43 protein-coding genes are annotated in these 56,343 nt (G+C 63.1%); 23 read left to right on the top strand and 20 right to left on the bottom strand.

The window, feature by feature from the left end:
• The 4 genes from ACE039_RS28560 to ACE039_RS28545 all read right to left on the bottom strand — a co-directional run.
• A partial coding sequence (locus ACE039_RS28560) for a two-partner secretion domain-containing protein (protein ID WP_485824000.1) occupies window positions 1-7,354 on the bottom strand: 7,354 nt, incomplete at its 3' end.
• 111 nt (window positions 7,355-7,465) lie between these two features.
• Window positions 7,466-8,434: a FecR family protein gene (locus tag ACE039_RS28555; RefSeq protein WP_485823999.1), complete on the bottom strand. Its 969-nt coding sequence runs from the start codon at window positions 8,432-8,434 to the stop codon at window positions 7,466-7,468.
• On the bottom strand, window positions 8,425-8,994 hold the full coding sequence (locus tag ACE039_RS28550) for an RNA polymerase sigma factor (protein WP_105557938.1): 570 nt from the start codon (window positions 8,992-8,994) through the stop codon (window positions 8,425-8,427). The genes ACE039_RS28555 and ACE039_RS28550 overlap by 10 nt, the downstream gene beginning before the upstream one ends.
• Window positions 8,984-9,658, bottom strand: a complete 675-nt coding sequence (locus ACE039_RS28545) for an STN domain-containing protein (RefSeq protein ID WP_485823998.1) — start codon at window positions 9,656-9,658, stop codon at window positions 8,984-8,986. The genes ACE039_RS28550 and ACE039_RS28545 overlap by 11 nt, the downstream gene beginning before the upstream one ends.
• A gap of 228 nt (window positions 9,659-9,886) precedes the next feature.
• On the opposite strand from ACE039_RS28545, the gene ACE039_RS28540 reads away from it, so the two are divergent.
• A complete protein-coding gene (locus ACE039_RS28540; protein ID WP_448711890.1) occupies window positions 9,887-10,255 on the top strand; it encodes a hypothetical protein in 369 nt (122 codons plus the stop codon).
• Window positions 10,256-10,283: 28 nt separating this feature from the next.
• On the opposite strand, the gene ACE039_RS28535 is transcribed toward ACE039_RS28540, so the two are convergent.
• The 7 genes from ACE039_RS28535 to ACE039_RS28505 form a co-directional block, all read right to left on the bottom strand.
• Complete coding sequence (locus tag ACE039_RS28535) at window positions 10,284-10,649, bottom strand: cupin domain-containing protein (protein ID WP_105557935.1); 366 nt, start codon at window positions 10,647-10,649, stop codon at window positions 10,284-10,286.
• A 44-nt stretch (window positions 10,650-10,693) separates the two neighbouring features.
• Window positions 10,694-11,248, bottom strand: coding sequence for a helix-turn-helix domain-containing protein (locus tag ACE039_RS28530; RefSeq protein WP_485823997.1), 555 nt, complete (start codon window positions 11,246-11,248; stop codon window positions 10,694-10,696).
• 85 nt (window positions 11,249-11,333) lie between these two features.
• Window positions 11,334-12,116, bottom strand: coding sequence for an aldolase (locus tag ACE039_RS28525; RefSeq protein WP_416026612.1), 783 nt, complete (start codon window positions 12,114-12,116; stop codon window positions 11,334-11,336).
• Between the two features lie 10 nt (window positions 12,117-12,126).
• On the bottom strand, window positions 12,127-12,768 hold the full coding sequence (locus tag ACE039_RS28520) for a glutathione S-transferase family protein (RefSeq protein WP_485823996.1): 642 nt from the start codon (window positions 12,766-12,768) through the stop codon (window positions 12,127-12,129).
• 4 nt (window positions 12,769-12,772) lie between these two features.
• Entirely contained in the window at window positions 12,773-13,735 is a 963-nt protein-coding gene (locus ACE039_RS28515; protein ID WP_485823995.1) for a Bug family tripartite tricarboxylate transporter substrate binding protein, read from the bottom strand.
• Window positions 13,736-14,139: 404 nt separating this feature from the next.
• Entirely contained in the window at window positions 14,140-14,823 is a 684-nt protein-coding gene (locus ACE039_RS28510) for a hypothetical protein (protein WP_448711895.1), read from the bottom strand.
• 340 nt (window positions 14,824-15,163) lie between these two features.
• Window positions 15,164-16,105: an aromatic alcohol reductase gene (locus ACE039_RS28505; RefSeq protein WP_485823994.1), complete on the bottom strand. Its 942-nt coding sequence runs from the start codon at window positions 16,103-16,105 to the stop codon at window positions 15,164-15,166.
• A gap of 235 nt (window positions 16,106-16,340) precedes the next feature.
• On the opposite strand from ACE039_RS28505, the gene ACE039_RS28500 reads away from it, so the two are divergent.
• From ACE039_RS28500 to ACE039_RS28475, 6 genes are all read left to right on the top strand, one after another.
• Window positions 16,341-17,240 (top strand): LysR family transcriptional regulator, encoded by a 900-nt coding sequence (locus tag ACE039_RS28500; RefSeq protein ID WP_485823993.1) that lies wholly within the window; start codon window positions 16,341-16,343, stop codon window positions 17,238-17,240.
• 659 nt (window positions 17,241-17,899) lie between these two features.
• Complete coding sequence (locus ACE039_RS28495; RefSeq protein ID WP_416028625.1) at window positions 17,900-18,289, top strand: helix-turn-helix transcriptional regulator; 390 nt, start codon at window positions 17,900-17,902, stop codon at window positions 18,287-18,289.
• Between the two features lie 207 nt (window positions 18,290-18,496).
• Window positions 18,497-19,183: a hydrolase gene (locus ACE039_RS28490; protein WP_448711900.1), complete on the top strand. Its 687-nt coding sequence runs from the start codon at window positions 18,497-18,499 to the stop codon at window positions 19,181-19,183.
• 25 nt (window positions 19,184-19,208) lie between these two features.
• A complete protein-coding gene (locus ACE039_RS28485; RefSeq protein WP_416028627.1) occupies window positions 19,209-20,072 on the top strand; it encodes an alpha/beta fold hydrolase in 864 nt (287 codons plus the stop codon).
• 114 nt (window positions 20,073-20,186) lie between these two features.
• Window positions 20,187-21,266: a porin gene (locus ACE039_RS28480; protein WP_448711903.1), complete on the top strand. Its 1,080-nt coding sequence runs from the start codon at window positions 20,187-20,189 to the stop codon at window positions 21,264-21,266.
• Between the two features lie 144 nt (window positions 21,267-21,410).
• A complete protein-coding gene (locus tag ACE039_RS28475) occupies window positions 21,411-22,055 on the top strand; it encodes a response regulator transcription factor (protein WP_485823992.1) in 645 nt (214 codons plus the stop codon).
• A 10-nt stretch (window positions 22,056-22,065) separates the two neighbouring features.
• On the opposite strand, the gene ACE039_RS28470 is transcribed toward ACE039_RS28475, so the two are convergent.
• Entirely contained in the window at window positions 22,066-22,725 is a 660-nt protein-coding gene (locus ACE039_RS28470; protein WP_448711904.1) for a response regulator transcription factor, read from the bottom strand.
• A gap of 133 nt (window positions 22,726-22,858) precedes the next feature.
• Here ACE039_RS28470 and ACE039_RS28465 point away from each other — a divergent pair, with 133 nt between their 5' ends.
• From ACE039_RS28465 to cysS, 3 genes are all read left to right on the top strand, one after another.
• Window positions 22,859-23,242 (top strand): response regulator transcription factor, encoded by a 384-nt coding sequence (locus ACE039_RS28465; protein WP_448711906.1) that lies wholly within the window; start codon window positions 22,859-22,861, stop codon window positions 23,240-23,242.
• 1 nt (window position 23,243) lies between these two features.
• Window positions 23,244-27,509 carry a trifunctional serine/threonine-protein kinase/ATP-binding protein/sensor histidine kinase gene (locus tag ACE039_RS28460; protein WP_485823991.1) on the top strand — a complete coding sequence of 1,422 codons (4,266 nt, stop codon included), beginning with the start codon at window positions 23,244-23,246 and terminating at the stop codon, window positions 27,507-27,509.
• Between the two features lie 1,026 nt (window positions 27,510-28,535).
• Window positions 28,536-29,939 carry a cysteine--tRNA ligase gene (gene cysS / locus ACE039_RS28455; RefSeq protein WP_485823990.1) on the top strand — a complete coding sequence of 468 codons (1,404 nt, stop codon included), beginning with the start codon at window positions 28,536-28,538 and terminating at the stop codon, window positions 29,937-29,939.
• Between the two features lie 143 nt (window positions 29,940-30,082).
• On the opposite strand, the gene ACE039_RS28450 is transcribed toward cysS, so the two are convergent.
• On the bottom strand, window positions 30,083-30,688 hold the full coding sequence (locus ACE039_RS28450; protein ID WP_448711912.1) for a TetR/AcrR family transcriptional regulator: 606 nt from the start codon (window positions 30,686-30,688) through the stop codon (window positions 30,083-30,085).
• Window positions 30,689-30,805: 117 nt separating this feature from the next.
• On the opposite strand from ACE039_RS28450, the gene ACE039_RS28445 reads away from it, so the two are divergent.
• The 3 genes from ACE039_RS28445 to adeC are packed head-to-tail and all read left to right on the top strand — an operon-like array spanning window position 30,806 to window position 36,606.
• Window positions 30,806-32,008 carry an efflux RND transporter periplasmic adaptor subunit gene (locus tag ACE039_RS28445; protein ID WP_485811411.1) on the top strand — a complete coding sequence of 401 codons (1,203 nt, stop codon included), beginning with the start codon at window positions 30,806-30,808 and terminating at the stop codon, window positions 32,006-32,008.
• A 16-nt stretch (window positions 32,009-32,024) separates the two neighbouring features.
• Window positions 32,025-35,174, top strand: a complete 3,150-nt coding sequence (locus ACE039_RS28440) for an efflux RND transporter permease subunit (RefSeq protein WP_485824095.1) — start codon at window positions 32,025-32,027, stop codon at window positions 35,172-35,174.
• A gap of 1 nt (window position 35,175) precedes the next feature.
• Window positions 35,176-36,606, top strand: coding sequence for an AdeC/AdeK/OprM family multidrug efflux complex outer membrane factor (gene adeC / locus ACE039_RS28435; protein WP_485823989.1), 1,431 nt, complete (start codon window positions 35,176-35,178; stop codon window positions 36,604-36,606).
• A gap of 56 nt (window positions 36,607-36,662) precedes the next feature.
• On the opposite strand, the gene ACE039_RS28430 is transcribed toward adeC, so the two are convergent.
• On the bottom strand, window positions 36,663-38,084 hold the full coding sequence (locus tag ACE039_RS28430) for a DUF1254 domain-containing protein (RefSeq protein WP_485823988.1): 1,422 nt from the start codon (window positions 38,082-38,084) through the stop codon (window positions 36,663-36,665).
• Window positions 38,085-38,137: 53 nt separating this feature from the next.
• A complete protein-coding gene (locus tag ACE039_RS28425) occupies window positions 38,138-38,914 on the bottom strand; it encodes a hypothetical protein (RefSeq protein ID WP_485823987.1) in 777 nt (258 codons plus the stop codon).
• 632 nt (window positions 38,915-39,546) lie between these two features.
• On the opposite strand from ACE039_RS28425, the gene ACE039_RS28420 reads away from it, so the two are divergent.
• The 3 genes from ACE039_RS28420 to ACE039_RS28410 all read left to right on the top strand — a co-directional run bounded on the left by ACE039_RS28420 (window position 39,547) and on the right by ACE039_RS28410 (window position 43,202).
• Window positions 39,547-41,208 (top strand): arylsulfatase, encoded by a 1,662-nt coding sequence (locus ACE039_RS28420; protein WP_448711921.1) that lies wholly within the window; start codon window positions 39,547-39,549, stop codon window positions 41,206-41,208.
• Window positions 41,209-41,332: 124 nt separating this feature from the next.
• Entirely contained in the window at window positions 41,333-42,496 is a 1,164-nt protein-coding gene (locus tag ACE039_RS28415; RefSeq protein ID WP_485823986.1) for a formylglycine-generating enzyme family protein, read from the top strand.
• A gap of 106 nt (window positions 42,497-42,602) precedes the next feature.
• Window positions 42,603-43,202 carry a BPSL1445 family SYLF domain-containing lipoprotein gene (locus ACE039_RS28410; RefSeq protein WP_448711925.1) on the top strand — a complete coding sequence of 200 codons (600 nt, stop codon included), beginning with the start codon at window positions 42,603-42,605 and terminating at the stop codon, window positions 43,200-43,202.
• A 50-nt stretch (window positions 43,203-43,252) separates the two neighbouring features.
• Here ACE039_RS28410 and ACE039_RS28405 read toward each other — a convergent pair whose 3' ends face one another.
• Both ACE039_RS28405 and ACE039_RS28400 read right to left on the bottom strand, forming a co-directional pair.
• Window positions 43,253-44,470, bottom strand: coding sequence for an MFS transporter (locus tag ACE039_RS28405; RefSeq protein ID WP_485823985.1), 1,218 nt, complete (start codon window positions 44,468-44,470; stop codon window positions 43,253-43,255).
• 96 nt (window positions 44,471-44,566) lie between these two features.
• On the bottom strand, window positions 44,567-45,475 hold the full coding sequence (locus ACE039_RS28400) for a LysR family transcriptional regulator (RefSeq protein WP_485823984.1): 909 nt from the start codon (window positions 45,473-45,475) through the stop codon (window positions 44,567-44,569).
• 137 nt (window positions 45,476-45,612) lie between these two features.
• Between ACE039_RS28400 and ACE039_RS28395 the strand changes: the two genes are divergently transcribed.
• Both ACE039_RS28395 and ACE039_RS28390 read left to right on the top strand, forming a co-directional pair.
• Window positions 45,613-46,467 carry a YihY/virulence factor BrkB family protein gene (locus tag ACE039_RS28395; protein ID WP_448711929.1) on the top strand — a complete coding sequence of 285 codons (855 nt, stop codon included), beginning with the start codon at window positions 45,613-45,615 and terminating at the stop codon, window positions 46,465-46,467.
• 146 nt (window positions 46,468-46,613) lie between these two features.
• Window positions 46,614-47,540 (top strand): alpha/beta hydrolase, encoded by a 927-nt coding sequence (locus ACE039_RS28390; protein WP_485823983.1) that lies wholly within the window; start codon window positions 46,614-46,616, stop codon window positions 47,538-47,540.
• Between the two features lie 23 nt (window positions 47,541-47,563).
• Here ACE039_RS28390 and ACE039_RS28385 read toward each other — a convergent pair whose 3' ends face one another.
• Window positions 47,564-48,445 carry a LysR substrate-binding domain-containing protein gene (locus ACE039_RS28385; protein WP_485823982.1) on the bottom strand — a complete coding sequence of 294 codons (882 nt, stop codon included), beginning with the start codon at window positions 48,443-48,445 and terminating at the stop codon, window positions 47,564-47,566.
• A 113-nt stretch (window positions 48,446-48,558) separates the two neighbouring features.
• Here ACE039_RS28385 and phnD point away from each other — a divergent pair, with 113 nt between their 5' ends.
• From phnD to phnX, 5 genes are read left to right on the top strand one after another with little or no spacing between them, the layout of a single operon-like run.
• The gene (gene phnD / locus ACE039_RS28380) at window positions 48,559-49,449 is read left to right on the top strand and encodes a phosphonate ABC transporter substrate-binding protein (protein ID WP_448711935.1); all 891 of its coding nucleotides are present in this window, start codon (window positions 48,559-48,561) and stop codon (window positions 49,447-49,449) included.
• On the top strand, window positions 49,446-50,255 hold the full coding sequence (gene phnC, locus ACE039_RS28375; protein ID WP_485823981.1) for a phosphonate ABC transporter ATP-binding protein: 810 nt from the start codon (window positions 49,446-49,448) through the stop codon (window positions 50,253-50,255). The genes phnD and phnC overlap by 4 nt, the downstream gene beginning before the upstream one ends.
• A gap of 1 nt (window position 50,256) precedes the next feature.
• Window positions 50,257-51,075, top strand: a complete 819-nt coding sequence (gene phnE / locus ACE039_RS28370; protein WP_485823980.1) for a phosphonate ABC transporter, permease protein PhnE — start codon at window positions 50,257-50,259, stop codon at window positions 51,073-51,075.
• A 26-nt stretch (window positions 51,076-51,101) separates the two neighbouring features.
• Window positions 51,102-52,193, top strand: a complete 1,092-nt coding sequence (gene psrA, locus ACE039_RS28365; RefSeq protein WP_485823979.1) for an iron-containing alcohol dehydrogenase PsrA — start codon at window positions 51,102-51,104, stop codon at window positions 52,191-52,193.
• Between the two features lie 59 nt (window positions 52,194-52,252).
• Complete coding sequence (phnX, locus tag ACE039_RS28360) at window positions 52,253-53,092, top strand: phosphonoacetaldehyde hydrolase (RefSeq protein ID WP_485823978.1); 840 nt, start codon at window positions 52,253-52,255, stop codon at window positions 53,090-53,092.
• Window positions 53,093-53,170: 78 nt separating this feature from the next.
• Here the strand turns inward: phnX and ACE039_RS28355 are convergent, their stop codons facing one another.
• Entirely contained in the window at window positions 53,171-54,055 is an 885-nt protein-coding gene (locus tag ACE039_RS28355) for a LysR substrate-binding domain-containing protein (RefSeq protein ID WP_485823977.1), read from the bottom strand.
• A gap of 66 nt (window positions 54,056-54,121) precedes the next feature.
• The gene (locus tag ACE039_RS28350; RefSeq protein WP_485823976.1) at window positions 54,122-56,266 is read right to left on the bottom strand and encodes a phosphocholine-specific phospholipase C; all 2,145 of its coding nucleotides are present in this window, start codon (window positions 56,264-56,266) and stop codon (window positions 54,122-54,124) included.
• Window positions 56,267-56,343: the final 77 nt, after the last annotated feature.

Below are 56,343 nucleotides of genomic sequence, written 5' to 3'. Positions count from 1 at the left end.
CCACGGCCGTGCCGCCGGCGTCGTAGTGGCCCGTGCTTGCCCCCAGGATGCGGCCGCGCAGGTCCACCACGCCAGCGGCGGCCGACAGCGCGGTCGCCCTCAGGCTGCCCGCATCGTTCTGCTGCGCGGATACGTCGATCAGCGCGCCGCCTTCCTGCCGGATGCTGCCGTGGCTACTTTCCAGAATCACATCGCCGCCCCAGCTGTAGCGCTGGACGTCGTTGAAAGCGATGGCGCGGCCCGATACATCGACTTGCGACGCGCCGGTCAGCAACACGCTTTCGCTGCCTTGCACCGTGAGCTTGCCGCTAGGGAGCACGATCCTGCCATCGATCTGCACGTTCGCCCCGGCCAGAAGGAGTTCCGCGCCAAGGTCCCGCACTGTCACGGCTTGCGCGCCTGGCACCGCCGCCACGCGCACATCGCCGCCCGCCGTCACGCGGTTGATGGCGCCTGCCCCGCCGGTCAGCAAAGGCGTATTCAGATTCAGGTTGCCGCCGTGGTAGGCATAACGGCCCGTCACGCTGTCGAATGCCCCTTGCGATTGATACACCGCCAGGCTGCCTCGATGGTTCGACGTAATGCGCTCACTGGCGTTCAGGCTGACCGTGGAAAAGCCCAGCGCCAGCCTGGCGTTGTCGTCCACGCCGCTGGGCTGCGCGCCCTGGGCATAGCCGAATTCGATCCGTTCGGCATCGATGCGCAAGACGCCCCGGCCCGTGCCGGCGCCGCCCGCGACCACCGCGCCCGGCGCCTGTGTCGCCCCGTTCCAGATCAGGTTCTGCGTGCGGATGCTGGCCTCATCACCGGCCTCGCCATAGCCGTAGATGGCGGGCGTTCCCAAGGCCAACGTGGCCAGGCTGTACTTGCCCGTGACCGGATCGCGCGTGTCCAGCGCAACGGCGCCGTAGAAGTTCATGGCGTCGCGCGCGGTCAGCGTCAGCACCTCCAGCGCGGGCGCGCCCATGCTGGTATCGCCACGCAACAACCGGCCCAGAATGTCCTGGTTCAGCGTCAGCCCGTTGGGCAGTATGCCGCTGGCCGCCGCCTGTTCCAGGGCGCCAGCCGTACCCGCGTTCACGGCGCCAACGGCCAGCGACAGGTTGCGGGTCCCGTAGCGCACCTGCTCGCCCAGGTCGAACGTGCCATTGGTGGCGGCGGCAATCGTGCCCTCGGAATACAAACGCGTCACGCCTTGGCAAGGCTGCGCCGCGCACGTGCCGATGCGGATCGCGCCCGACGCCAGCGCGTCTGGCGCCAGCACGTCAAGCCGGCCATTCGACACGGCAAGCAAGCTGGCGGTACCCGGCTGGAAGGCGTAGCCGCTGGTGGAGTCCACCGACGGGGCGCCACGGCCCAACGTCGAAATGCCCGCGCCGGCCTCAAGTTCGATCGTCCGCGACGAGACCAGCACTTCCGGCCCCGTCAGCTGCGCGCCGGCCCGCAGCACGACCTCATTGGCGGGCGCCTGGAACGTGTAGAAACGCCCACCCTGCCCGTACTGCACCACCGGCAGCGCGCCGATCACCAGCCGGCTGGCGCCCAGCGCCGTCAACGCGTCCGCCTGCACCGACGTGCCCGCGAAACCGGCGGTGGGCGCCTGGCCCGCTCCCAGGATTTCTATCGTGCCGCTTCCGCCCTTCAATGCCACCGCGCCGCCGAAGCCGCCCTGCGCCGCCTTGAAATTCGCCAACCCCTCGAAATTCAGCGCCTGGCCATCCGAGGAACCCGAGTGGATCGCCAGCCGCAAGGTACGGGCATCGGCCGGCAGCATGGCGCGCGGCACGCCACGCGTCACGGCGTCCGCCGCCACGAAACTGGCGTAGCTGGTTTCGTTGTACTGCGACAGGGTACGCGACACATCGGCTGGCGTCAGGATCACCGAGCTGGCCAGACTGTCTGCCACGCGGGTCCCCGCCGTCGACAGCGTGCCGCTGGCCGCCCACGAGCGGTTGCGCATCTGCATTGGCGCGATAGCCGCGCCTGCGGCCGCCCCACCATTGATCTCGACGCGAAATGCGCCGGGCAACAAGGCATAGGTGGACGGCATCAACGTGTAGGTGCCGGCCGGCAGGCCAGGCACGCCCGCGCCCACCGTGATCTGCCGACCGACGCCGGGTGTTGATGCGCCGGCTTCGCCGCCCGCCGGCGCATAGCCGGGTTGCATGCCGGGCACGATCGCGTAGACGGGGTTGCTGGCCAGCCCCGGCAACGAGAAGCCGCCCTTGGGATTCATGCGGACCAGCGGAGAATAGCGCGCGTCGGTGGAGCCGCCACGGCCGGATACGAAGCCGGCGCCTGTCAATTCGCCGCCGCCGGACAAGTCAAGGACGGACCCCGGCTGCGCATCCACATCGCGGAAGGCCATCGTGATGCCGGTACGCAGGGTGGCACCGTCCCCCAGGCCTGTCGCGCCGCCCACGCCCACGAGCGACACGTCCGCGCCTTTGAACTTGTACGAGACGCCATCGGTCGTACCTCCATACGGCATCAGCAGACCCGCACCGCTGACCGACGTGACGCTGCCCGGCAACAGCGTCAGCCGCTGCGTGCCCATCAGTGCGCCAAGATCCCCCAACACGATCGCGCCCAACGGCGCGCGCACCACGCCGCCTTGCTCCACCGTGGCCGCTGACAGGCGCAGCGTGCCGAAGGCCGAATAGGGCGTCACCGGCAATGCGTCCGACGCGCCGGCGTGGCGGCCGATCCGCAATGCGCGGTCCGGATCGAAGAACTGCACACCGGTTGGCAGGCGCATAAAGCCGGCCAGCACCTCTGCCTCGGCGCCTGTCTCGGGGTAGATCTGGGCGGCGATCAGGTCCAGATCGCCGCGTGTCCAAAGGCGGGTGCGCGGTTCGTGGTCGTTGTTGGCCAGAAAGCGCAGGTCGCCACCGCTATCCAGCGTTACCTGGTCAAAGCCCGAACGCAACACCGGCAGCAGGCCGCCCACGCTACGGTTGATGTTGCCCTGCGTGCCGAATGACAAGCTATTGCCGACTTCAAGCAAGTTCCCTGCGCGCACCGTGAATGCGCCGGCGCCCACATCCTGCGCGTCGCCGAACAACACCTGCGGCCGTATCACGCCATTGGTGGCGGCGTACTTGCCCAGCCCGGACAAGCGCACATACGACGCCGCCAGATTCACCTGGGTTTGGGCATCCGCCCCCGGTGCCAGCGAAAAGGCGCCCGCGTATAGCCGCAGGCTCTGCGCCACCGAGACGTCCACGTCGCCGTCGAAAGACATCAAACCGTTGGATAGCAGCGCCAAATGGTCGAAGCCGCCGCCGGCGAGCAAGCGCGTGGCGTCCAGCCGGGCCTGGCCATAGCGCAGCCCATCGGCGGCCTCTCCCGGTTTCAGCTCTGCGCCCAGCGCATTGCCGCCGGGGCCCGCCGCCAGCACCATTTCGCGCGGCACCTGCACCTCCATGCCTGCGGCGCCGTCGCCCCATGTGCGGTATAGCGGCGTTTCCAGCGCAATATCCAAGGTGCCGCCGGACGCATTCGCCCCGCCCGCACGGGCGATGAACGTGCCATCCAGATACAGACCGTTGTACGAGCTGAGCGATATGCGCCCGCCGTCCCGGTTCAATTGCACCGCGCCCACGCCCGTCACGTCCACCACCGCGCCCGCGCCGGACGCGTCCAACACCGCCCCGGGCCGGACAATCACATACGCATCCGCCGACGTTGCCGTTGCGCGGTCGTGATTGATCTCGCCGCCGATCACGATCACACCGCCGGCGTCGGCCACGCCATAGCGCCGGCCCTGCGTATCCACGCCGGTCTCCGCGCGGCCTGCAACGTCAAGCACGGCTTGCTCGCCAATCCAGATCGACCGGTTGTGCATCTGGCCGTCGGCAATCTCGAAGGACTCCGCCACATCCAGTTCACCCAGGCGCAACTGGCGGATATCGATCTTTCCGCCTGCCGCCGTCAACGCGCCCAACACGGTGATCTGTCCCGCGCCGCGCATCTGGATGGTCTGGCCGGGGTCCACCTTCACCTCGGCGCCGCGGCCCACGATCAGTGCCGCGTCGGTGTCCACACCGGCCGCAGCCAGATTACGGCCGCTTTGCAGCGACAGGCTGGCGCCGCGCCGCCGCGACACGGTCCCGGCCACGGGGTCATGCTGGTAGATCGGCGGCAACCACGCTTCCAGGACGGCCGACGGATCCGTGCCCGTCTGCTGACCCGCCGCGCCGGACACGGGGCGATACACCGGCATCAGCACATCGATGCGGGCATCGTCGGCTACGGTCAAACCGGAACGGCCCGTCACTTCGTAGCGCGAAAACCCTTGCTGGAAAAAGGGCGATGCAAGCGCCAATGCCCCCTCTTGCGCCACGGGCTCCGTGCCTCCCAGGACGACGTTGCCCGCCGCCACCGCGAGCGTTCCTCCGCCTTCCACGCCATACCCACGCAACGTCGCGTTCAGGGTCAATTGACCGCCTGCATCGGTAGCGCCGCCGACGACTTCAATCGTCGTGTTGCCGCCTTTGCCTCCCGTCAATGCGTTCTTCGCGCGCAGCGCCGCGCCCGAACTCACGTCGATCACGCTGCCGGTATCCAGGCGGATATCGCCGTCGCCGCGCAACGCCACCGTGCCGCCGTTCAGGTACGGCATGCCGGCCGTCCGTTCCGGCGACATGGCCAGGTTCGTCCACAGGCCCGAAGCGTCCAGCCGGGCGCGCGCGCTCAACGCGAGTGCCGCCTTGTCCGTGCCGCCGACGGCCGAATCCACCGCCCCCGAGGGCGACGCCTGGTTCAGCACATTACCCAAACGGATGCTGCCAGCGCGAGCGGTCAGCGTGGCGTCCACCGACACCTGGTTCGCGAACAGCGTGATGTCGCCGCCCGGCGCCACGGCCAGATCGGACTGCACCGTGATGTCCTGGGCGGCGATCTTGATGGCGCCCAGTCCAAAGCCGTTCAGCTTCGCCGTGTCCAGATGCAGGACGCCTGCGCGGTCTTCCGGTAGCGCGGTGTCCAGGTCCAGCCCTGCGGCGATGGCGGCGGCCTGATCGGACAAGAGCACGTGCTGAACCGTGTCGTCCGACCGGCCCAGCGCGTACTGCAACGCGCCGGTGCGCAGCGTGTAGTAAGGCGAATACGTGCCCACGACCAGTTGCGCGCCTCGCGCCGCCGCCCGCTGCGATTGCTGATAACCGTCCAGGCCGGCCTGCGGCGCGGCGCTCTGGCGCTGGCCCTGATACGTCAGACCGACCAACTCGCCTTCCAGCACCGCGCTCTTGGTTCCGATGACCAGCCTGCCCGCGTCCCGGCCAACCGTGTAGCCCGTCTCGAAGCGCTCGCGCGGCGCGATCAGCGGGTTATAGAAATAGCGCGTCTGGCCCCAACGCTCGCTGTGGGCCTCGTACCCTTTGTACAACCCCGTATAGGCCAGGTCCCCCGGGGCGCGCGACACGTCGTACAGTCTGCCGTCCACGCCGCGCAGCCACGTCTGACGGATCATGCCGTCTTGCACGTCCAGCGTGCCGCCCGACACGTTGATCTGCGAACCGGCGCGCGTCACGACGTCGCCGCCGGTGAATTCCACGTTACCGCCCTGCGCCATCCATTCATTGACGGCGTGGCCCTGCGTGCCCAGGTAGCCGCTGACTTCCAACAGGCCGCCGGCCGTGTACCAGCGGTCGGTCGCGTAGCCGTTCGTGCCTGCCGGCACGAAGACCAGGTCGCGCAGATCGACCCACACATCGTTGCTATTGAGCGTGCCGCCGTCCCGGTTGATCGGCGCATCGCGCTGCTCATTGCCCTGGACGTTGATCTTGATGTTGTTGTTCTCCATCGCGACAGGCACGCCCACGGCGCCCGCCACATCCAGGATCGCGCCATCGCGCACCAGGCTGCGCTGCGCGGCATGAATGGCGATCTGCCCACCGGTGGCCAGCGTGATGGACCCCGATGCGACGTCCACCGTGCCCGAACTGCCGATTTCCACCCGCGACAGCTCGCGGCGGTCGCCGCCGGCGGCCACCACGGCCGCATCCGTCTGGGGGGTCAACGGCACGCGCAGGCCGTCGCGCTGACTATCCAGCGCCAACGCGCCGCTGCGGTCCAGCAGGATCGCCGTGGTGCTGTTGTCCGCCAAGGTCACCTTGCCGCCCTCGCCCGCCGCCGTCAGGTGCACCGTTCCGCGCGTATCCACCGACGTGCTGGACAACACGACGCCGCCCTGCATCACGTCGCCGCCCGTCAGCGTCACATCGCCCGTCGCCGCCTGGATCAATCCGGTGTTCACGACGCGGCCCGGCGTGCCTGCCGGTGTCACTTCGTTGCCCTTTGTGGTGGACACGAGGTTGCCCGAGGTGCCCTGGCCGCGCTTGATCACAAAGCTGTCGCCGGCCGCCAGCAACGCCTGGCCTGCCGGCGTATCGATCGTTCCTGCGTTGACGGCTTCCTTGCCCAGCAGCAGAACATAGCCGCCGCCCGTCGTGGAGGTGGTCGGCGCCGCCGTCCGGATCTGTGCGCCCGCCTGCACCTCGACGCGGCCCAGCGCGTCCTGGAATGTCGGTTGCGCGCCGTTGTCGGCGTACAGCCCCTTGTCGCGAAACTGCGCGTCCGAAATCGTCGATGCCGCCGCCACCAGATTGCGCGCATTCACCTGGCTGGTGCCGGTGAAGATCACGCCGTTCTGGTTCACGACCATCACCGTGCCGTCCGCCTTGATGGCGCCCTGGATCTGGCTGGGCTTGGCCGATGCGCCCACCACGCGGTTCAGCACCGCGTCATCCGCGCCCTGCTTGAATTGCACGGTGGTGTTGCGGCCGACGTTAAACGTGTCCCAGTTCAGGATGGCGCGCGACTGCGTTTGCTCGATGGTGACGACCTGGCGGCCATTTTCGACGCTGGGCTTGGCGGCTTTCGCGCCCTCCCATTTCGCCAGGCCGCCCTGGGCGGCCCACAAGCCGCCTTCAACCAGGCCATCGGGCACATCGCCGCCATTGGCAGCCGCCGCCGCCCGCGCCGCTGCCTGGGCGGCCTGCTGGGCCGCGACGGCGGCAGCCGTGCGGTTCAGGTTGTCCAATGAACGCTGTAATTGCTGGCGGGATTGCTGCTGCTGGCGCGCGCTGGCGCCGATGCCCGCCACGCTGCCGTCGGGCATGCGGCCCGTGCGTTGCGCGGTGGACTGCACGGCGTTCTTGTCGGAAAACCAACCCGGGCTGAACGCGCGCGTTTGCGCCTGCGCCGCGCCGCTGGCGCTGCCCGCGATCAATAGCGCCGTCACCGCCTGCGACAGCGGCGTCGGACGCCAGTTCGGGCGTCCGCGCCCAAGCGCGCGCGCCGTTTTCTTCTTATCGCCCAATTCCGACATCCGTGCCTGCATGATCGCCATCCCTTGTTCCAATCGCGCGTGTTCGTCACCTAGAACAAGACAGACGGATTGAAAAATGCCGACCAGAACCCTGTCACAAATAATTCACGAAGCCACCGGCAGCGAACCCACCTAAGACAGCACGACGACACCCGCCGGCAGACGCGTCACGCGGGCGCCGTAGGCGTCGCGAATCAGGCGTTCCGCGTCGGCCACCTGTGCCAGCGAAAAGCGCGCCTGCACCAGCCGCTTGCCCAATTGGTCGTTCATCAGCACCAGGCGGCCGCGGCGGTAGCGGTTCAACTCGTCCACCACTTGCGCCAGCGGCTGCTGGTCGAACACCAGCCAACCCTGCCGCCACGCGGTCACGATGGCCGGATCGACCTGAACCGGCGGCATCACCCGCCGGTCGTCGTAGCGCAGTTCGCGGTTGGCCACGATGTCGAATACGCCTTGCTCATGCGCCAGCCGCACCACGCCCGACAGGCAGCACAGCCGCGTCTCGCCGTCGATGTACCGGACGTTGAACAGCGCGTCCTTCGCCGTGATCCGGCCTTTCCCCGCGACCACCACGGCGGCCGCCGCCCCGCTGCGGATCTCGGCCTCGCCGTCGGCCAGCTCAATGACGGCGCCGCCGCCGTCGCGACTGACATTGATGCGTGTCTGCGTATTCATCTGGACGTCCACCGCGTTGTCCAACGCCACCCGCCGCTGCTCGCCCGCCGCCGTGCGGTAGTCCGCCCCCAGCACGTCCAGCCCCGGCCACAACCCCAAGGGCGGCTTGAATGCCAGATAGGCCGCGGACGCCGCCAAGGCGCCGCCCAGGAACGCCCGCCGGCCGGTCACGAGGGATTTTCGCGCCCGGTTGCGGGCGCCCTCCGCCACGACGGCCTGCACCGCAGGCCCCACATCACGCCATAGCTGCTTCTGGGCGGCAAAGGCCACCTGGCGCCGCGGGTCGGCGCGCAGCCATTCCCGGAATGCCTCGGCATCGGCCTCGGTGGCGCGGCCGGACGTCAGCGTCAGCAGCCAGGTCCGCGCTTCGCGCGCCGCCACCTCGTGGTCCTTGTTGTTTCCGGGCAGGCTCATCGTCAGTGCCATGGTTCTTCATCTTTGCCCGCGGCGCGGCCGGGCAATTCCCCCGCCCCCGCACTGGCCACGCGCAGTTCCCGCGCGCAATGTTCCAGCGCGCGTTTGAGTTCTTTGGACACGATGCGTTCCGACACACCGTAGCGCCGCGCAATCTCTGCGTGGGGCAGCTCGTGCACGCGCGCGGCAAGCAGCATCTGCTGCGTGCGTTCGGGCAGTTTTCGCAGCGCGCGCTGGAAGGCGTCGACCTGGCTGCGGCCCTGCGCGATGCGCGCGGGGTCCGCGGCCTCGTCGGTGATGTGGATCAGTTCACTGATCTCCACCCCCGTCAATAAACGGGAATCCCTGCGCCGCTGGTCTTCGGCGATGTTCAATGCCACGCGGAACAGATAGGCCGCCGGCTGCTGAATCGACGAGCTGGCAGGCAGATCATTGACCTTCAAAAAGGCTTCCTGCATGGCGTCATGCGCCAGGTCTTCCGACCCCAGCCGCCGCTTGAGCTGATTGCGGAAGTCGTTATAGCGTTCCAGGAACAGCGAGCGCAGCGAGGTTTCCGGTTTGTTATCCCGCACGGCCGGCTCCGGGCAATTCCGCGCACTCGGCTGCGCTGCGGGGCGTCAGCAGGACGGTCAGCGGTTGCGGCATGCCCGCCGGCAAGGGGCCGATCACCACCCCACGCAATGCGGCTTCCAGCCGGCCGTCCAGCGCCGGCGCCCCGGTCGTCGCCACCCACCCGACGCGGCTGACCCGCCAGCCCTTGTCGAACCACAATTGCACCAAGGCCCGATAACTGCCCGGCTGCGTGCCCGCCGCCTTGCACAGGGCGCGCTTTAACGCCCCCTGCACCACGGCGGCATAGGGCGTGTCGCGCAATCGCTTGCCTGATCGCGGCGCGGCAGCGGCCTCTTGCTCGATAGAGACCAGCGTGAACGACTGCGCGCTGGCATAGCGGATCGCCAGCGGCGACCCTGCCAGCAATTTGCGCAGCGCATCGCCTGGCGTGTAGTTGCCAATCACGGCCGGTGCCTGCCGGCCGGCGGTCAACGTGCTGTCCACCAACACGGTCAGCCCGCTGGCCAGGCTGTACTCGACCAGCGCCTGCGCCAAGGGCTGGGCCTTGATCGCAAACGCGACGGGCTGCGTCGGCGGCTCCGCGTGCGCCGCGGCCAGCGTGAACAGGCCCAAAGCCAGACAGGCGCGCAGCGCCATGCCGCAGCCCTTGAACGCGCCGCTCATGAACGTGACCACAAGGGGGAATTGCCTGACATGGCCGCCGCACCAGGCGCCTGGGCGCCCGCCCTAACAAAAGCCGCCATGCTAGAGGGGCTGAATGACGCATTCGTGACACCTACGGCGCCGCGCCCCGGCATTCGACACGCAACGGTCACCTACGCGGCGCGCGCCCTCCCTATACTTTACCGATCACGCCGGCCGCGATTCGCCGGCATTGCATAAGGAGCGCGCATGCGCATGGTGCCCCGGCCCACTGGCCGCGTTGTCCTGCTGTTGCTGTCCGCCGCGCTGGCCGGGCCGCCGCTGTCGGCCGCCGAAGCGCAGGCGCCCGCGGCGCCCGCGCCTCACGCGCAAAAACCCGCCGCGCCCAACAGCGCGTGCATCGAAACAGAGGTGAATGGCTATCGGGCGTTGTCCTACGACTGCCTGAACCAGAAGATGGCGCCCGACGCCTCGCAGCGCCCGGCGCCGGGACTGGAATCAGAGGCAATCACCCAGCGCCCGCCCAACCAGATGGGCCTGCCCACGCCAGCCACCATCGGCAACCGCATGGGCAACACCTTCGGCACGTCGGCCTATCCGCAGCGGCCGCAGCCCTAGGGCCGCAGGCCGCTGTCGCGTCCGGGCATCAGCCCATGCGCGTGATGAAGTAGATTTTCTTGACGAACTGATCCACTTCCCAGCGGCCGGTATAGCCCTCCGGCATGACGAAAGCCTCGCCTACCGTCAGTTCGTGCACGGTGCCGTCCGGGTCCACCAGGCGGGCCGAGCCTTCGACGATGTAGCCGAATTCGATGTAGCCGGTCGTGTTCGACTGGAAGACGCCCGCCGTGCTTTCCCATACACCGGCCTCGGCCTTGCCCGCATTGCCTTCAAACGCGGTCACGGTCAGGAACGCCGCATCGCCGGAAATCGGACGGCGCGGTTTGCCGGGCACCGGATCTTTCAGTGGGCCGGCATCGATGCGGACAAGCCGCGACTGGTCATGTTTCATGGGGCACCTATCAATATCGTTATGGGGTCGCAGGCCGGCGGCGCTTAATGCGCAGCCACCACCAGCACCTCGGCCATGGCGCGGCTGACGGTGCGCATGCGATGCGGCAGTTCGGAGTCGAAATAGACCGAATCCCCGGTTTCAAGGCGAAACTGACGTTCGCCCACGTGGACTTCGATCGCGCCCTTCAGCACCAGCAGGAATTCTTCGCCCGGATGCGGAAACACCGCCGTGGCGTCGGGAAAGTCGCGCGGCGGATGCACCACGAAGGGTTCCATTGCCTTGACCTTGCGGCGCCCGGCCAGCGATTCATAATGATATTCGCTGCCCAGCCCGCCACGCTGCAGGGCCTCGCGGTCCGCCACGCGCACCACGCTGACCACTTCATCCTGGGCCGCGTCATCCGTCCCCACCAATTGGGACACCCCGACACCGTAAGCTTCGGCCAGCCGCAGCACGGTCGAGATAGACGGTTCGCTCAAGCCCCGTTCCAGCTTGGACAGGTAGCTTTTGGTCAGGCCCGTGCGTTGCGCCAGCTGTTCCAGGGACAAGGATTGCTGGCGACGCAGGGTACGCAGGCGATGGGGCAGATCGATCATGGGCAAAGGGTCAAAAATCCGACCGGTAAGCATGCCCGAAACCGGCCCCGCCGTCGAGCGGCCCGCCTGGCCCGTCCCTGCCGCTTCAGCCCAGCACGTCGACGTGCGTGCGCAGCGCGCGCCGAGCGTAATACGAAAAGCCCACCTGGGAACGCTTGGGCGTCAGGATCCAATCATGCGCCTCGCGGCCCAGCGCCGGCGGGATGGGTTGAATCTTGCCGGCAGCCATCGCCAGCAGCTGCATGCGCGCGGCCCGCTCAAACTGCAAGGCCAGCACGCAGGCCTCCTCCACGGACCCCGCGGCGATCAGCATGCCGTGATGCGACAACAGAATGGCGCGCTTGTCGCCCAGCGCCGCCGAAATAATCTCGCCTTCTTCGTTGCCCACCGGCACGCCCGGCCAATCCTTCAGAAAAGCCACGTCGCCATACAGCGGGCAATTGTCCATGTGCGAGATTTCCAACGGCACTTCCAGCATGGACAGCGACGCCGAATGCAACGGATGCGTGTGGATGATGCAGTTCACATCCGGCCGCGCGCGGTAGATCCAGGAATGAAAACGGTTGGCCGGATTGGGCATGCCGCCACCTTCCTGCACGCGCAAATCCTCATCCACCACCAGCAGGTTGCTGGCGGTGATCTCATCGAACCCCAAGCCCAGCCGCTGTGTGTAGTACCGGCCCGGCTCCGCCGCGCGCGCCGTGATCTGGCCGGCCAACCCGGAATCATGGCCCCCGTCGAACAGAATGCGGCAGGTCAGCGCCAGACGTTCGCGCAGGCTCCATTGCGGCGTGTCGAACTGGCGCTGCATTTCGGCTTTCGCCCGCGCGATCAGTTCTTCTTTTCCCAGGTGCATCGTATCGGTCATCATGTCTCCGTCATGCCGTTTCAAGCAACGGCGTAAATCCTGGCAAGGCGCGCACGCGCGCCAGCCAGGCAGTGATATGGGTAAAGGCGGACAGGTCGTAACCGCCCTGCTCCGCCATGCTGGTATAGGGATACAGCGCCACGTCGGCGATCGTCGGCGCGCCGCCCACAAGATAGGTTCGGCCTGCCAGATGCGCATCCATCAACGCCGCGGCCTTCATGCCGATCGCGCGCCACGCCACCATCGCCGGATCATCCACGGCCGCCGTCTGGCGCAGGTGAATCAGCAGCCGCGGCTGCGCGAACGCATGCATATGCTGCGTCTGTTCAAAACTCAGCCAGCTGCTGACCTGCGCCTGCGCCAACCGGTCCTGCGGCAGCCACGGCGTGCCCTGCCCCAGGTACCACAGAATCGCCTGCGATTCGGCCAGCCATTCGCCTTCGGGCGTCAACAAGGCGGGCACCTGCCGCCACGGATTGATACGCGCGAACGCGTCGGTCTCGAGGTCGCCCTGAACGATGTCGAACGTGCGCCGCGTCAGCGCCAGACCCATGAAACCGCAGGCCAATCGGATCTTCCAGGCATTGCCCGAACGAAGCGTGTCGGCCAGGACCAGCGGCTTGCCCGCCAGCGGATGCGTCGTCTGCGTCATGCGATCAGTCCATTTTGATGTTGGCGCGCTTCACGATCTGGGCCCACTTGGCCTTCTCTGCCGCGATGAAGCGCTGATATTCGTCCGGTGTCCCGGTGTACAGCTGCGTGCCCTGAGCCGCCAGCCGCTCTTTCAATGCAGCCGACGCCAGCGTCTTTTGCAATGCCGCGCTCAAGGCAGCCAATACCTCGGGCGGCGTGCCGGCTGGCGCGAAAAATGCGTTCCACGAACTGATCTGCAACTGCGCATCGCCCACTTCGGGGCTGGCGGGCACCGCGGGCGCCGAGGGCAGGCGCTTATCCGCCCCCACCACCAGCGCGCGCAGCTTGCCCGACGCCACATGCGGCATGATGACCGGGCTTGCGTCCATCACCACGTCCACCTGCTCGCCGATAGCGGCATTGACCGCTTCGCTGCCGCTTTTGAACGGCACATGGACAATGTCCAGGCCCGCCGTCAGCTTCAGCAGTTCCAGCCCCAGGTGCGGCGAGCTGGCATTGCCGGCCGACCCGAAATTCAAGCGTGCCGGATTGGCCTTCGCATACGCCACGAATTCGCTGAACGAGGCAGCTGGCAGACCGGCCCGCACCGCCAGCACATAGGGCGACCCCGACACCATGCCCACCGGCGCGAACTTGTCCGCGTCATAGCTCAACTTGTTGTAGATCAGCGGGTTCACAACCTGCGTACCGACCGTGCCCATGAAAATCGTATACCCGTCGGCGGGCGCCGTAGCCGCCATCTGCGCCGCGATCACGCCGCCCGCGCCCGGCCGATTTTCAATCACGATCCCCTGCCCGAGCGCGTCGCCCATGCCCTTGCCCACCTGCCGCGCCACGATATCGGTGATACCGCCCGCCCCGAACGGCACCACCAGCCGGATCGGCCGCTCCGGAAACGCCGCACACGCGCTACCCGCCATGCCTGCCGCCAGCGTCAACGCCGCCAATCTTCCCCAAACCTTCATGCCATTCCCCTTGTTTGCGCCGTATCGGCTCTAATGACACAAAGTGTCCTATAGAGCATTGATTTTCCGCAAGGAGAATGTGATTGGGGAAATCCCTGGGGGCGGGTGGAAGAAAGGCGAACTTCGTAACAAGCGCGATTAGATCAACGCAACAGTCTTCGCCCGCGGATTTTGGACATACCCGTGCGGGCGGTGTGGAAGAGACATGGACGTCTCGAGGCACTCGGCTGTGAGTTGGGAATTGTCAAAGCAGGAAGCGCCGTGCCTTGTACTGATGGCACGGAGGCCTTGAGGCCAATGGTCGCTCTCAGCCAGAAGGGGACGTTCTACCATAGTGCCCGGATCGTCAAACAATCAGCGTTTACTCGTGAAATGTACCTTGGCAAAATTAAGCTGATTGGCGCTTAGACAAGGCAAAAAACCAAAGCCGGTTCAATGCCGCTGGACCCAGCAAACAAACCCCTCAAGCGCTTTGCCGATGCGCTAGACGGTCGAAAGAGAAGACCCAGAAGGTTCCCACCCCACAGTGTTATCGCGAGATGGCCTGCTGCAAATTCTTGATTTTCAGATTGCCATGTAGACAGTGGCACGGTTGCGTTACATGAACTGCAGCGTAGCAAGGAAGACTCTGGGTTTTGATGCCATGCGTTAAGGGCCTCATACAAACCTTCACTTCCATCGGCGCCAAGCTTGACAGCTGATCTGCAGAATGGGCAATTCACACTGAAGCCGCCATCGAAATTCATGTACAGACCGTTATTGCCAGGTTGAACCGTCAGTTCGGGTCTACCAGTTAAGCCAATGTGCCACCGGTAGCCCGTCACGCCGATTTCAATGGCAGTGATACATGTATGTCCGGGACTGTGTGAATCCATCGCTTGCTCGGGAGAACGCCAATCTTCAAGGTCGTCTAACCCTCGAAAATCATCGCGTAACGGAAAGGCGAACCCACCCAGCGACAGGTCATCACGAAGCTCGGGAAGGATGACGCCGCTGTCGAGAAGTCGCTCATAGAGCTCAAGCGCGGCCTTCGGAGCAACCGCGCGAGAAATCTCCGTATTGACCAGCGAAGTATTTCTGTCACCCATAACCGTTTCCTGCAAAGTTCTGCATGAACCTATTATCCTTCGCGGTTCCGCCATTTCCAATGGTTGCCGTGCCCACCCAATGCCCTGTTGACTACAGCCGCACGGTCGTGCGGATTCAGGAACTGCCCGGTCAGATCATGATCGGGTCGCACAGGACGATAGATGGCCTGAATGAACGCTTGGCGATTCGGTCAACATCTCCCATGGGTCGTCAGCAGACGGCTGCAAATCCTCCTCCTCGAACCCGGTCCGACCGTACCCACACAGGCCCGTCGCCCCATACCCAACATAATCAAGGCCCGCCTCACAACAAAACCAACCCGCAAGCCGCGTCAACGGTCTAGCTCCGCCGACCTTGATCCGGCGCGGGCAGATGGTCGCGTAACCATTGGTCCAACTCGCAGACCGCGATGCCGCGCTGGGCGTTGAACGTTTGTGCCTTGTCCCATGCCACGCCGCGCCCCTCGGCGAATACGGCGCGGTACTTGCGTAACGCGTTTTCCGGATCGGCGGCCAGTTGGCGTTTCAGTTCGGGCACAGTCCATTCCTGGCGGTGGACCTTGACGCCACGGACGCGATCCAGGGCATCGGCCACCTCTCGATAGGTGACGGTATCGCCGGCGACATACACCGCACAGTTGGCGATGCGCGGTTCGGTGAACAGGATCTCCGCCGTCAGGTGGCCGATGTCATCGGCGGTCGTTAGTGTGACGGCCGTGTCCCAACTGCCTAGCGCGTTCACGGTATTGGCCGCCAGGTCGACCACGCCGAAGGCCGGTTCGAACAAGAAGCTGGTGAACATGCCTGTCGAGACAACGATCCATTCGGTGTTCGACTGTGCCCGCAGCATGTCGCGCACGTCCAGTTGTTCGTCGAACAGGTCCTGCGGGCTGTTCCGGCCGATGGCGTCGTAGTCCACGCCGAATTGCCACGGAACAAAGCGCTTGACGCCGGCATCCAGCGCGGCGCGCGCAATCTTGCGCTGCACGCCCGGGCCGCCCACGAATCCCGTGCACGAGATCACGGTGTGGAAACGGCTGAATGTGGCGGCGAGCTCGTCGCTGGATTGCGCCGCCAGGTCGCCTGCGACGATATGGACGCCCAGGGCGTTCAGGTCAGCCAGGTCTTGCTGTTTCGCCGTGTCCGTGGAAGCGACAGTCGACGGGCGCAACAGGACCGAGAGGGAAACGCGGGCGGCGCGTTCGGCGTGGAGAGCTAGATGGCGCAGCACGGCCATGCCGAGTTGGCCTGCACCCAGGACCAGAATGGCGTTGTCTTTCAAAATGGGAAACCCCGCTAGGAAATGGGTATTTGAAAAATGGGCTGCGGCCCACCGCGATCGCGATGCGGAAAACTGCCGCCCTGATGTGATTTGCAGTGTAGGAGCGCGCAGTCCGCCCATTGTTCGCCGCGCTTGAATACACAACGCACAGGAAGCACACGGGTTGCGCCGGACGCATTGTTAACATTGGGGGCTCCCGCCGAAATTGGCGCACGCACTATCGGCAGGCAGGCTTATGGACAAACTTCAAGCGATGGCAACTTTCGTACGGGTCGTTCAGGCGCGCAGCTTCAGCAAGGCGGCCCAGTCCCTGGGGATGCCACGTTCGTCGGTGACGACGACGGTCAAGAACCTGGAGGCCTACCTGGGCACGCCGCTGCTTCGACGCAGCACCCGCAGCCTGAGCCTGACCGACGCGGGCGCCCGCTACCTGGCGGCGTGCCAGGCCATCCTGGCCAATATCGCCGACGCGGAAAACGACATGTCCGCCACGAACCAGGCGCCGCGCGGACGGGTTCGCGTGGACATGCCGGGTGCCATCGGAAGAGCGATCGTGGTGCCGCGGTTGCTCGAATTCGAGGCGCGCTATCCGGACATCGAAGTCGTGCTGGGATTGAGTGATCGGCCGGCGGACCTGATTTACGAAGGCATCGACTGCGCGATCCGCAGCGGCACGCTGGCGGACTCGACGCTGGTGGCGCGCAAGCTTGGCCAGTTGGCTTGGCTAACCTGCGCGTCGCCCAAATACCTGGCCCGGTTCGGAGAGCCGGATTCCATAGCCGCCCTGGAAGCGCACCGAGTGGTCAACTACCTGTCCAACGCCACCGGCCGGCCGCTGGACTGGCGTTTCAGCGTCAATGGCGAAGCCGTGGCGGTGTCCCTGTCCAGCCGCTATGCCGTCAACGAAACCGAGGCCTATCTGCACTGCGGCCTGGAGGGGCTGGGCCTTATCCAGCTATCCGAACTGGCGGCGTCCGCCTACCTGCGCAGCGGGCGCCTGCGGGAAGTACTGGCGGATGCCCGATGCGCCCCGGTGCCGATTTCCATTGTCTATCCGCAAGCCCGCGCCACGGCAGCGGTCAAGACGTTCGTGGACTGGGTCATCGCGATCGCGCGGCCCGAGCTGGCCGGATGAACCGACGCCGACGGACAACTCTGCCATTTCAAGGCGCATAGGAGCCACCCGCTACAGAGGTAGGTCCGAGTTTGCCTGCGCGGGCATCTCGTCTCCAGGCCCTGGCAGGCCCGCCTTGGCGGTGGAGGCGGGTGTATATGAATAACCGCTCTCGGCCAGAAGCAGCCCTCGGCGAAAGGTCGCTGCCGACCGAGGCTGGGTGATAACGCTTTCCGTTCTGACAGCCACAGCGCAATCGCCTGGACCGCACCGACTTGGACGGTATTCGGTTCAATTTTCCGAAGCGGGGCTCGCCCTGGACCGTTTGGGCGGCCTGGATAAGTCCTGAGGTGTGTCCTTGGGCACATAGAGGGCTTAGCCGCCCGCAGCTAGCATTGCTTTCATCGTTTGCGACACACCGCAAGGAGACCGCCATCGACTTGATCGCGGACCTAAAGTCGACGTCGCGTCATCAACCTAGGCCCGTCTGGCGCGCTATTCGGGCGCGCGCACCTATCGCTAACACCAATGGCTGATTGATGGTGTTGAGGCCGAGTCCTACTCTGCGTCTGCGCCTGATCGTCAGGCCCCAGACGCCTGCGTGCTAAAGCGCGGCGACGCCCCCCCTTTCACCCATCGAGAGGGCACGACCCCTCGTTCCCAGTTCCCCGGAGGATTCCATGCGCCCATCCATCGCCCGCGTCGGTGACGGCGGCACGCTGCCCTGCGGTTCCGCGCCGCGCAAACGCAGCTTGCCGATAACGCTTGAGCGGCAGGCAAAGACCATGTTGCTAAGCGGCCAGAACTCCGTCGCCGACGTCGCCCGTGCCTGCAAGCTTTCACGCACGCATTTCACGACAGTATTTCGCGACGCGGAGGGCACTACGCCCCACCGTTGGGTGCTTCTGCAGCGTATCGCCGATGCCCGCGAGCAGCTTCGGATACCGAACAAGACGCTGGCCGATATCGCGCTGGATTGCGGGTTTTCCGACCAGGCCCACTTCACGCGCGTGTTCCACAACCTGGTGGGCGTGCCCCCAGGCGCGTGGCGTCGCACGGCCAAGGCCTGACGTAGCCCCGCAATCGCCGGCGCATCAACACATCGGATTCCACGCCTATACGAAGGCGTTATTGTGCCGCCGATGACCGCCCCATAAGCTTCGTTTCGTCCGCTGCCGGACACCTTTCAATGCCACGGGATGCCCGCGCATCCCCATTCACAATCCGTCTGCTTGCGCCTTGCAATCACGCATCGACAGACCCTTTGATCCTACGCCATGACCCAATCCAAACTTGAAGTTTTGACCCCGAAAAACAGCCAACTGATCTTCATCGACCACCAACCCCAGATGGCATTTGGCGTGCAGTCCATCGACCGCCAGGTTCTGAAGAACAACACGGTCGGCCTGGCCAAGGCCGGCAAGATCTTCAACATTCCGACGACGATCACCACCGTGGAATCCGAGAGCTTCTCGGGCTACACATACCCCGAATTGCTGGATGTGTTTCCCGACCAAAAGGTGCTGGAACGCACGTCGATGAACTCGTGGGACGACCAGAAGGTGCGTGACGCGCTGGCCGCCAACGGCCGTAAGAAGGTCGTCGTGGCGGGCTTGTGGACCGAAGTCTGCAATACGACGTTTTCGCTGTGCGCCATGCTGGAAGGCCAATACGAGATCTACATGGTGTCGGATGCCTCGGGCGGCACCAGCAAGGAGGCGCACGACCAGGCCATGCAACGCATGATCCAGGCGGGCGTCGTGCCGGTGACGTGGCAGCAGGTGCTGCTGGAATGGCAGCGTGACTGGGCGCGCCGCGACACCTACGACGCCGTGATGGCGTTGGTGAAGGAACATTCCGGCGCCTACGGCATGGGCGTGGACTACGCCTACACGATGGTGCACAAGGCTCCGCAGCGCACCCATACCTCGCACGAGGCAATCGCCCCGATTGCAGCCCGATAAATTCTCGCACACAGGACGAACGAACATGAATTCGCAAGCGCAGACCGCCGCCTCATCGGGCACCGCCGGCCAGACCATCGTCACCCGTGACGGCACCCATATCTATTACAAGGACTGGGGCGCAGGGCAGCCGGTCGTTTTCTCGCACGGATGGCCGTTGCACGCCGACGCCTGGGACGCGCAGATGCTGTTCCTGTCGGAACGCGGCTTTCGTGTCATTGCCCATGACCGTCGCGGCCACGGCCGTTCTGGTCAGCCGTCCCAGGGCAACGACATGGACACCTATGCCGATGACCTGGCCGCCCTGCTTGACGCGCTGGACATCCAGGGCGCGACCTTGGTGGGCCATTCCACCGGCGGCGGCGAAGTCGCCCGCTACATCGGCCGCCACGGCAGCAAGCGCGTTGCGCGAGTGGTGCTGATCGGTGCGGTGCCGCCCGTGATGGCCAAGACCGCCTCCAACCCTGACGGTTTGCCGATGGAAGTCTTTGACGGCATCCGCCAGGGCGTCATGCAGAACCGGTCGCAGTTTTACAAGGACTTGACCCTGCCATTCTTTGGCTTCAACCGGCCCGGCGCCAAGGTTGATCAAGGAACCATCGAGGCATTCTGGGTGCAAGGCATGGCGGGCGGCATCCGCGGCCAGTACGCGTGCATCAAGCAGTTTTCCGAGGTCGACTTCACGGAAGATCTAAAAAAGATCGATGTGCCGACGCTGATTCTGCATGGCTCGGACGACCAGATGGTGCCGATTGCGAAGTCGGCCGAGAAGGCGGTGAAGCTGCTCAAGAACGCCACGCTGAAGGTTTACCCGGGCGCCTCTCACGGGATGTGCGTGCTTGATGCCGAACAGGTCAACGCCGACCTGCTGGCCTTCATCAAGGGCTGAACCACGGCCCGAAGCGGGCTCCCCTTTTGACCCGCCCATTCCGCAGCGCCCATCAAGGGGCGCCGGGCAAACCAGCCCGGCGCCCTGCCTTTCTTTCTTTACCGGAAGTCTCTAGTGAAATGCTATGCAACACCGCTAGCCGCATGCCTGGTGGCGGCGGCGCCGGTCTGCGCCCAACCGTCGGTGACGCTCTACGGCAGGTTGAACACCGCGCTGGAAAGCAGTTGGATCAGCGGCGCGTCCGACGCCGGCAGCGCGGCGCGGATGACCAACAACCGCTCGGTATTCGGGCTGCGAGGTTCGGAATGGCTGGGCGACGGCACCCGCGCGATCTTTCAGATTGAAAGCGGCATCGCCCTGAACACCGGTCAGGGGCAGATTGCCAGCCGCAACACCCGCGTCGGCGTTGTCGGCCCCTACGGGACCCTGTTCCTGGGCAACTGGCATACGCCCTATACCGAAGCCACCCTGGCCTACGACCCCTACTATCCGACCACGGCAGGCTATATGGCCTTACTGGGCAACGGGTCGGCGGCCAGTAGCGGCAATGTCGAAAACACAAGTTCGTTTGACCGCAGACAGAACAATTCCCTGCAATACCGCACGCCGTCGTGGCGCGGGCTGACCGGTGGCTTCGCGTGGGGGCTGCCGCAGGAAAAGATGAGGACCCCACGTAATCCGCAGCTTTTCTCATGGTCGGGCAGTTATGACCTGGGCGGATTGAACGTGGCGGTGGGTTATGAAGTGCACCGCAACTACCAGGCGGCGAACACGCACGACGACGCTTTCAAGATGGGGCTGTCTTATCAATTTTCGACGACCCGGATCGGGCTGGTAGCCGAACGGCTGCGCTACCAGACGGCCAGCGGATCGTTGACGCGCGACGGCTATTACGTGTCAGTCGTGCAGGCGCTGGGCCGGGGCAGTTTGCGCGCGGCGCTGGGTGTGGCGGGTAACGGCCGCGGACCATCGTCGCAGACTGTGGGCTTTGTACGCAGTGGATCGGACACCGGCGCGGTGCAATGGACGGTCGGATACGACTATCCCCTGTCGCCGCGCACGGCGCTATACGGCTATTACTCGCGAATCCGCAACCGCGCGCACGCCGACTATGACTTTGCCATCAACAGCCTGGGCGTCACCCAGGGCGCCAGCCCGCAGACACTGGCCATTGGCTTGCGCCACTACTTCTAGCCACCGCCCGGCGACTACGACTTTGGTGGTAGTGAGTACGCCCCCGGCGCGCGGGCGTGCCAGAATCCTGGACACACGCAAGTTGCCCCGAGCGAGCCCGCCCGTTGCAACCATATGCCCGGCCGCCCCACCCAGGAGTTCATCGTGAAGCCATGCGCAGCCCCCGGCGTACCCAAACCCGTGGACCCCGTGGTCTACATCGTCGATGACGAGCCTGCGATCACGCAGTCGCTCGTCGCGCTGTTCGCATCAGTAGGCTTGGCCGCCAAGGCCTTTCACAGCGTGCAGGCATTCCGGGAAAACGACAGGGACAACCGCCCGGCATGCCTGCTGCTGGATGTCCGGCTGCGCGATGGCAACGGCCTGGACCTTCAAAAATTGCTGCAGAGCGACGGCGACGCGTTGCCCGTCATCATCATGACGGGACACGGCGATATTCCCATGACGGTGCGGGCCATGAAGGCCGGCGCGCTGGACGTCCTGACCAAGCCATTCAACGAACAGGATCTGCTGGATTGCACGCGACTGGCCTTGCAACGCGACGGCGAGCGCCGCGCCAACGAACAAGCCATGCAAGGCTTGGTCCAGCGCTATCAAAGCCTGAGCCAGCGCGAGCGGCAGGTAATGGAACACGCCACGGCGGGCCTGATGAACAAACAGATTGCCGACCGCTTGGGCATCAGCGATATCACCGTGAAGATCCACCGGGGCAACGCCATGCGCAAGATGCAGGCGCGCAGCTTTGCCCAACTGGTGACGATGGCCGGGCAGATCGACGCCCGTGGCTGACCGCCCGTGGCTAACCACCTTGCTCGATAAGCCCCATGGATTGCGCCAGTAACACCAATTCGGCGAACGTGCGTGCCTGCATTTTGCGCATGGCGTTGGCGCGATGAATTTTTACCGTGGCTTCGCTAATATCGACCGTGGCCGCGATCTGCTTGTTCAGCAGGCCTGCCGCCGCCAGTCGCATCACTTGCTGTTCACGCGGCGACAAGGTGGCGTAGCGCTCACGCAGCGCCTGCGCGTTGCGGGCAAACTGATGGCGTGCCCGGGCCTTGTCCAGCGCGGCGTGCACCGCGCCCAGCAGTTCTTCCTCGGTAAATGGCTTGGCAAGGAAGTCCAGCGCGCCGGCCTTCATGGCGGTTGCCGTCATGCGTACGTCGGCGTGGCCGGAAATGAAGACGATGGAAAACGGAGCATCGCCCGGCGCCAGCCGCGCCTGCAAGTCCAACCCGCTCAGGCCGCGCAGCTGCACGTCCAGGATGATGCAGGTGGGCACTGTGGGCAGTCCACCGGCCAGCATTTCCTCGGCAGATCCGAAGGTGCGCGCCGCCATCCCCTCGGACCGCAGCAGGTTGCTCAGTGCCTCACGAACCGAGGTGTCATCGTCCACCACCCAGACCATGGCCTCGGTGGCTGGACAAGCGCGATCCGGGGCATTGGATTGACCGGGCATAACGAAAAAGGCGGCTAAAAAGGGAAAAAATTATACCTTTGTATGGCTTTTTCCAGGCCCCGGTCTGCGGGTATGCTTGGGGACTTGCGACGCGGCCACTCCACCGGCAGTCGCCTTGATACAGGAATGCACAGTGAAAGCCGCTCCCCTCATCGCGGTCGTCGACGACGACGCTTCAGTGCGTAAGGCGCTCGGCAGCTTGTTGCGCTCCCTGGACCTGAACGTGGTGCTGTACGACGGCGCGGCCGGCCTGTTGAATGCCGATGACCTGTCGCGGCTGTCATGCGTGGTCACCGATATTCAGATGCCCGGCATGACCGGCCTGGCAATGTGCGCGGCCCTGCGCGAACGCGGCTTGTCCGTGCCGGTCGTCCTGATGACGGCGTTTCCCGAAGAACGGTATCGTGAACAGGCCAGGCAGCTTGGCGCGTTCTGCTTCCTTTGCAAACCGTTCGAAGACGCCGAAATCCTGCGCTGCATCGACCGCGCCATCCACCCGGATTCGACGGCCGCCTGACATGCCCGTCCCCGACCACAGCGCCACCCTTACCGTCACCCCCTTTGTCGGACGCGGCGCGGAACTGCGCACGCTGGACGACGCCCTGGCCCGTGTGACGGTACAGGGCAACGCGGAACTCGTGTTGCTTGCCGGCCCCGCGGGCTCGGGCAAGTCAACCTTGGTGGACCGCCTGGCGCAGCGCGCCGAACAAGCCGGCGCGAGCTTTGCCGGTGGCAAAAGCGATCAGCAACTGCGCGACATTCCCTACGCGCCCATAACCGATGCGTTGCGCACGCTGACCATGGCCGCGCTGGGCCGCGATGAGGAGGTACTGGCACCGCTGCGGGCGCGGTTGGTGGAGCTTCTGGCCGGTCAAGGCCGGGCCGTGGCCGAGATCTTCCCCGAAATCGAACATTTGATCGGGCGCACCGCGCCCTTGTCGCGCGTGCCTGCCAAGCAGGCGCAGCAGCGCGTGCACATCGCCCTGCTGAACACGTTTTCTGCCTTTGCTCAGGCGGGCTTCCCGCTGGTGTTGTTCATCGACGATCTGCAATGGGCGGACGCCGATACGCTGGCCTGGTTGAAGGCATACACCGTCAATCCCCCCTCGCACGTGCTACTGCTAGGCGCCTATCGCGACCAGGACCACCAGGCAGCAAGCCAGGCCTTTGACTGGCTGGTTCATGCCGACCGCTGGAACCCGGTCCAGGTCACTCGGATTGCGGTGGCGCCGCTGTCCGCGCAAGACGTCTGCGACCTGACCGCCGCTGTCCTGAACGACCGGGTCAATGCGGTCAGCGAGCTGGGCCAGGCGCTGCATCGGGTCACGGCCGGCAACCCTTTCTTTGCCCGGCAGTTGCTGCTGACCTTAATGGATGACGGCGTCCTGTCGTTCGACGCGGCATCGGGAAACTGGCAATGGAACACTGCCGACGTCATGGATCCGCGCTACTCGGCCAGCGTCGTCCAGTTGATGGTGACACGGCTAGAGCGCTTTTCCGAGGCCGGACGGCGCTTGTTGGGACAGATGGCCTGCGTGGGTTTGCGCAGCGCGGACACGCTGCTGGCCCGCATTGCGGACCTGCCCGTGGCCAACGTGGCGACCCAGTTGCAACCGCTGGTTGATGCGGGCCTGTTGCGCCACGAGTGCGGCGTCTACGTGTTCGCGCACGATCGCGTGCTGGAATCCGCCTACGCCATGACGACGCCCGCACAGCGCCCGCAAGCCCATGCGCGCATCGCCACGCTGATGGCGGAATTGTGGGCCGCGCAGCTTGGCGACTACGCCTTCGAGATCGCCAACCAGATCGAACGCGCCGACGGCGTTGCGCTGAGCCTGGTGCAGCGCACGGTATTCGTGCGTGTACTAACACTTGCCGGTCGGCGCGCTAAGGAAGCGGCGGCGGTGCAGCAAGCGGCCCACTACGTAGGTGCGGCCTGCCAGTTGATGCAGCGGAACTGGTGGACGACACAGTACCCATTGGCCTATGACGTCAGCCTGCTGCGTTGCGAATGCCTGTTGGCGCAAGCCGATTTCGCCACCGCGGCGCGAGAGATCGGCGCCCTGCTGGCGCGCGACCTGCCCCCTGTCGACAAGGCCGCGGTGCACCGCCTGAAGGCCACACTGCAAACGCTGCGGTCCGACTACGAAGGCGCGATCGGCGCCGCGTTGGCCGGCCTGTCGCTACTGGACGTTCCCCTGACACGCGCGCCGTCCACCGACGCACAGCGCGACGCGTATGACATCGTCCAGCGCAAGCTGGCCGGCCGCCCCATCGCCTCGCTGGGCCACACGCCGGTCACGCGGAACCGCCGCGTGCAGACCGTGATGGGCCTGCTGTCCACGCTGATCTCGTCGTTCTTCGTTGATGACGGCATCCGCTTCACCCATCTGGCCAAGATGGTCGAACTGACGCTGGATCACGGCGCCACGCCGGAATCGGCCTATGGCCTGTCGTGGTACGGCGTGTTCATCGCGGCGCAATACGAAGACTATGAAGACGGCTTGTCATACGGACTGGCGGGCATGGCGCTGGCCGAGCACCACGGTTTCGAGGCCGAACGCATCGCCACGCTGGTCGCGGTGGACCAGGTCTGCCCCTGGACGCAACCCCTGAGCGTGGCGTTGGGCCATGCCCACACCGCCGTGTCGCTGGGCCGCGCGTCGGGCGACCTGGGCATGGCGTGCTACGCCAGCAACCACATCGTGTCCGACCTGCTTTTCATGGGCGAGCAGCTGCGCCTGGTCGAAGAGGAAATCGAACGCGGCCTGGCGCTGACTCGCCTGATCCAGTACGTAGACATTGAACTGCTGCTCAAGGCGCAGCACGGGTTCACCCGCCGGCTGCTGGGCACGCCCTTGTATGTGGGCGACGAGCCTGCGTCGGAACAGGCGCGTCGAACCCATTCGGAATCCACCCGATTCTGGATCTGGCTGTACGACGGCATGGCGTCCTTTTATTTCCACGACTACGCGGCGGCGGTCGACAGCCTGTCGCGCGCCGCCGCGCTGAAGTCGTCCGTGATCAGCCACATCAATACGGCGGATTGCCACCTGTACCTGGCGCTGGCAACGGCGCGCGCTCCAGGTGCGACGGCCGACCCCGACGCCACCATCGCGGCACTGCTGCCCCACCGCGCCCGCTTTGTGAAATGGAGCCGACTGAACCCAGCCACCTTTCGCAGCAAGCTGCAACTGATCGACGCGGAACTGGCCCGCCTGCGGAAACAGCCACTGGTGGCGCTGCAAAGTCTTGAGGCGTCTTGCGACGGCGCCGGCGCTGCGGGCTTTGTTCACGAACAAGCACTGGCACACGAAATGGCGGCGGGCCTGTGCCAGGCCAATGGCCTGCTGTCCGCCGCCCGTCAGCACGTGAGGCTGGCGCATGCCAGCTATCGCCGCTGGGGCGCGGTGAAGAAAGCCGAACAGGTGCTTGCGACGCACTCCGCATTGTTGGCGCTGCACGCCCACACCCCGGAACCCGCCGAACGCGACGGCGCGACCGGCGCGGCGGACTGGACCATCGGGGTGCGCGCGTCGCAGCTGATTTCAAGCGAGGTGGTGCTGGACCGCCTGGTCGAAACGCTGATGACCAACATGATGGAATACGCAGACGCCCAGTATGGCCTGTTGTTGCTGGTGCGAGGCGGGGCGCCGTTGATCGAAGCGTCCGCGCGCCGCATGGGCGATACCTGCGCGGTCACGCTGGGCAGCGCGGCGCCTACGACTGACGCGCTGCCGCTGACGGTGCTGAACAGCGTGTTGCGCTCGCACCAGACGCTGGTGCTGGCCGATGCAGTGGTGGACGCGCCATCGATCCACGCGGCGATGGCCGCAACCCGGCCGCTGCGCTCGGTGCTGTGCCTGCCGCTGATTCGGGGTGGCATGCTGCTGGGCGTGCTTTATCTGGAAAACAACGGCGGGCCAAATGTGTTCGATGCCGGCCGCACGGCAGCGCTGGAGCTGCTGGCGCCGCACGCGGCAATCTCGTTGGAAATGGCGGGGCTATACGCGCAACTGGTTGACGAGAACCATCGGCGCGCGCAGGCGGAAATGAATCTGCGAACGGCGCGCAGCGACCTGGCGCGCACGTCGCACCTGACGGTGATGGGCGGGCTGGCCGCCTCGATCGCGCATGAGGTCAATCAACCGCTGACGGCGATTGTGACGTCGGTGGGGGCCAGCCTGCGTTGGCTGAACCGGCCGGTGCCTGACATCAACGAAGCACGCGAAAGTTTGAACCACATCAAGAACAATGGCTTGCGCGCGGCGGAAATCATCCGCGCCCTGCGCTCGCTGGCCAAGCAGGCGCCCGCCGCCCTGGCGCCAGTGCGCGTGGACGACACCCTGGGCGACGTGCTGACGCTGACGCAAATGGAAATGGACGCGCAGCATGTACGCCTGCTGACGCGGCTGGATTCCGACGCCGCGCTGGTCGAGGCCGACCGCACGCAGCTACAGCAAGTAGTGCTTAACCTTGTCACCAATGCCATCGACGCGATGCATGCCACGCCGCAGGCGCAGCGCCAGTTGATTGTGTCCTCGCGCTTGGAGGGGGACATGGTCGAGGTCAGCGTCGAAGACCGCGGCGCTGGCATCGCGGCAGACGATCTGGGGCGCATCTTCGACCCCTTCTTCACCACGAAGGCGCAGGGCATGGGCATGGGCCTGGCGATTTGCCGATCAATCATCGAAGCACATGGCGGCACGCTGGACGCGCAGCCGCTGACGCCTTGCGGCACCCGCTTCTCGTTCCGGCTGGAGCGCCTGCGCACGGCAAACTGAGGTTGCGCAAAGACGGGCATGGGCTCGCAAGCCGTCCGGTCCATGTCGTGCTGCTTCATTCAGCCTGAAAAGAATGCGCCTGAGCGCGTCGCAACGGGCGTTGCTTCGACATTGGTTGAAAGCCGGAAACCACAATGCGGGAAAGGAGTTGATCAGGTATCTTGAGCCGGTATTAGGCAAACACCGCTTCTAGAAGGTTGCGGGTGACGAGAGTCTTACTGATGAGATGCGTCACGTCCTTGATTACGACGGCCTGAGGCGGCCCCCCGTCAACCTGATGCTGGTGTCAGCCTCCAACAATCTGATTTTGTCCCCTTTCGAGAAATTGACACCTACCGACCTACCGATGAATCCATCCGAGCTAGTGATCCATCTCGAGCAGCCTATGGACCAGTTACCCCTTGACGGCCCTCACGCCCGAGAAATTGTGATCGCAGGTCTTAGGTGGCCAACTGAATATTGGCCTCAGCGGGCACTGACCTGGCTTGACGAAGGACTTTCCATTGACGAGGAGATAGCCGCTCTGCTCCTGGAGGTATCTCGCCAGCGTGCGTTTTCTCAGCGTCTCACACATCAAGCATTCGCCATAGCGATGCGGTGGGAAAAGCAGCGACCCTTGCCTAAGTTCTGAGATTCCCATTTCTGTGTAGCGGACGGAGAAACGGAGATGGCGCAGCAACACAGACAGCAAGGAAACGTCCGTTCCCCGCAAACGCGAAGGGCAGCTTCGGGTCGGAAACAGACATCGGCCAGAGTCCCCTTGCTGCCACGAACAGTCATTCGGAAGACATCGCGGAAACCGTCATTTGCCAGCATTGACCTGCGCAGCCAAAAGCCGCTAGGATTGTAGACATGACCACCCGCTTCAAATCCCTCTTTTCGCTGGTCCGTGCATGTTGTCAGAACATGCCGGGGGAAACTGCGTCTAGCCATTAGCTACACGTTGAATCAATCGCCTCTGGCCGCCCGTTGCAAAACCGGCGGCTTTTTTGTTTTTACCTGCGCCCTTCGGTACGGAGAGAGTTGATGCCACTTGCGTTGTACGACACCTGGTCGCGAACCGTGCGCTCGTTCACGCCAATCCACGCTGGCCACGTCGGCATGTATTGCTGCGGACCCACCGTCTACGACCATGCGCATATTGGCAATCTACGAACGTATGTGTTTGAAGACATTCTGCGCCGGGTACTCATTCGCAACGGCTATGAGGTCCGTCACGTCGTTAATATCACCGACGTCGGTCATCTGACTTCGGATGCCGACGAAGGCGAAGACAAGATGGAAAAAGGTAGCAGACGGACCGGGGAGTCCGCATATGCTATTGCTCAGCGCTACACCGAGGCCTTCGTCGCGGATTGGCATGCCCTCAACTTGCTGGAGCCGACGGTATGGTGCCGCGCGACCGATCACATCGCCGAACAGATCGCGTTTATCGGCGAGTTGGACCGGTCCGGCTACGTGTATAGGACCAACGACGGTCTCTATTTCGACACAAGCAAACAGGACGACTACGGCTTTCTGGCCCGGCTCGACCGTGCCGGCCTGCAGGCCGGCAAGCGCGTAGCACTTGGCGCGAAGCAGAACATCACCGATTTTGCGCTATGGAAGTTCAGTCCGCCGGGCGTAGTCCGGCAGATGGAATGGGATAGCCCATGGGGGCGTGGATTTCCGGGCTGGCATATTGAGTGCTCGGCCATGTCGGCGAAACACCTCGGCATCTGGTTCGACATCCACTGTGGCGGAGAAGACCATATCGCCGTGCATCACAGCAACGAAATTGCCCAAACACAAGCGGCCCACGGCACCCGTCTTGCGAACTTCTGGATACACGGACATTTTCTAACACTCAATGCCGACAGCAAGATGTCGAAGTCGAGTGGGGATTTTGTTCGCTTGCAGACGCTGCGCAGTCGGAACATCGATCCGCTTGCCTACCGTTACCTGTGCATGACAGCTCATTATCGGAGCAAGCTGCATTTCAGTTGGGTGTCTCTTGGTGCAGCGCAGACGGCCTTGAACCGGCTGCGGCATCTCTATTCCGGTTGGCCGGGCGGTGGCCGCATCGATCCAGATTTCGCCGCGCGCTTCAACGCCGAATTGAATGATGACCTGAATCTGCCGAGGGCATTGGCGGTGCTATGGGAACTCGTCAAGAGCGACCTCCCCGCTGCGACCTTGAAAGCGACTGTGGACAGCTTTGATTTTGTACTGGGCCTTGGGTTGCGCGATTGGAACCCAGTTGCGTCTGACATTCCGGAAAGTATCCGGGTGCTGCTCGGTGAACGCGCTCAAGCCCGAGAGGCAAAGAACTGGGCAAAAGCCGATGAGATACGAAAGATGTTAAACACCCGAGGCTGGAGAGTCGAGGATGGCAACGACGGGCAACGCCTGACAGAAATCGCCATGCCCCCCGCAGACATCGGAAGCTAGTCGTAACAGCATTGACGCCGAGCCAATTCCCGATGAAGAGGGCGAAGATCTGGATGGCTGCCTTCGCCAGGGCGGTATCGAGCCACACTCGGTTCAGTCAAAAAACCAGCGATAGCACGTTGGCGCATTGAGACAGAAAAACCCTAACACGAGCCATATGCCTTCAGGAAAACATCCACGGCACGTTTGGCTGCGTCCTTCAAGATCTGTTCGGGGGTGGATTGAGGGCTGACAAGCAGCGAGGGCAAAAGCGTCTCGGACTGCACCAATCCTAAAAAGTGTTGTGCAGCCACATTGGAGTCGCAAGGCCTTAGTGCACCAGCGTCAATCTGCTTCGAAAAAAACTCAGTCAACTGCGCGACGCCCGTGGCGGGGCCCGCCGCGTAGAACTGCGCGCCGAGTTCACTTCTGCCTGCAACACCGATCATGGTACGGAGCGTCCGGACGGTTTGCTCATTACACATCGCCAAGATCAAGCCTTCGCCAAAGCGATGCAAACAGACGGGCAAGGGGTCGTCGGTATCGGCCAGTGAACCGAAGATCGGTCCAAAAAGTTCCTCGGCCGCCTTCAGCGACACCGCCGCGAACAGGTCCTCTTTAGACTCGAAATAGCCGTACAGCGTGCGCTTGGACCCTCCAAGGCGCGCCGAGATCTGCGCCATCGACGTTCCCTCGAATCCTTCCTCCAGAAACACTTGCTCAGCGATCTGGATGATGGACTCGCGCTTGGCTTCTGTTCGTACTCGCATCGGAACCTCTTCATTCTGGGGACGCAATAGTATACGGGGGTGTGTATTTTTGTTGACTTTTCCATCGGACTCTTTAGTATACCGATCTGTACCGTTATACCGAGAACCTCCGTGCCCATCACCGTCAACCCTCGCCGTCATACCCCAGCCATTGCCCTCTCCCTGATCGTTATCCTCCTGCTCCTGAGCGGATGCGGCGATCCCCCGGGCGGCCCGCCGCCCGCCGAGGGCATGCCGGAAATGGCGGTCACCACGGTACGTACGCAACCCATCGTCCTGACCAAGGAATTGCCAGGCCGCACGGTTCCCTACCTGATCGCCGAAGTCCGGCCTCAGGTGGGAGGGATTGTCCAGTCACGGAAGTTTCAAGAAGGCGCCGAGGTCAAGGCAGGCGAGACGCTCTATCAAATTGATCCCGCTGCCTATCAGGCCAGCTACGACAACGCAGTCGCCGCCCTTGGCAAGGCGAACGCAACGCTGCGTACCGCGCGTCTGAAAGCCGACCGCTATCGCGAACTGGTGGCGGACGCGGCGGTAAGCCGGCAGGACAACGACGATGCGGCCTCCGCGCTGGGCGAAGCCCGGGCCGATGTCGCGGCGGAGAAGGCCAACGTGGAAAGTGCGCGGATCAACCTGGCGTATGCGAAGGTCGACGCCCCTATCTCTGGCCGCATCGGCAAATCCAGCGTGACGCCCGGTGCGCTGGTTACGGCAAGCCAGTCCACTGCCCTGGCCACCATCCAGCAGCTGGATCCCATCTACGTCGACGTGACCCAACCCAGCGCGTCCTTGCTCAAGCTGAAACAGGCGATGGCAAGGGGCGAATTGGCAAAAACGGGGGATGGCGCCGCCAAGGTCAAGCTCCTGTTGGAAGACGGAAGCGCCTATCCCCTGGAAGGCCGGCTCGAATTCTCCGACATCACCGTCGAGCAAAGCACGGGAGCCATCACCGTGCGGGCGGTATTCCCGAACCCGCACGCCGATCTATTGCCCGGCATGTATGTGCGAGCGGTACTCCAAGAAGGGGTCAAAAAGGATGGTCTGTTAATTCCTCAGCGAGCCGTGGCCCGCAACAGCGCGGGTAAACCTGTCGCATACGTTGTCGGGCCCGACAACACGCTGCAACTGCGAACCCTTGAAACGGAACGCACGATGGGCGACCAATGGGTCGTGCGCAGCGGCCTGGAGCCGGGAGATCAATTGGTGGTCGAAGGGTTGCCGCGCGCCCGTGACGGCGAAAAGGTCAAAGTCGTGCCATGGCAATCCGCCGCTCGGACCGCGCTGCCGCCTGCCCCCACCGCGCCACAGGCCGCGAACTGAAACTGGACAGACCGTCATGGCACGCTTCTTCATTGATAGACCGATTTTTGCATGGGTCCTGGCCATCGTGGTCATGTTGGCAGGCACCCTGTCCATCCTGACATTACCGATTGCGCAGTACCCCAGCATTGCCCCGCCTGCCATCGCCATCACCGCGAGCTATCCGGGCGCCTCCGCCAAAACCCTCGAAGACACCGTCACCCAGGTCATCGAACAGAAGATGAAGGGGCTAGACCACCTGAGCTACATGGCGTCCACGAGCGAATCGACGGGCCAAGTCACGATCACGCTCACGTTCGACAATGGCACCGACCCGGACACCGCGCAGGTCCAGGTCCAGAACAAGCTCTCGCTCGCCACCCCCTTGCTGCCGCAAGAGGTTCAGCAGCAGGGCATCACCGTGACAAAGTCGGCCACGAACTTTCTTAACGTACTGGCCTTTACGTCCGAAGACGGCAGCATGACCGACTCTGACTTGTCCGACTATGTCGCGGCCAACGTGCAGGAAGCGATCAGCCGGGTCCAGGGGGTAGGCGACACCACGCTGTTCGGGTCGCAGTACTCGATGCGCGTATGGCTTGACCCCAACAAACTCACCAGTTTCAGCCTTACCCCGCTGGACGTCAGCACCGCCATCAAAGCTCAGAACGCACAGGTCTCGGCGGGCCAGCTAGGCGCCCTGCCCGCGGTCAGCAACCAACAGATCAACGCCACGATCACTGCGCAGACAAGACTGCGCACCGCAGCGCAATTCGAGGGCATCTTGCTGCGCACGCTATCGGATGGCGCGCAAGTGAGATTGCGCGATGTCGCCCGGATTGAGCTGGCCAGCGAAAGCTACAACACGACTGCGCGATACAACGGCAAGCCGGCCGCCGGCCTGGCCATCAAGCTCGCCCCTGGCGCCAACGCGCTGGATACGGTCAAGGCCATTGACGCCAGCGTGGCCGGACAAGAGAAGTTCTTTCCTCCCGGGATGAAGGTGCAAAAGGCGTATGACACGACGCCGTTCGTGCGGATTTCAATCGAAGAGGTCGTGCGAACCCTGATCGAAGCCATCGTGCTGGTGTTCCTGGTGATGTATCTGTTCTTGCAGAACTTTCGCGCCACCCTGATCCCGACAATTGCCGTGCCCGTGGTGCTGCTGGGCACGTTCGGCGTGCTGGCGGTATTTGGATACAGCATCAATACGTTGACCATGTTCGCCATGGTCTTGGCGATCGGACTCTTGGTGGACGATGCCATCGTGGTCGTCGAAAACGTCGAGCGGGTCATGAGCGAAGAGCACCTGTCGCCCAAAGACGCCACTCGAAAATCCATGGGACAGATTACCGGTGCGCTCGTCGGCGTCGCCATGGTTCTGGCCGCGGTGTTCCTGCCCATGGCGTTTTTCAGCGGCTCTACCGGCGTTATCTATCGGCAGTTCTCCATCACCATCATCGCGGCAATGACGCTGTCGGTATTGGTGGCAATGGTATTGACCCCGGCCTTGTGCGCCACGCTGCTAAAGCCGTTGGGCAAAGATCATGGCCTGGCCACCACCGGATTTTTCGGATGGTTCAATCGGACATTCGACCGGGGCAACAATGGCTACCAAGGGGTGGTCCGCCACATGCTGGGAAAAAGCCGGCGCTACATGGTCATCTATGCAGCATTGTTTGCGCTGGTCGTCGCGAGCTACATGAAATTGCCGGTCGGCTTCTTGCCAGACGAAGACCAGGGCACCTTGTTCGGCCTGGTGCAGTTGCAGCCAGGCGCCACCGCCACGCGCACCGACGAGGTTCTGCGCCAGGTCGAACAACACTTCCTGGTTGATCAAAAAGACACGGTAGCCGGCATGTTCGCCGTATCCGGGTTCAGCTTCGCCGGCAGCGGCCAGAATGTGGGATTCGCATTTATCAAACTGCGCCCATGGGACGAACGCACGGGTCCAGGGCAGACCGCCGCGGATGTCGCGGCTAAAGCGGGCGCTTTCTTCACCAGTATTCGCGATGCGAAGGTGTTTGCGTTCGCACCGCCCGCCGTATCGGAACTGGGCAACGCGACCGGCTTTGACCTCATGCTGCAAGACCGCGCCAACCTGGGGCATGACGTGCTGATGCAGGCGCGCAACCAGCTGCTGACGGAACTTTCCCAGGACAAGCGGCTGGTGGCAGTTCGCCCAAACGGACAGGATGATGCGCCTGAGTTCAGGCTGGAGATTGATCCGCACAAGGCGGAGACATTAGGCGTTTCCATCGACGACATCAACAACACGTTCTCGACCGCTTGGGGCAGTACCTATGTCAATGACTTTATCGACAAGGGCCGCGTCAAGAAAGTCATGCTGCAAGGCGATGCGCCCTTTCGCATGGCGCCCGAAGACATCGACCGCTGGTATGTGCGCAACAACACCGGCGCCATGATTGCCTTCAACTCGTTCTCAACGGCCAGTTGGGCGTCGGGTTCGCCAAGGCTGGAACGCTACAACGGCGTACCTTCCGTCGAAATACTAGGCATGGCAATGCCCGGTGCCGCATCCAGTGGGCAGGCCATGGCGATCGTTGAAGCAGCCGCGGCCAAACTACCATCGGGCATCGGCTATGAATGGACAGGCCTGTCGCGGCAAGAGAAGGCATCCAGCGGCCAAACCGGCGTCCTATATGGACTGGCAATACTGGTAGTTTTCCTGTGCCTGGCGGCACTATATGAAAGTTGGTCCATTCCGTTTTCAGTCATCCTCGCGGTTCCTCTTGGGGTGCTGGGAGCGCTGATGGGTGCCATCCTCACATGGAAGATGAACGATGTGTACTTCCAGGTGGGCTTGCTGACCACCATCGGGCTGGCATCGAAAAACGCAATCCTGATCGTGGAGTTCGCCAAGGAGCAGTACGAGGCAGGCAAGAGTTTGACGGAATCCGCGTTGGTGGCGGCAAGCATGCGCTTGCGTCCGATCCTGATGACGTCACTGGCCTTCATCCTCGGAGTGCTGCCACTGGTGCTGGGCAGTGGCGCGGGCGCAGGGGCACAACATGCCCTGGGCACGGCCGTGATCGGCGGGATGCTCTCGGGAACCATCTTGGCGATTTTCTATGTGCCCTTGTTCTTCGTGCTGGTCTGCGGGCTCATCAAGCGCAAGCCGAAACCTGACACCGCACTGCCTGCCCACGATTCCCAAGGCGTCTGACATGTCTCGTATTTTCATCGCCCCTGTCGTTCTCACACTGACATTGTTGTCCGCCGGCTGCAGCATGATGCCGGCTTATGAGCGACCCGCATCACCCGTGCCTGGAAATTTCTCCAACGCTGATGGCGACCAGCCCAATACGCCCGTGGCACAGGTCGGTTGGAGGCAAGTTTTTACTGACGCCCGACTTCAAAGCCTGATTGAACTTGCCTTGAAGAACAATCGGGACCTTCGAGTTGCGGCGCTCAACGTAGACAAGGCCCGAGCGCAGTATCGCGTACAGCGCGCCAACCTTGCTCCATCGATTGATGCCTCGGGTAGCGGCAACAGCAACCGCACGCCCGGAGATCTTTCCATGACCGGAACCCCGACCACATCCCATACATACAGCGCGACGCTCGGTTTCAGCTCCTACGAGCTCGATTTGTTTGGCCGCGTTCGCAGTCTGAACGAACAGGCGCTGGAGACCTATCTATCGACCGAGGAGGCGCGTCGCAGCACGCATATCAGCTTGATTGCCGAAGTCGCGACAGCCTATCTGACACTGGCCGCCGACCAGGAGCTGCTCAGGCTGTCTCGCGACACGCTGGACAGCCAGGGCGCCAGTTACAAGCTGACCCAGCGCAGGTTCGATCTGGGCCTGGCAACAGCGTTGACGTTACGCCAGGCGCAAACCACAGTGGAAAGCGCGCGAGTGGAGATCGAAACCTATGTATCTCAAGTGGCGCAGGACCGTAACCTGCTGGGCATGCTCGTTGGTCATGACATACCCGATGAGCTCCTACCATCGGCCTTACCCCCGACTGCCAATGCCGATGCAAATGTGCTGGCCCATATTCCCGCTGGAGTGTCGTCGGATCTCCTGCAGCAGCGCCCAGACATCCTTGAAGCAGAGCGGACGCTACGTGCGGCCAACGCCAACATAGGCGCCGCCAGGGCTGCGTTCTTCCCTAGCATAAGCTTGACCGCCACGGCGGGCAGCAGCAGCGCAAGCTTGTCCAATCTATTCAAAAGCGGGTCAGGCAGTTGGACCTTTATTCCGCAGATTTCAATTCCGATCTTCGACGGTGGGGCCAACCGTGCAAACCTGGACATCGCCCAGATCAGCCGCGACATCAACGTTGCTCAATACGAGAAGTCCATTCAGACGGCATTCCGAGAGGTGTCTGATGCGCTGATCGAACGCGAGACACTGGTTCGCCGTTTACAGGCTCAGGAAGCACTGACTGATGCAACGGCACAAAGCTATCGACTGTCTACTGTGCGCTACGACCGAGGCGTTGCAAGCTACCTGGACGTACTCGACTCACAACGCTCGCTCTACGCCGCGCAAAAGACGCTGATCACGACGCGCCTTTCGCGTTTCACCAATCAAGTGACGTTTTATAAGGTGATGGGAGGCGGCTGGTACGAAGACTCCAGGCAAGACTAGGTGGGGCGAGTGCAACCCGGCGAGCTGACCATGAGCGATATCTCGCTCCTGGTCGGTTACATCACCTTGACAATCTGCGGTGGACTCCAAGTGCCTTTCCCGGGAGGCAGGATGGAAGGCGCCTCAGTCGTCGGCCAGTAGAGGCGCATTACCAAGTACATGAGATCGTCCGGTGCCGGCAGCCAGTTATTCTCCTTATCCGCGCCGGGGGACGTTTTCTGGAGGTACAGCGTCAGCGAGCCATCCGCGTTTTTCGTCATGTTCGAGAGCATCGGCGAGTTAATGAGGTAGCGACCAATCGAATTCTCGATCAGCAACTGCGTCTTGCCGTCGTACATGGTCACCGACCAGAAAGCATTGACCGGCGGCAGTTGTCCGTCGCGAAAGGTAATGGTGTAGTTGTGTTTACTACCGTCAAGCGGTTCGCCATCGGGCAAGGTCGTGGTCAGCGGGTACGTAGCTTCCTCAGCATCGTTGGCATATATGCCCGCCTGCGCCACTGCGGCCCGCTTCAGCCAGTCTCCGTGGTAGAAGGCACTGTCGCCGCCGGCCCCCACGATGTTCCAGCCGTTGACCTTCGTGCCTAGATTCTTGATCGCATTTTCGACCTTGGCGTGCCCATCCTGCATGCCTTGAACAACGGCGCTCTTTTGCTCAGCGGACAGCTCCTCGAAGCTGAACTTCTTGTCTTCGCCAATGCCCAGGCGAGCAAGCTTCGCACGGATTGCCACTTCGTCCGGCGCGGCCGGGCTCAATTGCAAGGCGAAATCCAGGTACGTAAAAAATTCGGTCTTTGCCAGATCGGTGTTGATTTTTGGAAAATCGATCGCGGGCACGGCAGGAGGTGCCGGCTGCTTGAGATAGGTAGAAAGCGGCTGTGCTTTATAGCCCGACTGGATAGCGACGACGTTGGGCATGTCGGCCGGGTTGAACAGTTGGGTCCGAAAGACCGCGAACGGAAGCTGCGTTGCGGAACGAAAAACCTTCCTGACACCTGGTGGAATGGCGCCCTTCCAATTGGGGCCAGCGATCATGTAGTCGCCGGCCTCGTCCCCGGTGGAACGGCTTCCGATGTAGCCGAAATTGTAGGTGCTGCCGTCAATAAGCTGAACCGAGTAGTACCGAGGCTTTGTCACCGCCGGTACCGATAACACGATCGGCTCGCTGCGCAAGTCCATGAACATCATGGAATACGGCGTGTCGCTGTTTGGCGAGATGATGGCGGTGTCTTTGTAGTTGGCGACATGGTGCAAGCTCCGAATCTGGTTGAACGGTGCCTTGTACTGGCTCGAGTTCTTGTCGACGGCGTACTCGTACATGATCGCGTAGTTCATCACAATAGGAAGACCGTAGATGTACCCTTCCTCTGCGATTGCCCGCGTTTCGGAGGGGCTGATTTCCGCGCAGGCATAGGACGATGTGAAGGACGCAATCACCAGCATCGCGTGACAAAGTGCTTTCGGTAGTTTGGTGTCCATGAAGCTCTATTCCGTTTATTAAATTTAATAGTGGATCGGCTCAGCACTGACCTTTAGAAGCGGATAGTCAAGCCAGCCATTGGGCCGTGAAGCACAGCATCGAACTTAAAGCCGCCGGCACTGTAATCCACGCCCAAGGCTCGGTAGCCAACAGTCGCCGAGAAGCTCTTGCTGATGTTGTATCCAATGCCGATTCCAACATCCCAGTCCGCATTCGCGCCGCCCGCGCCTACCAGCCCCCATCCCGCCGCATACAGCTTTGTAGTGAAAACGTAGCGTCCCCGCACTCCTGCCACGGCATCCACCCATGTGGCGCCATCGCTGCTTTTCCTGTCATCCCCGCGTGCGCCCTTCAGCGTGATGTCGGTGTCCACGGACCAAACGCGCAAACCCGCCACGACGTCAAGGCTGTGAGGTGACTGATCAAGGACCGAATACCCTGCGCCCAGCAGACCGGTGAATGTCTTGCTGTGGACGTCCGCACTGGTCGCCACGACATCACGGGGCGTGTCGCCCTGAGCGCCGACCTTTGCATAAATCAGATCGCCGAAAAAGCTGTACCGGCCCTTACGTGCGTCGCCGCTCAGCATCGCCGCGAAATCCAGGTTATCCAGGATCTGATCGAAGCTCGTGTCTACATCGATGACCGGTAGACGTCGGTGAGACACCTTTCCAGAAAGCGCCGGCGCCCAGACATAGGGCGTGACTGAAAACTCCCATTCGCTTGAATACCGAACGTCGGGCACTGACGCAGCAACCTGGTCGGCGCCGAAACCGGATCCGGCGTAGAAGAGGCCGCCTGCCAGACATCCAATTATGTGCTTTATCATCGCCCCGCCTCGGCCCGCGCACGAGCCAGTCATCTAACCGCTGGGTTTCGGGAATCGATCAGGTATGCGGTGAAAACGTTCAGATCTCCAATACCCGTCTCATGGTGACCATTGACCGGCGGCGTATTCGGCAGCGAGGCTCGAAGCAGCCACTGGCTACGGGATATAGGAAACGGTTGTGCATAGCGCAACCAAGACTGATTAGCGTGCTGGCCCGTTTGTTTTTTCCTGCCAACATAGTGGTTCTGGGGCGACGCCTGCCGGGACAGTGGGGCTGACTCTCGCGGTTAGATTACTGCGAATTTAACGATATCACTTCAGTTTTTTTCGCTCATGCGCGTGTAAAAACGTATCGCGATTTTCTGCGCCAGCATCGAATTGAACCGATGATCCGAAAGGTAGTGCGATTATCCCGGTCCGGCCTGCTCAGGCGACTCGCCCTGCCCGCGTCTTCAGCCGTATATCCCGATTGACAGCTCTTTAAAGAAGGTGAAAATACATCCGCTCAAGGGCGAGAAAATGCTTGCTCTTGAACTCCAGTACGTATGCCAAAGTGAACCCGTATGCCTGAGCGCCGCGCGGTTTGAAGCTTCGTGCGGTCGACTTATTTATCTTTCAGCGGAGCGTTGAAGATGACGACCAAACGAACATTTTCGTCGGGCGCAGCGGCCCTTTTTGTCGCCGCCGCGGTTTTCTCTACTGCCTCGATAGCGCAGGAACCGCGCAAGCCAAACATCATTCTGATCGTGTCGGACGACACGGGATACGGAGACCTTGGCCCCTATGGCGGCGGTGTGGGGCGCGGAATGCCCACTCCTAATATCGACCGGCTTGCCAAAGAGGGGATGACCTTCTTCTCTTTCTATGCCCAACCCAGCTGCACGCCAGGACGAGCTGCCATGCAAACCGGCCGCATCCCCAATCGCAGCGGCATGACGACGGTGGCGTTCCAAGGACAAGGCGGCGGCTTGCCCAAGGAAGAATGGACGTTGGCGTCAGTCCTGAAAACGGGCGGCTACAAGACCTTTTTCAGCGGGAAATGGCACCTGGGCGAAGCGGACTACTCGCTGCCAAATGCCCAAGGCTACGACGAGATGAAATACGCCGGCTTGTACCATCTCAACGCCTATACCTATGCGGATCCAACCTGGTTCCCGGATATGGATCCTGAACTGCGCGCGATGTTCCAGAAGGTGACACGCGGTGCCCTGTCGGGTAACGCGGGCGAAACCGCGCGAGAGGAATTCAAGATCAATGGTCAGTACGTCGATACGCCCGTCGTGAACGGCAAGGAAGGCGTGGTCGGTATCCCCTTCTTCGACCGCTACGTCGAAAAGGCCTCGCTCGAGTACCTGGACCGCAACGCTAAATCCGAGCAGCCGTTCTTCATGAACATTAATTTCATGAAGGTCCACCAGCCAAATATGCCGGACCCTGATTACAAGGGTAAGTCGATGTCCAAGAGCAAGTATGCAGATTCGGTCGTCGAGCTGGATGCGAGAATTGGGCGGATCATGGATAAGGTTCGGGAGTTAGGCCTGGACAAGAACACGCTGGTCTTCTACACGACGGACAATGGCGCTTGGCAGGACGTCTACCCCGATGCGGGCTACACCCCCTTCCGCGGCACCAAGGGCACGGTTCGAGAAGGCGGCAATCGCGTTCCCGCCATCGCTTGGATGCCGGGCAAGATTGCGCCCGCCTCGACGGACCACAACATCTTGGGTGGCCTTGACCTGATGGCGACCTTCGCATCAATGGCGGGCATCAAACTGCCCGTTAATGATCGCGCGGACAAACCCATTGTGTTCGATAGCTACGACATGTCGCCGGTGCTGTTCGGCACGGGTAAATCTGAACGCAAGTCGTGGTTCTATTTCACGGAAAACGAGTTGTCGCCGGGGGCCATTCGCGTGGGCAATTACAAGGCCGTATTCAACCTGAGGGGCGACAACGGCGTGAAGACGGGCGGACTGGCCGTCGACACCAACCTGGGCTGGAAGGGTGCCGAGTCCTATGTCGCGGCCGTTCCGCAGGTCTTTGACTTGTGGGCGGACCCACAGGAGCGCTACGACATCTTCATGAGCAACGTCACGGAACGAACCTGGACGATAGTGTCGATGAACGCAGCCGCCGCCGACCTCATGAAGACGTATGTGAAGTACCCCCCTCGCAAGGCGCAAAGCGAGGTCTATGACGGGCCGATCACCTTGTCGCAGTACGAACGCTTCCAGCACATACGGGACGGCTTGGCCAAGGAAGGCTTCGCTCTGCCAATGCCTTCGGGGAACTAGGGCGGCGTTTTCATTGCGTGGACCGGGTCGGCCGCAGGCCATCCGATCCTTCCACGCAACCAGCCAGCCCTGCCAAACGCCAGTCTGTCAGATCCGCTTTTTCTGTTTGATATCGGTGACCGCGATGGCAAAACATGGACAACGTAAGTCACGTCTGGCCACCGCATGGGTGCTGGTCGGGATCGCGCTCGGCGTCCCCTCAGGCACCACCTACGTGCTTCTAAGCGACGAGGGGCAGCCGCAGCCGGTAAAGGTGGTGCTGGGCGACGGCAAGAACGGACCCGCGGGCATGGCCTGGGTACCGGCGCGCGAATTCCTGATGGGCAGCAGCCACAAGCTTGCGCAACCCAATGAAATGCCAGCACACAAAGTGTCTGTCAGCGGCTTCTGGATGGACGTGAACGACGTGACGAACGCGCAGTTCCGCCGCTTCGTTGAAGCCACGGGCTACGTGACGACGGCCGAGCAAAAGCCGAAATGGGAAGATCTGAAGGTGCAGTTGCCGCCCGGCACGCCGCGCCCTGACGACAGCCTGCTGGTGCCTGGCGCGATGGTGTTCGTCGGCACGGAGTCCGAGGTGTCGCTGCGCGATTACTCACGCTGGTGGCGCTACGTGGCGGGTGCAAGCTGGCGGCATCCGCAAGGGCCGGACAGCTCGCTCACCGGCAAGGACGACCATCCCGTCGTGCAGGTCTCGTATGAGGACGCGAAGGCCTACGCGAAATGGGCCGGCAAACGCCTGCCCACCGAAGCGGAATGGGAAATGGCGGCGCGCGGCGGCCTCGAGCAAGCCACCTATGCCTGGGGCGAGGAACTGTTGCCGCAGGGCAAGACGATGGCCAACATCTGGGATGCCCGGCAGAAGCAGCCCTTCCCGGTCGTCAAGGACGAAATAGTGCAGGTCGGCACCATGCCGGTGGGCAGCTTCTCGCCCAACGGCTACGGGCTGTACGACATGGCGGGTAACGTCTGGCAGTGGACCTCCGACTGGTATCGCGCCGACGCCTTCAAGATACAGGCGCAGTACCGCCGGCCTGCGGCAGATCCGGCGGGGCCAGCCGACAGCTTCGATCCCGACGATGGCCAGGTACCCGGCAACGCACCTAAGCGCGTAACGCGTGGGGGGTCATTCCTGTGCAGTGACACCTACTGCATCAGTTATCGCACCAGCGCCCGCCGGGGTAACGACCCCATGAACGCCATGTCTCATCTGGGCTTTCGCACGGTGATGGCACCAGAACAGTGGAAGCTTGCCCGGCAAACCAGGAATGGCGTCGCTAGCCGATGAATCCATCTCGCGGCCGAGTCGGCGCCATGTTTACCAACGTTTGCCTTATATGGGGAGGGCAATGGTCGTTTAAGTCATTGCAGAGGACAACAAATAGGAGAATTCCATGTTTAGTACTGTGCCTTTCTTGCGTCGTGTCAGTATCGCAACCGCGCTGAGCTGTGCCGCAGTCTTGCAATTTTCGGGCTGCACGACCACTACCGCTTCCAAATCTTCCACATCGACCACTTCCGAAACGCGCCAATCGCTGAATAGCGCTGCCGACGCAACACTTAGCAGGCTTTATCAAGCGTCTCCCCAGTCCAAGGACCTGGTGGCACGCGCCAGAGGCGTGCTCGTCTTTCCCGATGTGCTCAGCGGCAGCTTCATTGTCGGCGCCGAGCACGGCAACGGCGTTCTGCGTGTGGGTGGCACGGAGGCCGGCTATTACAGCACCACGGCAGGCTCCATCGGCTTCCAGGCCGGTGCACAGTCGAAAGCAATGGTTTTGCTGTTCATGACAGATGAATCACTGAGCAAGTTCCGTAAAAGTAGCGGCTGGACGGTCGGCGCGGACGCCACCGTTGCCGTCGTCAATGTCGGCGCAAATGGGCGCATTGACACGGACACGGCGCAGAAGCCAATCGTCGGCTTTGTGATGAACAACGGAGGCCTCATGGCGGGTGTGTCACTGGAGGGCACAAAGATATCGAAGCTGGCTCCGTGATTTGCTCCGGTTGCGAAGAACGCTGCGGGTGATTCTCGCGGCGTTCTTCTTCAACGGGATGAATGGAACAATGGTGTCAGACTGAGCCATCGACCGATGCCCGCGGCGGCCACGGCGGCGAATGCCGCTACAGTGGCGCCTACGACCGCAACGCTAGCGACATCCCACCATGCAATACTTGCTCCGCCGAGCATGGCGCCTAGAGCGATGCCGCCGTTGGCGGCGGAGACATTGATTGTTCCGGCTAACGCCTGGGCCTGCGGAGCCGACTTCATTACACGAATCTGGCAGACGGGATAGAGGGCGGTATTCGCAATGCCCCACACGCCCAAGGCGACTGCCAATCCGATATGCTGCGCTGCCAACAGCACAGTGGCCAGCATGCCAATTGCCAACACGGCGCTGAACATTGCGGTGGTCGCCAGTGGCTTGCGGTCCACCCACAGCCCGCCCAACCAGTTACCTAAGAGCCCAACGGCACCGAAGCCCATCAGCCACCACCCCAGGTCCGCAGAAGGCACACGCGCGACCTTTTCAAGCAGGGCGGCCAAGTAGGTGTAGCCCGTGAACATTGCCGTGAAAACGGCGACCGATAGCAACACGTTGGCCACGAAGGCGGGATCACGAAGGATGCGCGCCTGTTGGGCAAGACCGATCCGCTTGCCCGCGGCCAATGCGGGCATAGAGAACTGCAGGAGTACGGCAGTCAGCGCGGACATGATTGCCAGCGCCCAAAAAGCGCCTCGCCAGCCGACCGCATCACCCGCGACAGTGCCCAGAGGAATACCCAGCAGCATGGCCGCCGATATGCCCAGGTAGACCGTGGAGACGGCTTTGCCCGCCCGTTCCGGTCCGGCCAATTGCGCAGCGGTTTCACTGGCCGTACCCCAGAACACGGGCAGCGCAAGCGCGGGCACGATGCGTGCGATGGCCAAGACCCAGAAGTTCGGAGCCAGTGCTGCGACGGCGTTCGATACGGCGAAAATGACGAGCACCGCCATGAACATGCGTTTGCGCTCAATGTGGGCAAGCCATGCCGTCAAGGGCGGCCCGAAAAGCATCACGACGACCGCGAATAGCGTAACCAACTGCCCTGCCCGGGCGACGGAGATCGACAGGTCGCGGGCCAAAGAGGGCAACAGGCCGACCATCAAGAACTCGGTCGTGACGATCACGAAGGCTGCGATCGCGAGGATGTAAGTGGATACCGTGCCAGCTTGGGCGGCGCCATCTGGTCGTTGCAAGCGCGTGGAAGAAGGAGAGGACATAGTCAGCAATGAGAATCTTCAAACCCATAGCTTATTGATTCCTCAATTTCCCATGTTGGATAAATATTCCGCCGATTTCATCCATTTATTCCTTAATCAGATGCGCAGCTTAGCGCCGAGATGGCTAAGTAACGCACCCACCTTGGGCAGTAACTGCCGGCTGCGCTGCCATTGAAGATACAGAGGCAGGCCATCTATCGCCAAGGACGGTAGAACTTCCACTAACGCGCCCCTGGCCAGACGATCTTCAATGAGCCATGTGGAAAGCTGGGCCACACCAAATCCCTGGACCACGGCTTCGACCCACGATTCGGCGCTGCCCACTTCCAGTCTTGCCGCAGGATGGCAGTGTTCGACGGGAGCTTCACCCCGTCGGATGAACCAAGGGCTGGGCGTGCCGTCGGGACGCCGGTACAGCACGGCATCCAGATGGTCCAAGGATTCAACATCGTCCGCGATGTCACCTACCCTTTCAAGGTAGCTCGGCGCGCAGCAGAAGATGCGCTGCTCCCGGCCCAAGAAGCGGTATCCAACGGAACCAGGCCAGGTCTCGCCGCCGCCGATGCGCACCGCCACATCAACGCCATCCTCCACCAGATCGACGAACCGGTCGGTGAAGGAGATCTGCGGCTGAATGCCGGGATAAGCCCTCATGAATTCGAAAAGCACAGGCATGACGTGCAGGCGGCCGTAGGTAGCCGGCACGTCAAGGCGCAACTTTCCAACGGGCACCATGTCTTCGGCTTTCAGCACATGCTCGGCTTCTTCGAGTTCGCCGAGGACGCGCTGGCAAGTCCTATAGAAGGCCTGCCCGGCATCGGTCAGTGAGAGGCGGCGGGTGGTGCGCTCAAACAGCCGCACCCCTAACCTGGACTCCAGGCGTGCAACAGCCTTGCCCACGGCAGAGTTCGTCAAGCTAAGGCGTTCAGCCGCGGCAGTGAAGCTGCCGGCATCCGCCACGGACACAAAGACGTCGATGCCTTTCAGGCGTTCAGATGAGTACATGATTTGCGGAAATCTATTCCATAAATGGCATAAATATAATCCGCACCCGCCTGATAATTTCCTAGACCCACCTGCGGCGCTCGATACAGGGGTGGCACGCCACTTGCTACATCTCTGCATGCACTGAGAGTGTGGAAATGGCTATCAAAGGCTTCTATGCGTTAGTTAAGCAAACGGTGACGAACTGGCTGGACGACTATGCACCCAGCATGGGCGCCGCCATCGCGTTCTACACGGTTTTCTCGCTGGCGCCACTTCTTATTATCGTGATCGGTATCGCGGGGTTTTTTTGGGGCCACGAAGCCGCGCAGGGGCAGTTGTTGGAGCAAGTCAGCGCCTTGGTCGGCGCAGAGGGTGGCAAGGCGGTGGAAAGTGTCGTATTGGGTGCGCAAGAACCCGCGCAGGGCATCGCAGCCACGGTCATCAGCGTCGTGGTGCTGATGGTCGGGGCGACGACAGTATTTTCGGAACTACAAAGCGCGCTGGACCGCATCTGGAAGGTCAACGCCAAGAAGCAGTCCGGCATTTGGGCCCTGATCCGCGCGCGGCTGCTTTCCTTTGGCCTGATTTTGACATTGGCGTTTTTATTGCTCGTCTCGCTTGTCGTCAGCACGGTGCTGGCCGCATTGGGCAGTTGGCTGGGCGGCGGCATCCCGGGCTGGGGGATGCTTCTGCAACTGGTCAACGAGGCAATTACCCTGGGCATACTCACCCTGCTTTTTGGGATGATCTACCGATTTATGCCCCAAGTCTCAGTCGCGTGGCGAGACGTTTGGACCGGGGCGTTCGTCACCGCCGTTATGTTCGAAATCGGGAAGTTCTTGATCGGCCTGTACATGGCCAAGGCGTCCGTCGCCTCGTCGTACGCGGCGGCGGGGTCGCTGGTGATCGTGCTGATCTGGGTTTATTACGCGGCCCAGGTGTTTCTGCTGGGCGCGGAATTTACCCGCGTTTATGCCGAAGCGCATGGATCGCGCAGAGAACGCAGTTAAAGATTCAAATTCGCAGGCGGGTCGGCGGGCGTGCGAAGATCGAATCAGCTAGGATATGCGGCCCTACTGCTGCGCAAACACGCCACTCATCATGGGCCGCGTCATTCCCATGTGCTGAAGGCGGGGCGTATACACAAAGAATCCGCATGCATCGCCGTTTCCCAAATGCCCTGTTGGTCGCCCTTATTATCAGCGTCGGCACTTTTAGCGCTGCGACGTACGCTCAGGCCCCAACGCCGCCAAGGATGCAGTCTGGAAACGGACACCCCTACGAGATCCCCGATAGCGAGGTATGGGACGTGCCCGATCCCATTTCCAAACGCGGCTACCAGGTCTTCGTCGCATTGCCGCCATCCTATGGCACGCAGCCACAGCGGCGCTTCCCCGTTCTGTATGCGACCGACGCCGACTACGCTTTCCCGATCATCCGCCAGCTAGCGCGCCGCCTGAATGTTGAAGGTCCCCAGATCGAAGAGTTCATTCTGGTCGGCCTGTCTTATGGAAAAGGCGAGAATGGCGGGATCAGCCGCCAGCGTGATTACACGCCGACACCGAACGGCCCAAGTACTGCACCACCCAATGCCATCCATGGTCAGGCGCAGGCCTATCAAAAGTACCTGCGCGATCAGGTAAAGCCCTTCATCAACGGTCACTACCGGACGGCCCCTGCCAAAGCAATATTTCTGGGCCACTCCTACGGCGCATTGCTTGGGACGCAAATCCTTTTCACTGAACCTGGCCTGTTCAGCAGCTATATCCTGGGCAGTCCGTCTCTCTGGTACGACAAGCGACATGCCTTGAAGCTCGAAGCGAGCTATGCCAAGCAAAACCAGGATCTGAGTGCGAATGTCTATCTTTATGTCGGCGCCTATGAGGCCTTGCGCAAGGGTGATCGACGCTATAACCAGACCGTGGACATGGTTGCCGACAACCGGGCGTTGGAAGCGGCGCTGCAAAGCAGGAAGTACCCAAGCCTGAAACTGAAGTCAGTGGTCTTGAACGACGAGGATCATCTTACCGTCGCACCACGAGGCTTCATGCAGGCGCTGAAATATCTACTGCCGGCGCGCTGATCCATCACGTAGAGGGCGGCCCTTCACCGTGGGTGCGGTGCGTCCCGCAGACCCAGGGCCTGGTCAAAAAAAGACGAAAGCAAGCGGCTATCACGGCGTTCTTTCAGGCAATAGAGATAGGTTTCCGTGCGTACCGGGTCGCCGTGAATGCGTATCAGGCGAAACCGCGCATCCGGGATGAACTCGGCCTCCGACACCGTGCCCAGGCCCAGCCCCCGCGCCACGGCTTCGCGCAGCGCTTCACGGCTGCCGACTTCCATGACGGGGCGTGGCCGCACATTGGCTTGCTCCAGGACAGCCTCCAGGGCGGCGCGTGTGGTCGATCCGGCTTCCCGTTGCAACAAGGGCGCATCCTGCAGGGCTGACAGCGGCACGCTGTCGAACCGCGCCAGAGGATGGGACACGGGCGCAAACAGGATGACGGCATGGCTGGCGTAATGCTCGGCGCTCAGGCCCGGTTCGTCGCGCGCGCCAGCCAGCACCGCAATGTCGGTCACGTAGTTCGTGAGGTCCGCGAGAACCTCGGCGGAATTGCCCACTCGTATCGACATGTCCACGCCTGGGTAAAGACGGTGGTAGGCGTCCACCATTTCAATGACATGAAACGGGCCCACCGCGCCAATACGCAGTTTGCCGGTATTGAGCTTGCCCGCATCATGCAGCAGGTTGAAGGCGTCCAATTCCAAGGCGCCCAATTGCTGGGCCACCGGCAGCAGCGCCAGCCCGACCTGCGTCAGTTGCGCGCCGCGTCCACGGCGATGGAACAGTTCCACGCCATGCTGCTTTTCCAGTGCCTGGATCTGCGTGGTCAAGGTGGGTTGCGCCAAGCCCAGCGCGCGGGCCCCGGCGCTGAAACTTCCGTGACGCGCGACAGCCAGAAAGGCGCGCAGGCGGGCAACCGACATATAGATTTCATCTATGGATGAGTGATGAAACGGATACTAAATCGATAATATGAAGGACATGTGACATCCCTAAGCTTCCTGGCATTCCCTTCCACCACGCCAGGATGCTTGCCATGAAAGCCCCCCTTCGCTTTACCGCCCGCCGTTCTTTCACCGCCGCCACCGCCGCGATCGCGCTTTGCCTCCTGGGCGCCACGGCCGCCCATGCGGCGCAAGACACACTCACTATCGGGCTGATCCCCGCCGAGGATTCGCAGGCGATGATCGAATCCAGCAAACAGGTGATCGAGCAGTTGCAGCAACAGACCGGCATGACAGTGAAGCCGTTCGTGGCAACCGACTACAACGGCATCATCGAAGCCCTGCGCGCCAAGAAGCTGGACGTTGCGTATCTGGGACCGTTCTCGTACGTGCTGGCGGCGTCCGTCGCCGATGTCGAGGCGTTCTCGGTCGCCGTGACCAAGAAGTCTGGCAAAAGCGCCTATAAAAGCCTGATCGTGGTGCGCAAGGACAGCGGCATCAACAGCGTGGAAGGCCTGAAGGGCCACACCTTTGCGTTTGTCGACCCCAGCTCGGCATCGGGCCATCTGTTCCCCAAGTCCGGGCTTGAGCAAGCCGGTTATGACCCCGCCAAGCTGTTCTCGCGCGTGGTGTTCTCGGGCTCGCATGATGCCAGCCTGCTGGCCGTGGCCAATAAAAAAGTTGACGCCGCCGCCGTCGCCGACCGCATCTACGCCAGTGCCATCGCGAAGGGCCAGCTGCGCCAGGATGAGTTGAGCGTCGTGTGGACGTCCAGCGATATCCCGGAATCGCCCATGGTCTGGCGCAAGGACCTGGACCCCGCCGTCAAGGAAAAGGTGGCGCGCGCGCTGGCCAACATCAAGGACGTGCCGTGGGGCGATCAAGGCATGCTCAACGGGTTCCAGCCGACCACCGACGCCGCCTACAACGTGGTTCGCGACACCGCCAAGGTGCTCAAGCTGGACCTGCGGAGCATGAAATGATCACGCTGCGCGGCCTGACCAAGCGCTACGGCGCCAACGACGTGCTGCGCGGCGTGGATCTGCAAGCGGACGCCGGCGAATTCCTGGTGATTCTGGGGCAATCCGGCGCGGGCAAGTCGACGCTGTTGCGCTGCATGAACCGCCTGGTCGAGGCGGACGCGGGCGAGATGACCGTGGCGGGTATCAACGCCATGGCCGACCGCGACACCCGTGCGCTGCGGCGCCAGGTGGCCATGATCTTCCAGCACCATGACGTGGTGCCGCGCCTGTCGGTATTGCGCAATGTGCTGACCGGGCGGCTGGGCGCCGTGCCGGTGCTGACGTCGGTGCTGCAATTGTTCAGCCGCGCCGACGTCGCGCTGGCGCAGGAATGCCTGGCGCGCGTGGACCTGGCGCACAAGGCGCAAGCCCGCACGGATTCCCTGTCGGGCGGCCAGCGCCAGCGAGTCGGCATTGCACGGGCGCTGGCGCAGCGGCCGCGCGTGATTCTGGCCGACGAACCCGTCGCCAGCCTGGACCCGAAGACGGCGCGGCTGGTCATGCGCTATCTGCACTGCGCCACGCGTGAGCTTGGCATCACCGTCGTCTGCAACCTGCACCAGGTCGATTACGCCAGGGAATTTGCCGACCGCATCGTGGGGCTGGCGCACGGCCGCGTGGTGTACGACGGCCTGCCCGGCGCCATGCAGGAAGCCGACCTTACCCGCATTTACCCCGGCGCCGAGCCCGTCGGCGGCGCGGCCCATGCCGGCGGCGACGCGCCGTTTTCCGCCGAAACGCTGCAAGCCGCGCATAAAGGAGCCTGAGATGGACGACAAGAAATACCTGTGGGTCGCGCCGTTGCCCACCAGCGTGAAGGGCTGGGCCGGGGTCCTGGCGGCGTTGGCGCTGACGATGGCGGCGCTGCAATGGAGCGCCCAAGGCGCGCAACTGAGCGCCGCCGAGCTGGCTGCCGGCATTCCGCAAATTGCCGACTTCCTGAGCAGGACCTTTCCCCCCGACTGGCGCATCCTGAATGCACTGACGGCGCCGGCCATCGAAACGGTGCAAATCGCTATCTGGGGCACCTTGCTGGGTGTGCTGGGCGCCCTGCCCGTGTCATTCCTGGCGGCGCGCAACCTGCACGTCAATCCGTGGTTGTATCGCGCCACGCGCCAGATGCTGAACGTTATCCGCAGTATCAACGAATTGATATTGGCGCTGGTCTTCGTCGCGGCGGTGGGGCTGGGCCCCTTCCCCGGCGTGCTGGCGCTGGCCGTGCATGGCGTAGGAATGCTGGGCAAATTCTTTGCCGAGAGCATCGAGGAAATCGACGACGGCCCGCTGCAAGCGCTGCGTTCCACCGGCGCGCGGCCGTTGCAGGTGATCGTCTTCGGCGTGCTGCCCCAGGTGATCACGGCATGGATCGCGGTGATTCTGTACCGCTTTGAAGTCAACCTGCGTTCCGCCACCGTGCTTGGCATGGTGGGCGCCGGCGGGTTGGGCTTTGAACTGGTCAGCAGCTTAAAGCTGTTCAAGTACCAGGAAACGGCGACCTGCATCGTTGTCATCACCGTCATGGTGATCGTAGCCGACCTGATTTCCAATCGCCTGCGGGTTGCGATCCGCGAGAACGGGCGTGGCTGAATCCCCATCATTTTTCAGAGACTGACATGTGGCACTTTCATAATCCCGTCGGCATCGACGCGGGCGACGGCGCGCTAGAGCGCCTGCCCCAGCGGCTGGGTTCGCGGCGCGCGATCCTGATTGCATTTCCCGAAGCGCGTGCGCTGGGCTTGTGCGACCGGATCCAGGCCATGCTGGGCCAACAGCTGGTGGCGATCGAGACCGACGTGCACCCCAATCCGGACGTCGCCTGGCTGGCGCCGATGTACGAACGCCTGTGGCGCGAGCACCCCAAGGTGGAATGCATCATCGCGCTGGGCGGGGGCAGCGTGATTGACTGCGCCAAGGCCATGCTGACGCGCACGCCGTCGGGCACCTTCGATGAGCTGCTGGCCTGCCTGTCCGGCAGCGCGGCGATGACCAGCCCGCCCGACCGCGCGCGCGCCTTGATCGCGCTGCCGACCACGGCCGGCACCGGCAGTGAAGTCACCCCGTGGGCCACGCTGTGGGACCAGAAGAAGAACCGCAAGTACTCCTTGCATCTGCCCTGGACCTGGCCCGAAGCGGCCTTGATCGACCCCACGCTGATGCTCAGCCTGCCGTATGGCGCCACGCTTGCAAGCGGCCTGGACGCGCTGTCGCATGCGCTGGAATCGCTATGGAACGTCCATCGCAATCCCGTCTCGGCCAGCCTGGCCGTGTCGGCCGCGCGGCAGGTGCTGGTTGCCTTGCCCCTGCTGATGCAAGATCTGTCCAGCAAGGCGCTGCGTTCACGCGTTGCCGTGGCCGCCACGCTGGCCGGCCTGGCGTTTTCCAACACCAAGACCGCGCTGGCGCATTCGTTGTCCTACGGACTGACGCTGGATCATGGCATCGCGCATGGCATTGCCTGCTCGTTCAGCCTGCCGCGTGTCATGCGGATGGCGTTTGGCAAAGATGCGGAACTGGACGCCCTGCTGCTGTCTATATTCGACGCGCGCGACGCCGACCATGCCACCCAGGTGTTGACGGCATTCCTTGAAGACCTGGGCGTCAGCACCGACCCCGCCACCTATGGCGTCGCGCCGGACCAGTGGGACAACCGCGTGGCCGATGCACTGCTGGGACCGCGCGGCCGCAATTTTGTCGGCGCGCGATGAGCCGCGCCGACTCTCCTTTTGCCGACTTCGGCACTTCTTCCCTTCTCAGGTTGTTGAACATGAATCAGGTTTCCACGCCCCAGGGCCAACCGCTGCCCGCGATCGAAGCGGTGATCTTTGACTGGGCCGGCACGCTGGTGGACTTCGGCTCGCTGGCGCCCACCCAGATCTTTGTCGACGCCTTTGCGACCTTCGGCGTACACATCACGCTGGAGCAGGCGCGCGGCCCCATGGGCTTGTCCAAGCGCGATCACATCCGCACGCTGCTTGCCGACCCGTCCATCCAGGCGCAATGGACCCAGACGTTCGGTCGCGCGTCAACGGACGAAGACATCGACGCGATCTATCAGCGTTTCATGCCGATGCAGATCGAAAAAGTGGCCGCGTACTCGCAGCCGATTCCGGGCGCGGTGCTGACGTTGCAGACCCTGCGCGAACAAGGCATCAAGATCGGGTCATGCTCTGGCTATCCGCGCCAGGTGCTGGACGTGCTGCTGCCGCACGCCGCGGTCGATGGCATCGCGCCGGACTGGGTAGTCGCCGGAGACGAACTGCCCGCGGGTGGCCGGCCCGGCCCCTTCATGGCGCTGGCCAACGTGCTAGCGTTGGGCGCGCAAGACGTGCGCCGTTGCATCAAGGTGGACGACACCACGCCGGGCATCGAGGAAGGGCGCAACGCCGGGATGTGGTGCGTGGGCTTGACGCTGTCCGGCAACGAGGTCGGATACTCGCAAGCCGAGCTTGCCGCCGCAGACCCCGTCCAGGTGCAGGCTCGCGTGGCGCATGCCGCCCGCCGCCTGACACAGGCCGGCGCACACTACGCCATCGACAGCGTGGCCGACCTGCCCGCCGTCATTGAACAGATCAGGCAACGTCTGGCGCGCGGCGAAACGCCCTGAGCCACGGCCAGAATCGAAAGGCGCCGGCGGGATGACTTCCCGTCGGCGCCTTTTTTTGTCCACGACATTTCGCCTGCGTCAGTGCGCCTCCGCGCGCGCGGCGTCGCAATGCCGTATCGCATCGAAGAACGACGCAATCAGCGGGCTCTCGCGGCGCTCACGCAAACAACACACGTGAATATGGGTCGAGACCACGTCGCCATCGATACGCACGGGCCGCAGGCGCGGATCGGGCACGTACTCGGATTCGGATACGGTGCCCACGCCCAGTCCGCGCACCACCGCCTCGCGCAGCGCCTCGCGGCTGCCGATTTCCATGGCCACTTCCACCGGCACATTGTGCTGCCGCAGCGCATCTTCCAGCGCCTTGCGCGTCGTGGAGCCGGGTTCGCGCATCAGCAAAGGCTGGGCCGATAATTCCTTCAACTGGATCGATCCGCGCTTGGCGAACGGATGGTCGATCCGCACAAACGCAATGACCGGATAGCGGGCATACGGCTGCATGTAGTAGCGCTCTTCCGGATAGCGGCTGGCCACCACCCCCACGTCGCAGACGTATTTATCCAGGTCGTCGAGCACCACTTCCGAGTTTCCCAGCGTGATCGACAGCGAGATCCGTGGATAGACCGCGTGATAGGCCTCGATCATTTCCGTGACATGGTAAGGCCCCACCGCGCCAACCTTCAGCGCCCCGCGTCGCAGCTTGCCGCTATCGTCCAGCATCAGCCGCATATCGGCTTCCAGCGACACCATGCGGCGCGCCAGCGGCAACATTTCAAGCCCCAACGCGGACAGTTCCACGCGCCTGCCCCGGCGGTGGAACAGTTCGGCGCCGTACTCCCGTTCGATCATCTGAATCTGGGAATTAAGCGTAGTGTGGCTTAGGCCCAGCACACGGGCGGCCGCCGTGAAGCCGCCGTGCTGGGCCACCATGATGAATGCGCGTATCTGATTAAGCGTCATGGATGGCGGGTCTCTGCTGGCCGTTGAATGTACGTTGGCCGCAATGATGCCGGACGCACATGACGCTTACACGACCCCCATGGCAGGATCGCTGGTACTGTCCTGGCCGGTTTCCATGCGGCCCGCAAAGCGGCGTTCGAAGTCATTGCCCATGGTGACGGTGAAGTCATACCAATTGTCCGATGCCTCTACCGACCAGCGCGGCTCGACCTGCATGCCCGGGTCGACGGTGTAGGTCCAGGGCCCGTCCGTGCGATACGCGTTGGCCTGCACGGTCACGGTCGCGGGCGCGGCGCCCATGTTCATGATGGTCAGCGACACGGCGCGGCCGCGTTCGTCGTAACACACGCGCACCTCGGGGTTCGGCCCGCCGCCCAGCGTGCTGATGTCGCCCTTGAAGCCGCGGTGGTATCCATTCGGCCCCAGCACCCACAGGCTGTAGCGGCCCGCATTGTCGACCGTTGCCTGCCACGAGTCCGAGATCATCCTGCGGCCTTCCACGGTGTAACGCCGCGGATATCGGGCCAGGTTCAGTTCGTCGTACACGTGAAACACGGTGCCCTGCGCGCCGGTGTTGCTGAACGTCAGCCAGACCTGCCCGCCGCTCATATCCACGTTGGCGCTGGTATGCAGGTGATAAGGCAATGCGCGCGACGGGCGCACCAGGCGCGCCTGCGTCGGCAAGGGCACCGTCCCCACGTCCGGCACGGGAACGGTGCCCGAGCTGACTTGCTGGGCCAGGGTGGCGTCGGCCTCGGCGCGCGTCGGCGCCGGAGTCAACAGGGGCTTGGCGGTATTGGGGTCCTTGAAGTTGAAGCAGGACATCAGGTCGCCAAAGACCGCGCGACGCCACGGGCTGATGTTCGGCTCGGCCACGCCGAAGCGTTGTTCCAGGAACCGCAGGACCGAGGTGTGATCGAACTGCTGCGAATTGACCCATCCGCCCACGCTCCAGGGCGATATCACCAGCGTGGGCAAGCGCGGGCCGGCACCAAATGGCCTGCCGTCGGGCGTGACCTTGCTGGTGTCTCCCGGCGGCGCGGGCATGGTGTAGTACTCCTTTTCGATGTCGACGGTTGACTTGCCCGACTGCGCGCCGTCGGCGTCGCGCCAAGGCGGCGCGGGCGGCGGCATGTGGTCAAAAAAGCAATCGTTCTCGTCGTAGTTCAGGATCAGAACCGTCTTGCTCCAGACATCGGGGTTGGCGGTCAAAGTTTCCAGCAGCTTCTCTACAAACCAGGCGCCCTGCCCCGGCACCGACATGCTGGGATGCTCGCTATAGGGGCCGGGCGCCACGATCCAGCTCACCTGCGGCAGCGTGCCCATGGCGATGTCGTCGGCAATCGCTTGAAGGTAGCCGCCGTCGGGCATCGTGTTGCCGTAGCCCTTGTACAAGGGCGACATCGCTTCCATGGACGCGGTATACGGCGCGGACGGCGAGCCCACGGCGGCCAGCCGCTCGTTGACGGCCCGATACGCAGCAAACGCCACAAGCTGGTTGTTGTTGCTGTTGTTGCCGGGCGTGTTGTAGACCTTCCAGCTGACGCCGGCGGCTTGCAGGCGTTCGGGGTAGGTCATCCAGTCCAGACCGTCTTGCGACGGGCCCAGGCCACCCCAATTTGCGTTGGTCACGCAGGCGTGATCGGTCACGTTGGCGCCGTTGGTGCCGCTCCACAAGAACATGCGGTTCGTGAAGGTGCCCGTGTTGATCGCCGTGTGATAGGCATCGCACACCGTGAAGGCATTGGCCAGCGACCAATGAAACGCCAGGTCGGATTGCTGCAGATAGCCCATCGCGACCTTGGTGTTCTTTGCGCGGGGCCACGCCGCCATGCGGCCGCCGTCCCAGGCCGCTTGCTGGTCAGCCCAATTGTGGGCGCCGCCCACGCGCAGCGCGTTGCCCTTGGTGGCGTCCAGGTAATAGGGCTGAACGGTTCCCGAGGCGCCTTGCTGAATCCAGACCGGCTGGCCGGACGCCATGGGTATCGTGAAGCGGTCGCTAAAGCCTCTTACGCCGGGCATCGTGCCGTAGTAGTGGTCGAACGACCGGTTTTCCTGCATCAGGATGATGACGTGTTCAACGTCGTTGATCGTGCCCGTGGCGTTGTTGGCCGGAATGGCCAGCGCGCGCTGGATGGCGGGAGGAAAGGGCCCAAGCGCGGCGGTGGCCGCGGCAGCGCGCAAGAAATTGCGGCGGTTCATGAGGGTCATGGTGATCGGGTTCCGTTCGATAGATAGGGGACGGCGGCGCCCACGCGCCGCCGCCGTGGACTCAAGGCGCGCAGTCC

This window comes from Achromobacter maghribensis, from assembly GCF_057334215.1.
The sequence above is the reverse complement of the archived record's forward strand: the minus strand, read 5'-3'. Positions and strand labels throughout refer to the sequence as shown.

Coding starts and splice junctions, on each gene's coding strand:
- cysS (WP_485823990.1), top strand. CDS start 28,536: ATGCCACTTGCGTTGTACGACACCTGGTCGCGAACCGTGCGCTCGTTC.
- ACE039_RS28500 (WP_485823993.1), top strand. CDS start 16,341: ATGGACAAACTTCAAGCGATGGCAACTTTCGTACGGGTCGTTCAGGCG.
- ACE039_RS28540 (WP_448711890.1), top strand. CDS start 9,887: ATGCGCATGGTGCCCCGGCCCACTGGCCGCGTTGTCCTGCTGTTGCTG.
- ACE039_RS28425 (WP_485823987.1), bottom strand. CDS start 38,914: ATGATAAAGCACATAATTGGATGTCTGGCAGGCGGCCTCTTCTACGCC.
- ACE039_RS28405 (WP_485823985.1), bottom strand. CDS start 44,470: ATGTCCTCTCCTTCTTCCACGCGCTTGCAACGACCAGATGGCGCCGCC.
- ACE039_RS28515 (WP_485823995.1), bottom strand. CDS start 13,735: ATGAAGGTTTGGGGAAGATTGGCGGCGTTGACGCTGGCGGCAGGCATG.
- ACE039_RS28410 (WP_448711925.1), top strand. CDS start 42,603: ATGTTTAGTACTGTGCCTTTCTTGCGTCGTGTCAGTATCGCAACCGCG.
- ACE039_RS28440 (WP_485824095.1), top strand. CDS start 32,025: ATGGCACGCTTCTTCATTGATAGACCGATTTTTGCATGGGTCCTGGCC.
- ACE039_RS28415 (WP_485823986.1), top strand. CDS start 41,333: ATGGCAAAACATGGACAACGTAAGTCACGTCTGGCCACCGCATGGGTG.
- ACE039_RS28535 (WP_105557935.1), bottom strand. CDS start 10,649: ATGAAACATGACCAGTCGCGGCTTGTCCGCATCGATGCCGGCCCACTG.
- ACE039_RS28470 (WP_448711904.1), bottom strand. CDS start 22,725: ATGCCCGGTCAATCCAATGCCCCGGATCGCGCTTGTCCAGCCACCGAG.
- ACE039_RS28510 (WP_448711895.1), bottom strand. CDS start 14,823: ATGGGTGACAGAAATACTTCGCTGGTCAATACGGAGATTTCTCGCGCG.
- ACE039_RS28520 (WP_485823996.1), bottom strand. CDS start 12,768: ATGACGCAGACGACGCATCCGCTGGCGGGCAAGCCGCTGGTCCTGGCC.
- ACE039_RS28495 (WP_416028625.1), top strand. CDS start 17,900: ATGCGCCCATCCATCGCCCGCGTCGGTGACGGCGGCACGCTGCCCTGC.
- ACE039_RS28545 (WP_485823998.1), bottom strand. CDS start 9,658: ATGAGCGGCGCGTTCAAGGGCTGCGGCATGGCGCTGCGCGCCTGTCTG.
- adeC (WP_485823989.1), top strand. CDS start 35,176: ATGTCTCGTATTTTCATCGCCCCTGTCGTTCTCACACTGACATTGTTG.
- ACE039_RS28450 (WP_448711912.1), bottom strand. CDS start 30,688: ATGCGAGTACGAACAGAAGCCAAGCGCGAGTCCATCATCCAGATCGCT.
- ACE039_RS28390 (WP_485823983.1), top strand. CDS start 46,614: ATGCATCGCCGTTTCCCAAATGCCCTGTTGGTCGCCCTTATTATCAGC.
- phnX (WP_485823978.1), top strand. CDS start 52,253: ATGAATCAGGTTTCCACGCCCCAGGGCCAACCGCTGCCCGCGATCGAA.
- psrA (WP_485823979.1), top strand. CDS start 51,102: ATGTGGCACTTTCATAATCCCGTCGGCATCGACGCGGGCGACGGCGCG.
- ACE039_RS28350 (WP_485823976.1), bottom strand. CDS start 56,266: ATGACCCTCATGAACCGCCGCAATTTCTTGCGCGCTGCCGCGGCCACC.
- ACE039_RS28530 (WP_485823997.1), bottom strand. CDS start 11,248: ATGATCGATCTGCCCCATCGCCTGCGTACCCTGCGTCGCCAGCAATCC.
- ACE039_RS28430 (WP_485823988.1), bottom strand. CDS start 38,084: ATGGACACCAAACTACCGAAAGCACTTTGTCACGCGATGCTGGTGATT.
- ACE039_RS28385 (WP_485823982.1), bottom strand. CDS start 48,445: ATGTCGGTTGCCCGCCTGCGCGCCTTTCTGGCTGTCGCGCGTCACGGA.
- phnE (WP_485823980.1), top strand. CDS start 50,257: ATGGACGACAAGAAATACCTGTGGGTCGCGCCGTTGCCCACCAGCGTG.
- ACE039_RS28490 (WP_448711900.1), top strand. CDS start 18,497: ATGACCCAATCCAAACTTGAAGTTTTGACCCCGAAAAACAGCCAACTG.
- ACE039_RS28395 (WP_448711929.1), top strand. CDS start 45,613: ATGGCTATCAAAGGCTTCTATGCGTTAGTTAAGCAAACGGTGACGAAC.
- ACE039_RS28485 (WP_416028627.1), top strand. CDS start 19,209: ATGAATTCGCAAGCGCAGACCGCCGCCTCATCGGGCACCGCCGGCCAG.
- ACE039_RS28355 (WP_485823977.1), bottom strand. CDS start 54,055: ATGACGCTTAATCAGATACGCGCATTCATCATGGTGGCCCAGCACGGC.
- phnC (WP_485823981.1), top strand. CDS start 49,446: ATGATCACGCTGCGCGGCCTGACCAAGCGCTACGGCGCCAACGACGTG.
- ACE039_RS28555 (WP_485823999.1), bottom strand. CDS start 8,434: ATGGCACTGACGATGAGCCTGCCCGGAAACAACAAGGACCACGAGGTG.
- ACE039_RS28420 (WP_448711921.1), top strand. CDS start 39,547: ATGACGACCAAACGAACATTTTCGTCGGGCGCAGCGGCCCTTTTTGTC.
- ACE039_RS28400 (WP_485823984.1), bottom strand. CDS start 45,475: ATGTACTCATCTGAACGCCTGAAAGGCATCGACGTCTTTGTGTCCGTG.
- phnD (WP_448711935.1), top strand. CDS start 48,559: ATGAAAGCCCCCCTTCGCTTTACCGCCCGCCGTTCTTTCACCGCCGCC.
- ACE039_RS28525 (WP_416026612.1), bottom strand. CDS start 12,116: ATGACCGATACGATGCACCTGGGAAAAGAAGAACTGATCGCGCGGGCG.
- ACE039_RS28460 (WP_485823991.1), top strand. CDS start 23,244: ATGCCCGTCCCCGACCACAGCGCCACCCTTACCGTCACCCCCTTTGTC.